The organism is Planomicrobium okeanokoites (assembly GCF_003428875.1).
Taxonomy (GTDB): domain Bacteria; phylum Bacillota; class Bacilli; order Bacillales_A; family Planococcaceae; genus Planococcus; species Planococcus okeanokoites.
Window position 1 is genome coordinate 288,358 of record NZ_QQRS01000004.1, and the last position, 57,671, is coordinate 346,028.

Below are 57,671 nucleotides of genomic sequence, written 5' to 3' on the forward strand. Positions count from 1 at the left end.
CCAGCAGCATAATGGAAACAGTAATGATCAAAGCCAATATCAACGCTTTCTTATTGCCGCTCCTCGCGGTTTCAAAATGGTCATGGTCATGCGCCACTTTTCCTCTCTCCCTTCCTGTTATCGTCATTTTAGCAAAAAAGGTGATTGACAGCGAACTCCGGTTCTTATACGATGGTTAAGGAAATTAAATAACCCGGTGACGGGAGAGGTTCATAGCATTTCACCCTCTATAAAAAACTATGGATTTTGAAATTCAGCCAAATCCACATGCGATTTGGCTTTTTCTTTTTCCCTTTTTTATAGCCTCTCCCGAAACTGCATTCGAGGAGGCTTTTTTTAATGGCAGGAAGAAATGAAGACACATTGGACCACTTAACATTGCTTGGCAATCAGGACACAAAATATAAATATGAATACGCTCCGGAAGTTTTGGAAGCAATCGACAATATGCATTCACGCGATTATTTCGTGAAATTCAATAACCCGGAATTTACATCCCTGTGTCCGCAGACCGGCCAGCCGGATTTCGCAACGATTTACTTGAGCTTTATTCCCGATAAGAAATTGGTGGAAAGCAAATCGCTGAAATTATATTTCTTCAGTTTCCGCAACCATGGGGATTTCCATGAAGATGTGGTCAACATCATCATGAATGACCTGATCGATCTGCTGGACCCCCGTTATATCGAAGTCTGGGGAAAATTCACTCCCCGCGGCGGATTGTCGATCGATCCATACACGAATTACGGCAAGCCTGGAACAAAATATGAAGAAATGGCATCGTACCGGATGATGAATCATGACATGAATCCTGAAACGATCACCAATCGATAAGGGGGAAAATCCATGTTACTTTATTTGAACGGCGCGTTTGTAGGCTTATTGATCCTGTCCAATATTCTGGCAGTGAAATTATTCAGCATCGGGGAGTGGATGGTGCTGCCGGCCGCGGTAATCGTCTACGTCTTCACATTCCCGATCACCGATACGATTGCAGAAGTATACGGCAAAGAGGCTGCGAGAAAAACCGTCTTCGCCGGTTTTATCACGCAGCTTGCGGCACTGGCATTCATCTTTTTCGCCATCCATTTGCCGGCTGCACCATTTTTCGGCGATCAGGCATCTTTTGAATCCATCTTTTCGGCCGGCTTCCGCGTCACTCTAGCCAGCCTGATCTCTTATTTCATCAGCCAAAATCTGGACGTCACGATTTTCCACAAATTAAAAGAGCGCCACGGCGAATCCAAATTGTGGGTCCGCAATAACGCTTCTACGATGGTGAGCCAGCTTGCCGATACGACCATTTTCATCACGATCGCATTTGCAGGGACGTTGCCTGTCGGCGCATTGATCGGTATGATTGTCACACAATACCTGTTCAAGTGGATCGTGGCAGCTGCCGATACACCGCTTGTCTATCTGCTTGTCAAATTATGCCGCCGCGAACAGGTTTCCGGCAAGGCTGTTTATAGTTAATATGAAAGGGAGAGCCCAGATGGCTCTCCCTTTTTTCTAACGAAAATATATTAGTTTTCTATTAAGCTTTCGCTTTTGAGTGTTTTTCCTTTTGCGGCGTAAGCTGCTTTTTTCTTGCCAGCATCAAGTCCGCCACAATCGGCAAATGGTCGGAAACATTCGTAGAAATAGTCGCGGTTTGCGCAACTTCCATTTCCGGACTGAAGAAAATATAATCAATGCGGGTGACAGGTTTCAAATCCACACCCGTTGTATGGTATGAATGCGGTGATGGATACGTATAAGCGTCTCCTCTTTTCATTTTCAGGAAAGCATCCGTAAAATGGCGGTTCATTTTGCGGATTGGCGCATAAAACGGCGGAGCGTTGAAGTCGCCCATTACGATACAAGGGAACTTGCTCTTTTCCGTCAACGCCAGAATTTCATTCACACTAAGTTTTAATTCTTCATCTTTCAATGAAAGATGTGCGTTAAAAACATTGATCGCCATATCATCTATTTCGATGACCGCTTCCAGAACTCCGCGCTGCTCATCGTTTCCGTACCATTGTTTGACGGGAGTCATATGGTGATTCTTACTGTATGTGATGGGATATTTACTTAGTATTGCGTTGCCGTATTGCTGATTCGGCATTCCTTCCCGTTCCGGGGGATAATCCAGGTTGGCACCGTATGCGGTGTACATGCCAAGCCGATTGCCCAGCCATTCCACCTGATCCATAAACTGACTCCGTTCCCCGAAGAAACGATCGACTTCCTGCAAGCCGATAACGGTTGCGCAGGAATCTTCAATAACAGTAGCCGTCCTCTCAAGATCCGTAATTCCATCCATACCTAAACCGTGGGCGATGTTAAACGACATGACTTTGACAATTGGCGGTTTCCTGTTTTTCATGCTTCGCTCTCCTTTTTTGGGACAAACTTTGTTTGCTCAAAAGATCTGCTTTTGATTTCGAGTTTAGTATAGCAAGCTCCCGGAGAAATTACTGTATCAGCCGTGTAAAAGTTTGTAAAGTTTATTAAGCTTTAGGGTAGAGTTCCAAAACAGCGAGGATTGGCCTGTGATCGGACGCTTCCGTATCGATGGTTTCCGCCTCAAGCACCTGCCAGTGCCTGCTGTAAAAAATAAAGTCGATTTTCTGCCCATGGTCACCTTCTTTTTTATAAGTTTCGGGGTGGGAAGCGGGCGCGCCGAAAACATTGTCCAGTTCTTCTTCAATCCGTTTCATATGCGGACTGTTCGGTTCCGCGTTGAAGTCGCCGGTCAGAACTGCCGGCAGATCCTGATTCCGGATGATTCCCAGCAATTCTTCAATATTGCGTTCAAGCTGTTTTTCATTCAGAGATAAATGGGTGTTGAAAAATGCGATTGCTTCGTCATTTATTTCAATGGTCGCTTCCAGCAACCCCCTTTGTTCCCTTTCAGGCCCTTCTTCCAGTTTCTTCAACAGGTGATTTTGGTAGCTTTTAATCGGATGACGGCTCAATATCGCGTTGCCATAAGCTTGCAGCGGCCATTTGGCATCTGCCGGATGCGCAGTCAGATTCGGTCCGAATGCTGCGTGCATCCCCAGCCTTTTCGCCAGCCATTTAACCTGATCCGTGAAATCCGTCCGTTCCGAGAAATTCTGGTCCACTTCCTGAAGACCCGCAATATCCACTTCCGCATTTTCGATGACCGAGGCCGTAAGCTCGAGGTCGAGGCGGCCATCCATCGTCAAACCTGAAGAAATATTAAAGCTCATTATTCTGAGCGCCACATCTGCATTGCCCATTTTGACGGCCTCCCCTTTTTATCAGCTTTTCCCTGTCAGCATTATATGAAACTAGCGTTGGAACGATATTTCAAAGTTTATGCAAATGAAAATTGCGATTGCTAATTCGGTTGATTTTTTTCGTTTCATTGTCGAGATATCGGATGATTCAAGAGGAAAATTTCCAGTTAATTGGATGTACTGTCTGTTGGGAATGAAATACCGTCCATTCCATTTTTTTAAGATGGTTAATATAAATTAAAAATCCCATTATTTGGACTTACTTTCCAAATCCCACGAAATACTTTCCATTTGGGCTTAAATACTTTCCAATTCACGCAGAATACTTTCCAAAATGGCCGAAATACTTTCCATTTTCTATTTTTATGTGCCACCAAAAAATATGTATAATATTTCAAAATCTATTCTTCTATAAATAAAATCCCCTCCCCAATAAAAAGAGCCGCGAATATAAAATTCGCAGCCATGCATTATTTTATTTCCTTATTCAAAAGAATTCTCCGGCTCTACGCCGGTATACACCAAGATCGCATCTCGCAAAAACCTTGCTCCGCCTTCGCATGCCTTGTCATAATAAGCGGCAAAACGCTCGTCATCGACATACATCTGCGCAAGTCCCGCATGCGCCTCCTTGCTGTAAGCAGGCCATGTGAACGACAGCCACTCCTTATGGAGGTCAGCCGTTTTCTGGGCGAGCTCGCCTGAAGGATCTCCGGTTCCGCATGCTTCCGCAAGCGCATCCAGCACTTTCTGCTCCAGGCTTTTGAACTCTTCATATTTCTCTTCACTCATATTGAGCATTTTCGCATTCGACTCATCTACCGTGTCGTCGCCGTATTTACCGCGGATTTCTGCTCCGTATTGCTGCTCGTTGTCCTCGACCAGTTTCTGTTTGAACCCTTTGAACTTTTCATTGTCAGCCATTGTGCTCTTCCCTTCTGCTGCGGAAATCGTGGATTCCACATTAGTGATCAGGAGATCCAGCTGCCGGCGCCGGGCGAGGAGCTTTTCGCGGTGCATCCGGAGTGCGGCCGGTCCGTCGAAAGAAGGATTTGAAATGATTTTTTGGATGCTGTCCAGGTCCAGCCCCAGTTCACGGTAAAAAAGAATCTGCTGCAGCTTATCGACTTCTTCCCTGCCGTAAATCCGGTAGCCGGATGAATTTTTCCTGGCCGGTTCCAATAATCCGATTTCATCATAATAACGGAGAGTTCTCGTACTGACTCCCGCCATCCGCGCCAACTTCTGAACGGTATATTCCATCTCCTCACCTCCTGATGAGTCCACATTACACCTTTACGCTGCGTCAAGGTCAAGCATAAAATCTAAGTTAATTGCTGCTCCGCAAATTCACGGTAAAGATTATGGGAACCGGTCAATTCACTGTGCTTGCCCATGCCGGTCACCCGTCCCTTTTCAATGAAGATGATTTTATCAGCGTCCACAATGGTTGAAAGCCGGTGGGCGATGACCAGCGTCGTGCGCCCTTCCATCAGACGGCTCAATGCCTGTTGCACGATGCCTTCCGATTGGCTGTCGAGACTTGCCGTCGCTTCGTCCATCATCAGGATTTTCGGATCGCGCAGGAACGCACGGGCAATAGCAATCCGCTGTCTTTGTCCACCCGACAATTTAACGCCGCGTTCACCGACCTGTGTATCCAGGCCGTCCGGAAATTCCTTGATGAAATCTTCCGCATACGCCATTCTTGCTACAGTCCATAATTGCTCATCCGGTATCGCCTCAGCGTCTGCCAGACCATATGTCAGATTGGCGCGGATCGTTCCGCCCATCATAGCCGATTCCTGTGACACGTAGCCGATCTGGTCGCGCCATGAATTGATGGAGAGCTCCCGAATCGGCACATCGCCGATGAGGATTTCTCCTTGTTGCGGTTCATAGAAGCGTTCGAGCAAACCGAACACTGTCGTTTTGCCTCCGCCGCTCGGTCCGGCAAACGCGATCATTTCACCAGGCTGCGCTTCGAAGCTGACGTCCTGCAGCACTGGTTCACCGGTTTCATACGAAAATGTCACGCCGGAAACGCGCAAGGTCTTGCCGGCAATATCCATTTCCTTGCCTTGCTGCCCTTCTTCGAGCGGCAAGTCCAGAATCCCGATGATCCGCTCCGTCGCTCCTTTCGCTTTTTGCAGCTCCGTGAAGAACATCGCAAAAGTAGTGACCGGCATGATGATCTGGAATAAATACAAGAGAAACGCCACAAGCGAACCTGTCGACATTGTCCCTTCCGCTACCCGGATCCCGCCGTATCCGATGATTGTGACAATCACCGCCATCATCACGACATACATAAGCGGCGCAATGATCGCATAGATTTTCGCTTCTCTCATGCCTGTTCTGAAAAGCTGCTGAATGCCGCTCAAGCCTTTGCGCTCTTCCACCATTTCAGCAGTGGAAGATTTCATCAAGCGGATCTCACTGATCGTCTGCTGGACATGGCCGGAGAATTCGGCGGTCTCATCCTGCAGTGTCCGCGAAATCTTCGCCATGCGGCGGCCCAGAGGGAACATGATCAGCACAGTTACAGGTACAGCAAGCAGCATGATCAATGTCATCTTCCAGTCGAGAATCAGCAGAATCGTTACAGCACCAACAATGGAAACGATTCCTGTAATGAAATTCGGAAAATGATCCGTGATGAGATTCCGTACAACTCCCGTATCACTGACTACCCGGCTGACGGTTTCACCACTGGAATGCTGATCAAAATAACCGACACGCAGGCGGATCAGGCGGATCCACATCTTATCGCGCAATCCGGCGACAATCCGCTGCCCCACTTTGCTGAGCAGGTAAATGGATACACCATTGATGAGCGCCTGGAGGATGAAGGCTGCCACGATGCCGATGATCAACGGCACACTCAACGACTCAACCGAAAAGCCATCGACCAGATTTCTGGTCAGCAGCGGCACGACCAGCCCGACAAGGGTGGTGATCAAACTGGCCAGCAGCCCAAAAATCAAAGCCGCTTTAGGAATCTTTAATGATAGGATTAACGAAACGAAAGGTTTTAACCCCATTTTTTCTTCCTTGTTTTCCATGATTCTAAACTCCTGTCGTGGTCAATTTACTGCCATTTTGCGTAGATGCAGGTATCCGTCAGCCTTTTGCCGTCAACTGATAATTCATCGTTATGCAGAACGCCTTCCATTACGTAGCCCAATTTCTCCGGGACGGCGCGGCTTTTGAGATTCTCCGCGTCACACAGGATTTCGACGCGGCGGCAGCCGAAACTGTTCAGAGCCAGATCGGTCAGGGTGCTCACCGCTTCCATCATATAGCCTTTGCCGCTTTGTGCCGTGCTGATCCAATAGCCGATTTCCATTTTCGGCATATCCCATTCAATATTATGGAAGCCTGTCGATCCAATAAATTCATCTGTTTCCCTATCAAAGATCAAATAACGGAGATTTTCCCTTTTCAGGAAAAGGATATGCGCTTCCATCGTATTGATTTCAGTATCGGCAGGAGATGGATTATCCAATACAAAACCGAGCCACGGTTTCAATTCATCCATGGAAGCTTTAATCGCCGCATTGATCACTTTTCCATCCCCCGGTTTTGGCATGCGCAGTTTCAGCCGTTCTGTGAATAATTCTTCCGGCACTTCCGGTATTTTAACTTTTTTCTCCATAATTACTGTATCCCCCTTATTTAACTGCTGCTATCTTACGGTCTTTCGGCAGTCCGAGCCCGACTAATCCAAGAAGCGGAAGAAACGATACTACCACCATCGTTTCATAAACACCGATCGAATCCATCAGGATGCCGATGACCACACCGCCGATTGCGCCCATGCCGAACGCCAGGCCAACCGTCAGTCCCGCCATTGTCCCGATTTTACTTGGCACCAATTCCTGCGCGTACACCACTGTGACTGAAAAGCTCAGCATAATGAAAAAGCCGATCAGCCCAAGGAGCAGCAGAACCGCGTAAAGTGGCATGTAGGGCAGCATTAGCGCCAATGGAATCGGTACCGCGAGCGACAGTACGATGACATTTTTCCGTCCAATTTTGTCCGCCAGCGGACCGCCAAAGAACGTGCCGGCCGCACCTACGCCCAAAAACAGGAAGATGTACAGCTGACCTTGCTGAATCGTCAGCCCATACGCTTCCATGAGGTGGAAAATATAGAAGCTGGTGATATTCGTGACGTAAAAAGAACGCGCAAAAATGATGATCAGCAATAAAGTCAAAGCGATGCCGATCTGCTTGCGGGTCATTTCCGGCAACGACGACAAGAGCACTTTCTTCACTTTCTGCAGCTTCTCCTGTTCCAGCTGCTCTTTATACCACCGTGAAATTTTCGACAGGATAAAAATGCCCAGCGCCGCAACGAATAAAAACAATGCAGCTCCCGTCTGTCCAAGCGGCACCAGAATGAACGCACTGATCAGCGGTGCCAGCGCCTGTCCGGAATTGCCGCCGACCTGGTAGATGGACTGGGACAATCCCCGTTTTGATCCAGCTGCCATATAGGAAACACGCGAACCTTCGGGATGGAAAACGGCGGACCCAAAGCCGAGAAACATCACTGACACCAGGATCATCCAATATTCGGGTGCAAAAGCGAGCCCGGCAATTCCAAGGAATGAACTGGTCATTCCGAGCGGCAAAGCATATGGCATCGGTTTTTTGTCACTGATATAACCGACTACTGGCTGCAGGACAGAAGCCACCATATTCAAGGCAAAGGCGATTAAGCCCAGTTGTGTAAAAGTCAGACCCCGCTCTTCTTCCAAAATCGGAAACATGGCGGGTATGACCGCCTGCAAGGTATCATTCAGCAAATGGCATGCGCCGATTGCGAACATGACCGGATATACCGGGTTCCCTGCCATAGATGTCTTTATTGCGTTCGCCATTACAGGTCCTCCAGTAAATTAGTTTTAAAATATGTATGATTCCAGCCGAATCCCATACATCGGCTGATTTATCTATTATAAAACAGTTGGGAAATAAAAAGACACCCAGGGACTTGCTCCCTCGGTGTCTCAGGCTGCTTTCAGCTGCTTCCAATTTTCCAGCCGTCTGTCCAATATGAAATTACCGAACGGTATAAAAGCTACCGCCAGTGCGCCGACGGTAAAACGGAACGGCCATCTCACTGCAAAAGTGGCGTAGATGATCATCAATACATAAACGGTGAACAGTCCGCCATGAAGCGCACCCACCACACTGACAACTTCCGGCATGCCGAAAAAATATTTCAGCGGCATCGCAATAAACAATAGCAGCAACAAAGAGCCGCCTTCAACAAATCCCATGAAACGAAATTGATTCAATGCATTTTTCAAGTCCTTCTACTCCTCTTTCATACTATCCACCATTATAGAAGAGGAGCTTCCCCCTCTACAAGAAGATGACTTGAAAGACCAGCGAAAAAGCTGGAGACATTGCAAATTTTCGTCACATATTGAATGACGTTACGTCAAAGTTTCAGCGTTTATCAGGATGCATCATCCCAGTTTTACAAAGAGGACTTTTAAATAATTGCCTTCTTTGAATTTCGGGTCGACCCGAAAATCCGGAGGCAGGGAATGCTCTTCCACAATGCTGTATTTTCTTCCCAAATCCTTGAATGCCCGGTCAATGAACCCTTTGAATTTTTTCATTCCGAAAGAGGCGCTGTTTGTCGAAGCGACGATGATACCTTTGTCTTCTGTAATCGCAATCGCTTCTTTCATGAGATTCGTATAGTCTTTCGATGTACTGAACGTATATTTTTTGGATCGCGCAAAACTCGGTGGATCCAAAATTACGATATCGAATTTCAATTCCTTGCGCTTGGCATATTTGAAATAGTTGAAAACGTCCATAACCAGGATATCCTGGTTTTCGTAATCGATGCCGTTGACACTGAATTGCTCGATGGTCTTAGCAGAACTTCTTTTAGCTAAATCGACACTGGTCGTTTTATCCGCTCCCCCAAGAGCAGCAGCGATAGAGAATGCACCGGTATAGGAAAACGTATTTAACACCGTTTTCCCTTCTGCGTATTTTTCCTTGATCGCCTGGCGCACTTCCCGCTGATCCAGGAAAATGCCTGTCATTGCTCCATCATTCATGTAAACGGCGTAATTGACTCCATTCTCTTTGACGATCAACGGGAATTCTCCGCGCTCGCCCGCGACAAAATCATCGTCTTCAATGTATTGCCCTTTTGTATCAAAGCGTTTCTTCTCGTATATCCCTTTGAATTCCGCCACATTTTTCAAAGCGGCCACAAAGTCTTCCTTGAATGAATAAACCCCTTCGCTGTACCAGCTCACCAGGAAATAGCCATCATAATAATCGATGATGACGCCCCCGAACCCGTCACCTTCTCCGTTGAACAGCCTGAATGCGGTAGTTTCCGGATTATTGAATAAGTCACGGCGTCGGCGCAGCGCTTCGATAAGCTTCCGCTCGATGAACGCCTGGTCGATGTTTTCAGTTTCATCTCGGGTCAGTACCCAGCCAGCACCTTTGTTTTGATTGCCGTAATAGGCTTTTGCTACAAAACGCCCTTTGCTGTCTGTCAGGTTGATAATTGTCCCTTCTTCTTGAAGGCGCTCGGCTCCTTCAAGCGAATCTTTTGTTATCAAGGGATAGCCCGCGGCAATCTCCGCTTTGGATTTATCTTTCAATTTTATGGTGATTTGCTGTTTCATCAAGTCTCATCCTATCTGTATTTTGCCCATTTATCTTATAATAAGTGTATAACAAAGCCTCTCTCAATACACTCTTTTCATCGGAATAACAGCTGAGGAGGAGAAATCATGAAGAAAAAGATCCACACCTATAACATTCTTCTGTCGAACGGGGAATGGCTGGAGAATATCCGGTTTGAGGGTCCGCTCGAATACCATTTCTCCGGGGTCATGGTCAGTTTGCTTCCTGTTCAGGATGCTGCCGGCAAAACGATTGTGCTGAATATGCATCATATCGTCAAAGCCGAGCTTCTGACTGTTGAAGAAATTGGACCATGAGCAAACAAAGAAACGTTCAGCACGGTAAAAGTGCTGAACGCTTTTTAGATTCATCGGATTATGCTGGCAGCAACGCTGAACGGGCGCTTGCGCTTTTCCTTATTCACTGATCCATTCCCACGCATCTTCCATCTGGTCAATGTCGAAATGCTTTGTTTTGATGGATGGCAGATAGTCACTGGTTTCGACCAGCTTCTCGACTTTTTCATCATCGCTGACCACCGCCAGTTTATTGTATTGGCTCCAGCGTTTCACATCAATTTTCATTTCCTCGAGCAACGCTTTAAAAGAAGCGCCTTCAAAGTGGTAAAGAATCGCGTAAAGGTTGAATTCCCCTTTTTCCGAAAACTTTTCCTGTATAACTTTATCGAGCTTCGTTAAATCATCTTGTGTTACGTGGCCTTCGATTTCCACTGCAATTGTTTCCATATCTTTACTCGGCACTAAAGTCAGCATTTTTCCGCCCCTTCCTTAAAATTATCGTATTATTCTATTCCCTATTCTCAGACAGTCAAACTGGATGCTCAACGCCTTCTCCCGATTTTTGCCCAGAATAAAAACTGTTCCGCAGCCTTTTGGCTTTGAAACAGTTTTAAGTGTCATAATCAGTTTTGATTTCCGGTTGATGTTACGTCTTCCCCTCTGGTGAAGCGGGCGATAATCCCCGTAATAAGAATGGTTGCCAATGCCGGCAGCAGCCAGCCAAGGCCTTCATTATAAAGCGGAAGTATTGTGTTGTAAAAGTCGACGATTGCCTGCAGCCATGAAGGGTTTTCAACGCCAATCGAAGCTGTCAGCGTTTTCATTCCATCGACCGCAGCGATGAAAAACGTCACGATAATCGCCGACGCATAAACGAGGCGGCGGTGCTTAAAGAGTGGTGACAGGAACGCCAGCATTATCAGCACGATGGCCAGTGGATATAAAAACAGCAGCACCGGAATCGAAAAGGCGATGATGTTTGCAAGGCCCGCATTCGTGACAATCAATGAAAAGACGGAAAAAATGACAACATAGATTTTGTAATCGATCACCGGTGCAAGCTTATTGAAAAATCCTGCATTTGCTACGATTAAGCCCACTGCTGTTGTCAGGCAGGCAAGCGTGATGATGACGGCAAGCAATAATTGGCCGAATGTGCCGAAGTAATGGGCTGAGGCTCCACTTAAGACCGGACCGCCTGTTTCGAGGAGCCCTAATGTGCCTGTACTTGTTGCACCAAGATAGGCGATTCCGGTGTAAACGACAGCCAATAATACAGCTGCGATTACGGCACTCTTTAAAGTTGCCGCCAGAACGCCTTTAGCGGAAGTGACCCCCAGCTTACGCACTGAGGCGATGACGATAATTCCAAAAACAAGTGAGGCCAAGGCATCCATGGTGTTATAGCCTTCCAGGAATCCTGTCAGAAATGGGCTGTCCGTATAATTGTCCTGAGGTGCGCCAATTGTGCCCATCGGCATGAATAAAGCAGCCACCAGCAGCACGGCCAGCGTCACCAGAATAGCCGGAGACAGAAACTTCCCGATCTTATTGACGATTTCCAATGGGTTCAAGGACAACGCCAGTGCAATCGCGAAAAAGATGATGGAGAATACAAGTAAGATGACCGTTCCCGAACTGCCCGGTGTAAAAGGGGCGATACCGATTTCATATGCGACCGCGGCAGTCCGTGGCAGTGCGAAGAATGGCCCGATCGTCAAATAGAGCAAAGATGTGAAAACAAGTCCGTAAACCGGATGGACCCGGCTTGAAAGATCACGTAAATCATTGCTTTTTGAATAGCCGAGAGCCAGAATTCCGAGCAACGGCAAGCCTACGCCCGTAATCAGAAAGCCAGTGATGGCAATTGCCACTTCAGTTCCCGCATATTGTCCCAATTGCGCAGGAAAAATCAGGTTCCCCGCACCAAAAAACAAAGCAAACAGCATCATGCCGATTATAAGGTAAGATTTAAAATTCAGATTTGTATCCATCCAGGTTCCTCCTGAGGATGTAAGCACTTGGATTGAACCGTTCCCAAAATTCCTTGATTCGATGCATTACATTAGCCATCTTACAATACTCAAAGCAAAATGCAACTGCTGAAACCATTAATTTTCAAAAAATCTGTCTTTTGAAATCCATTTACTTCTTTTAATATACAGAATATTCATTTCATGTTAAAAGCTGGAGAAAAATTAGCTTTTCTCCAGCTCATGTTTACTATTTTAATGTGGCAATAGATGTGAGGCTTTTAACTTTATAATCTTATTCCCCGTTCAGCGAACCGGAAACCAAATCAGGAAGATCCATTCGAAACTGTATAAACCTCTTCAAAAGGCTGAACGATGACGAAACCGTCTCCCTGGAATTCCATCTGGATCGATTCACCGCTGCCCCGTCCGATAAAGGTGCGGAAGCTGACGTCGGTGCGGAATTCCGGTGTCAAATTGCCTGACCATGCCACTGTTGCATTCGGGTCGGTAATGACAGGCTGTCCCGGTTTCACCAATAATGTCAGCGGCTCGTAATGTGAAGTGATGGCGACACGCCCCCTGCCTTTCAATGTAACATTGAACAAACCGCCTGCCATCATGCCAGCCACTTTGCGCATTAATTTTATTTCCCATTCAATTCCCGGCTCAAAAGCAAGCAAATCATTGCCGTTTACCGTAATGGTTTCATCGTTCAATTCGAAAATCGTGATTTTCTTGCCTTGGTCAGCGAGATACAAGCGCCCTTGTCCATTGGCTTTCATCAGTGAAGTGCCTTCACCCGTCAATGCTTTTTTGAACATCGTGCCAAGGCCATGTTCCATGACGCCTTCCCGCGCAAACTTGATCTGCCCAGTATAGGAAATCATCGACCCTGTTTTCGCCCAAACCATCCCGTCCAGATTCACTTCCAGAATCCTTTCCGTCTCCAGTTCAAAATAATCATTTTCCCGTTCGTCCTGCCGTGTCTTTTCGATAAATTCCTTGATTGTATAATTGCTCATTCCGATTCCTCCATTCGTTTCTTTACTATACGGTCAACGGATTGCAGAAGTTTCATCGCGAATAAAAGCGTTCCATCCATTCCACAATATTTTTTCGCTTTTCATTGATATACTGTAAAATAGAAACTTTTAAGTCTGGGAAATAAAGGGGCGCACGCGCAATGAAATTTTTGATGCTTCTGTTTCAATTCATTTTTATATATGGCTTTTTCTTTCTCGGCCAATTGCTGCGCGAGCTGTTCAGCATCCCCTTGCCTGCCAGCATCATCGGCTTCATGCTGATGTTCGCCGCTTTACTTCTTAAGCTTGTCCCATTGCGTTTTGTGGATTCCACAGCTACTTTGCTGCTGTCTTTTTTACCGCTTTTCTTTATACCCGCCACAGTAGGCGTTATCGAATACCTCGATGTATTCACCGGCAAAGGTTTTTTCCTGATTGTCGTCATTATTTTCAGCACCTTATTGACGATGGCTGCATCCGGTTCCACCAGCCAATATCTTGGCCGGCGGATTGAAGCACGAAAGGAGCAGAAATGATGAGCGATTTACTAGTTGCATTTTTTTTCATCGGTTTTACATTCGCTGCTTACTTTTTAATGAACCTTCTATATTTAAGATTCCACTTTTCCTTTTTAATGCCTGCTTTGACAGCCACATTCATTATTGTGCTGTTCTTACTGATGACTGGGACATCGTATGAAACGTATATGACCGGTGGCCAGTGGGTCGACAGTTTCATGGGCCCTGCCGTTGTCGCCTTGGCAATTCCGTTGTATAAACAGCGAAAACTATTATTCGATAATCTTGTGCCTGTCCTTTCAGGTATCCTGGTCGGAGTAGTCATCGGCATGGCCTCCGGTATCACTTTGGCAAAATTATTCGGATTTTCAAGGACGTTGATCCTTTCCTTACTGCCAAAATCCATCACCACACCTGTGGCTATGGAGGTGACCGAGCAATTAGGCGGTATCCCTTCCCTAGCGGCAGTGTTTGTCATGATTGCGGGATTCTCCGGAATTATTGTCGGGCCCGCCTTCCTGAAACTGCTTCGTATTGAAACGCCGATCGGCATCGGCATGGGCTTGGGGGCTTCGGCTCATGGCATTGGAACCGCCAAAGCTTTGGAATATGGCGCGCAGGAAGCATCAGTCAGCTCAGTCGCCATGTCATTGAGTGCAGTTATCGGTTCATTTTTGGCGCCTGTTTTTGTCTGGTTTTTCTTCCTCTAAAAACTTGCTGCATAAGCCTGCGATATACTGCATATTGATTACTGCCTTTTCTGTTTTATTGGCGTATAATGGATAGTAATAAGAGTTTGAGAGAGGGTAGATTGAATATGCCGGTCCCGACTAACCATTCAAAACCTGTTCGTACAAGTGCTAAAGAAAGTGCCTATTCCCAGCTGGAACAATGGATTATAGACGGTACGCTGCAGCCAGGAGAGAAGCTGACTGATATCGAACTGGCCCAGGCGCTCAATTTGAGCAGAACCCCCATCCGAGAAGCGCTGCAGTTGCTTGAGATGGTGGGTTTTGTGAGAATGTATCCTGGAAAAGCCACAACCGTTACTGAAGTGTTAAAAGAAGATATCAATCATCTGCTGCCGCCTCTTGCCGTGTTGCAAGCGCTGGCCGGCGAGCTTGCTGTTCCGAACATTACCGAGGACCAAATCAGGCGTCTGGAAGAAACCAATCAGCGTTTTGCCAAAGCTATTGAAGCAAAAGACAGTTTCACTGCACTCAAAATAGATGAAGAATTTCACCGGATCATTATTGAAGCCGCTCAGAATCCATACATCACCATTATGCTCAGCCGGCTGCAATCCCATGTGAGAAGGCAGTTTTTCCATCATTCATTGGAGTTGTCGGAAGCTTCCCGCAACGAACACGACCAGATTATCCAGGCTTTCAAAGACAAGGATGCCGAACGCCTTTCTTCTCTGACAAAAAATAATTGGATCCGCTCCATCGAAGAAATGAATGCCAAATAGCAACTCTTCCATTGAAAAAAGCTGTTCCGAAAGCATTTGCTTTCGGAACAGCTTTTTGTGATTCCTATTTAATTCCTTACCGGCTCGACACTTTCACCTTTTCTGCTCGAAGCAACCAAACCGGTGACAACGATTGTGATGACGGCCGGCAATAACCAGCCGAGTCCTTCATTATACAGCGGAAGTACAGTGCCATAGAAATCGATGACTGATTGCAGCCACACAGGATTTTCTACTCCCAGTGTGCCGGTCAGTGTTTTTAATCCGTCAATCACTGCGATAAAGAACGTCACAGTTATTGTCGCGACATAGACAGCACGTGCATGATTAAATAACGGCGATGTGAAAGCCAGGAGAATCAGCACAATTGCCAAAGGATACAGGAACATCAAGACAGGGATTGAATACGTGATGATATTGGAAAGGCCAGCATTCGTTACGACCAATGCAAATACAGAGAAAATGACGACAAACACTTTATAACTGATTTTCGGTGCGAGTTTGTGGAAAAACTCCGCATTCGCCACAATCAGTCCCACAGCCGTTGTCAGACAAGCAAGCGAAATGATGACAGCTATCAGCAAAGTGCCGAATGTGCCGAAGTAATGGGCAGAAGCTCCGCTCAGAACCGGACCGCCTGTTTCCAATAGACCCAATGTACCTGTACTCGTCGCACCAAGCAGCGCGATGCCCGTATAGACAACAGCAAGCAATGCCGCCGCGACAAGCCCGCTTTTCAATGTAGCGGTAAGAACGCCTTTTGGTGAGTTGACGCCCATTTTACGGATAGCCGCAATGACGATGATGCCGAATACCAGCGATGCCAGCGCGTCCATTGTGTTATAGCCTTCCAGGAAACCGGTCATGAAGGCATTATCAAGATAGCCTCCTTGTGGTGTCCCCGCTTCACCCATCGGCGTGATGAACGCCGCAATCAGCAGCACCGCCAAAGTCACCAGGATTGCAGGTGACAGGAATTTTCCGACACTGTCGACGATTTTAGAAGGATTCAATGAGATGAACAAAGCAATAGCAAAAAAGACAATTGAGAATATTAGCAGCATCGTCCCCATCGAACCGTCACTGACAAATGGGGCAATGCCGACTTCATAAGCGACAGCGCCAGTTCTCGGCAATGCGAAGAATGGCCCGATCGTCAAATACAATAGAGAAGTGAAAAGGATGCCGTATATCGGATGAACACGGCTCGAAAGGTCCTGAAGGTCATTGCTTTTCGAATAACCGATCGCCAGAATTCCGAGAAGCGGCAAGCCCACACCTGTTATTAAGAATCCGAGTATTGCAATACCGACTTCCGTTCCTGCATATTGCCCCAATTGCGCGGGAAAAATCAGGTTCCCTGCCCCAAAAAATAATGCGAACAACATCATTCCGACAACTGCATACGACTTAAATGATAATTTACTATCCATACTTTCTCCTCCTCATGCTCTTTTCCTGTATTTGCTTTGCTTAGTCATTATATATTTTCAATATAACTTTAAGGTCTGAAATACATTATGCGATATATTGCATAATGCTATATTACATCCTTTTTTCTAAAAATCAACACTTTTAATCACAAATATTTTAAAAATCTGGCTATTCGAATAAAATAGGTACTAAGTTCGTTCCTAAGTGTAATTTTCTTGAAATAACAATAAATAAAAAGCAGAAAAGGCTCGAGACCTTTTCTGCTTTTTTGATGTGAAATTAAATATACGAGGAGACTTCTCCCGTTCAACTGCCAATATCTCTCCTATTGTATCCGACAAATCCAACCACAATCAATAGTATTGCGACTGCTGTCAGCATCGTCGCCTGCAGCCAGTCGAACTCTTCCAGCGGAATAGCTGAAACATAACCGAAAGGCGTAATTTTCTCCACCCATTCAGGCAATTGGAACAAGCTGCCGAGATATATGACAAAGAAAGAAAAGCTGAGATACAGCCAGATAAAGCCGGTCAGCTTCGGCAGCCAGCCGATCAGCAGCACCGTCAAACCGACCATCACCCACACCGCCGGTAAATAGGCGAGCGCTGCCTGATAAGCCATGGCTACATCAAATCCTTCTTCCATCACTGCATCCGCCACTGTGCCAAGCCCCAGACCGGCCAGTGAAATCATTACAAAACTCGCTATCAGCGAAATCAGCAAATAACTGCCAAGCAGGCGATTTCTTGAAACCGCTCTGCCTAAAATATGTTCGATTCGGTCGTTCTTCTCTTCACCCCGCATCTTCAATATGGCCATAAGCACCGGTATTGTGGCTATGATGGTCATGACAGCCATCAAAGTCGGAACAAACTGCTCAACGAGCGAAAATCCTTCCATCGGCACAAGCAAATCCTGCATGAGGTCGACATCCGCAAAAAAGGATTCCATATCCCCCATCACAGACCCGTAAGAAGCACCCAGCACATACATCGAGATCGCCCAGGCAATAAATCCTGTGCGCTGCAGCCGGAATGCAAGTCCGATGGGACTCAATAACAGCGGAGACGCATGGACTTTACCAGCTCTTGCGGGCAGAAAGCCTGCTCCAAGATCCCTGATTGAATTCAGGTACATCGCCAGCGCGCCGAAGATGATCGCGGCGCCCACCGTCAGCAAAACCGGCCACCAGATATTATTGACATAAACTTCCGAACGGACAATCCATCCAAGAGGCGACAGCCAAGCGACGGCTTCACTCCCCACATCGCCAATCGCACGCACAATATAGGCCAATAACAGAATGCCAATGGATAAGCCCATCGCGCTTCTGGCATTATGCGATAGCTGGGCGCAAACAGCCGTAAGTGACGCAAAAATCATCCCGGTTGCCCCGAGTGCTGCTCCATAAAGAAGCGAGCCTTCCAATTCCATGCTTTCAATGTTCAACGCATACAGACTGATGCCGGTAAGAACCGCCAGCACGGTATTCACCAAAAACAATACCAATAATGTGGCAGCTACATTTGAAAGCCGTCCGACCGGCAAAGAACGGACCATTTCAATGCGCCCATCTTCTTCATCTGTTCTAGTGTGGCGAATCACCAACAGCACACTCATCAACCCGACGACTACGGCGGTCATCAACAGCATCTGGTGAGCCATCATCGCGCCGCTGGTGTAATTGGCAAGTCCATACCCAGGACCCACCATCGCCATCATCGCCGGATTCTCCATCGTTGCCGCTATGGCTTGCCGTTCCTGCGCATTTTCATATAACCCTATGAATGCCACCGCCGTGGCGACGGTTGCAAAAACAAAACTGAGAATCCATATCGGAATCCGAATTCGGTCACGCCGCAGGATAAAACGGCTTAAACTGCCAGTTCCACTGAATAACTGGTTATTCATCAGGATACGCCTCCCGTTCCTGTCCCTTCATAATGGCGCATGAACAGTTCCTCCAATGTCGGCGGCGCACTCTCCATGCGGATGATGCCGAACCCGCTTACGTAGCGGACTACATGATCGAGTTCTTCCTGATCTACCTGAAATGACAAAGCGCCGTCTTTCTGTACAATACCTCGCACACCTTTGACTTCTGCCAGACCCGGCATCGGCTCTTTTGTTTCCACCAGCAGCATCGTTCCCGTCAAATGGCGAAGTTCTTTTAATGTACCCGTTTCTATAATTTTGCCTTGCCGGATGATCGCCACTTTATCGCAAAGCTGTTCAACTTCCGATAAGATATGGCTCGACAGCAGGATGCTTTTGCCCTCTGCTTTTGCTTCGCGGACACATTCCTGGAATACACGTTCCATCAACGGATCGAGTCCTGAAGTCGGCTCATCGAGAATGTAGAGGTCAGCATCTGAAGAAAGCGCCGCAACAAGAGCCACTTTCTGCCGATTCCCTTTAGAATAGGTACGGCATTTTTTGCTGGGATCCAAATCGAATCTGCGGATCAGCTCTTCACGCCTTGAGGTATTGTTGCCGCCCCGCAGTTTGATGAATAAGTCGATAACTTCACCCCCGGTCAAATTGGGCCATAGATTAACATCTCCCGGTACATAAGCGACCCGCTTATGAATCTCGACCGCATCTTTCCAGACATCTTTGCCAAAAATCGTCGCATGCCCTTCCGTAGCTTTCAGGATTCCGAGCAGTACACGGATGGTCGTCGATTTTCCTGAGCCGTTCGGACCAATAAACCCATAGACTTCACCCTTGCCCACTTCAATATCGACTCCATCAAGCGCTGCAAAATCTCCGAATTTTTTTGTTAAGCCGGCTGTTTTAAGAATAGTCATTGATCCCGCTTCCCTTCCTTATAGAAACTTTTTTTCAAAATCTCCAGGTATTCGTAAAATTCCTCCCAGTACGGATCAAAATCAATTGATGCCATGCTTTGTCCCTGTAACTTATGCAAAAGCTCATTCTGATATCCTTCAATCGACCAGCGGATCAGCTTAAATGCTTTTTGCACATCCACGTCATCACGGAAAAGCGACAAATCCACATCTTCATATAACATGGCATTGCCTTTCTGCTGCATGGTTTCGTATTTTTTCTGTATATGCGGTGCCAGCTTAAAATCTGCCGTCAGCATAAACGTGCCCAAAAAGTTAAAGACGTTTTTATTTTCCGTTTGTGCTTCAAATTTCAATTGCGAAGTATGTTTTAAGCGTTCGATGAAATCCGATTCAGCCATATCGATTTTGGAAAAGTATTTTTCCACCACGAAATCCAGGCTGTATTCCGCCAAAAACTCATATAAATCCTTTTTGCTCTTAAAATAATAAAACAGCATTCCCTTGCCGATGCCCGCTTCTTTTACAATCCGGTTTGTCGAAGCCTTTTTATAGCCGTGCTCCGCAAATTCCAGCAACGCCGCATCCAATATCTTCTGCTGCTTCTCTTCATCGAGGCCTTTAAATTTTTCCATCTGCGTTTTTCCGCCTCCCCTTAGACCACTCTGGTCGACTCCAGTATAATCCTATCGACCAGGGTGGTCAATGATAATTTACAGAAATAACGAAATATTTATAGGCAGCAGAAAAACTGTATTCACGCCCTGGAATCAACTCCGGCCGGCTTGAAGATTTGAGTTTATGCCCAACTTTGGGTCGAATATGCCCGACTTTAATTGGAATATGCCCAACTTCAGTCGGAATATGCCCAACTTTCATTCAAATACGCCCAACTCGACAAATCAGCCACAAAAAAAGGAACCGCCACGGCTCCTCTTTGGCGAATTTCTGTTTACTCCCAACTCTGTTCGAAATACTCCCAACTTCGTCCCGTTTACTCCCAACTTTGTTCTGTTTACTCCCAACTTCATCGGTTTTATTCCCAACTGGACGATTCTCAGCCGATATCATCTTCTCTTCCCCTTTCGTCATCCCGCTTAAAGCCCTATACTTAGAGAATAATCAGATTACTCAAGAAACAGGAGGATACGCATGGATTATTCTTTTTCTCCGCTCGGTGACCAGACGATCATTCTTGAAATCGGAAATGAAATAAATGAGGAAACGCATCATCGAGTCAGAGCTGTTACAGCTTTACTTGAAACGGACCCGCCGCAGTGGATGAGCGAATTTATTCCGGCGTTCACGACCGTTTCAATCGTCTATAGTCCACTGCAAGTCTCATATGAAGAAGCGAAATTGGAATTAGCTGCTCTGCTGAAAAATGCTTCTGAAATCACGCTGCCACCGCCACGCACCATTGAACTTCCTGTCTGTTACGGCGGCGACCATGGGCCGGACCTGGAATATGTGGCCCGGCACAACGGCTTAAGCGCAGAAGAAGTGATAGCGATCCATACCGGAGCAAGCTATACCGTTCACATGATCGGATTTGCTCCGGGATTTCCATATCTCGGCGGCATGTCTGAAAAAATCGCAGCACCGCGGAAGGTCTCTCCGCGCGTCACAATTCCGGAGCGCAGTGTCGGCATCGCCGGAAACCAGACCGGCGTCTATCCAATTTCAACGCCTGGCGGCTGGCAATTGATCGGCCGCACACCAACGCGTCTGTTTCTCCCAGATCATGAAATTCCAAGCCTCTTGAGTACGGGAGACACTGTTGTTTTCCGTCAAATTACAGCTGATGAATATCAAACGTTGGAGGAGAAGGAAAATGCTTACCATACATAAAAGCGGCATGCAGACAACTGTCCAGGATCTAGGCAGAACAGGTTCCCAAAAATACGGTGTTGTAGCGTCCGGCGCGATGGATGCCTATGCCCTGCGTATTGCCAACCTGCTTGTCGGCAATGAAGAACACGCTGCGGCACTGGAAATAACATTGATGGGGCCAAGCATTCATTTCAACGAAGACCATGTCATTTCGATTTGCGGCGGCGACCTGACTCCTCAATCGGACGGCAAAACAATAGGAAACTGGCGGGCGTTAAACGCAGCGAAAGGACAAACACTAACGTTTGGTAAGCCTCGGTCAGGCAGCCGTTGTTATCTGGCAATCGCCGGCGGAATCGATGTGCCGGCAGTGATGGGCAGCCGCTCCACATATATGCGTGCTGGGCTTGGCGGTTACCAGGGCCGCGCTTTGGAATCCGGCGATCGACTAGTTATCGGTGAGACAAATGCCGATCAGAAATCGGCTGCTCGCGGCAAGTCGTGGTTCGTGCCTCCACCTCCCTATACTTCCGAACCGGTAATCCGAGTAATAAAAGGCCGCCAATTCGAAGCGTTTTCTGAAGCCAGCCGGAAACATTTTTTATCTGAAACCTTTACAGTAAACCCCCAATCGGACCGGATGGGCTACCGGCTCGACGGATCTCGCCTGGCACTTGCAGCAGCGCAGGAGATGATATCGGAAGCTGTGGCCTTCGGTTCCATCCAGGTGCCGGCAGACGGCAACCCGATCATTTTGATGGCTGACCGCCAGACCACTGGCGGCTATCCGAAAATCGCGGAAGTCATCACGGTCGACCTGCCCCTTATCAGCCAGCTGAAACCCGGAGATCACTTGCGGTTCAATGAAGTCAGCATTGAAGAAGCACAACGTCTTTTGAAGCTTCAAGAGAAAAAGATCAATTGTTTGAAACGGGCTATAGCATTGAAAAAGGAGGAGACAGGATGACTTTTAAAGTGGATTTGAATTGTGATATGGGCGAGAGTTTCGGCGTTTATAAACTTGGCCGGGATGAAGAAATCCTGGATTATGCAAGTTCGGCTAACATCGCGTGCGGTTTCCACGCAGGCGACCCGGCGACGATGCGCAAAACGGTGCGGCTGGCGCTCGAAAAAGACGTGGCCATCGGTGCGCACCCAGGTTTTCAGGACCTGCCCGGTTTCGGCCGACGTAATCTTCAGCTGTCAGCACAGGAAATCTATGATATCGTCGTTTACCAAATCGGCGCACTGTCAGCCTTCGTCAATGCGGAAGGCGGCATTCTGCAACACGTCAAAGCTCACGGCGCCCTATACAATATGGCCGCGAGAGATGCTGTATATGCCGGAGCCATTGCTGAAGCAGTGTATGACGTAAATCCCGCTTTGATCTTGTACGGGCTCGCCGGCAGTGAACTGGTCACAGCAGGCAATGAAATCGGTCTGCGGACAGCAAGCGAAGTCTTCTCCGACCGCACCTATCAGAAAGATGGTTCACTTACCCCCCGCTCCGATGCCAACGCTTTGATCACCGATTCCAGTGAAGCGATTGCGCGGGTCGTGCGGATGGTTAAGGAAGGCAAAGTGCTGACTGTCGGAGGCACAGATACTGAAATGAAAGCCGATACGGTTTGCATTCACGGAGACGGAGTGAACGCCCTGAGCTTTGCGGAGCAAATCTCGAAATCGTTGGCAGAAGCTGGAGTTAAAACCGTTAAAGTTTCTGATATTATCTGAAAAGCATGTTCAGGATTACCAATAACCTTAGTCAAGGCAGGTGAAAAATTTTGAAACAGATAGCAGCCAGGCACCATAGCGCTCAATCATTCATGATGATCGTTTCATTAATCGGCTGGTCGCTCGCGATTTATTCGCTGCTGCAAATGCCTGTTATTGAGAAACCGTTTGAATTGTTATTTCTTCTGACCTTTATTTTTATTTGTGAACATTACCCGATGCCGTTCAGAAAAGGGAATTCTTCTTTAACATTTCCGATTATCTTTTTGACTTATCTTATTTATGGCATCGAAATTACAATTGTCCTTTATTTCATAGGCGTTCTTTTAACCACGTGGATCAATAAGAGGCCGCTCCGAATCATTTTCTTCAATCCCGCTCAACTTATTCTCAGCCTTGCGGGTGCTCATTTTTTCCAGGAAACTTTCATGCCTTTGTTCAGTGCACCGGAAATGTGGAAGAATTTCGTTTCCTTGTTTATTTTTATCGCTCTTTTTTATCTTATAAATAATTTCATCGTTGATATCGTCCTCTTTCTTCGTCCGGAAAAATATACAAAAGAGATTTGGGCAGAAAAAGGGAAAGGCGAACTCTTCAGCTTCAGCATTTCCTTGGTGTATGGTTTTCTCCTGTATTACCTCGGAAGCCAAAACAGAGGGGAAGTCGATATTTTCACTTATTTCTTCTTCCTCTCCCCTTTAATCTTTCTTGCAATTATCAGTTCAATCATTCTGCGCCTTCGTGCAGATAAGCAGCGTTTAAAGGCTTTATTCCATTTTTCTTCCGAATTGAATAAATCCATTCCGACAAAAGAATGGGACAAAGAGATTAAACTGCTCTTGAGCGAAGTTGTCTTTTATGAAGAAAGCTTCTTGTTTACAAAAGATGAGCAGGAAAATTGGGAGCTGGCATTTTCAGAAGGCAGCCGCGCCGACCTGGCAGAAGCGCTTAAGGAAGAAGATCTTTCCAAATTGGAGAAAATCCACACGACACAAGTATTCAACAAACAGGACCTGGATCAGGCGCCTCTGTCCGGGTGCTTTGACAAAAATATGCAAGCTGCGGTTTATGCCCCGTTACTACTGGATAACGAGCTTATCGGCTGTCTGATCCTGACGAAAATACGCACCAACAGTTTTGTGGTGGAAGATGTCCATTCGATTTCGACCATATCCAACCAATTGGCTATTTTCCTTAAGACGCAATTGCTTTTCCGCGAGAAAGAACAACGGATTTTATTGGAAGAGCGCAACCGCATCGCCCATGATATCCATGATGGCATCGCACAAACTCTGGCCGGTGCCGTTATGAAATTTGATAGTGCCGCACGAAAAATCCCATCGAATCCGGAAGAAGCGCAACGGATGATCAATGACAGCAACAATACATTGCGGGAAGGGCTGAAAGAGATACGCGATTCAATCTACGCTCTTCGCCCTTACCCTACTGAAAATCTGAGTTTGGATAGTGCCATCCAGAAAAAAATTGATGAAATAAAGAAAAATGGCAATAACGGTCTTGAGATTTTATTTGAGAAACGCGGCATCCAAACCCAATTAAGTTTATTGACGGAAAAAGTCATTTACTCGATTGCGCAGGAAAGCATTCAAAACTGCATAAAACATGCGCAGGCTAGTTCTTTGAATGTCCTGTTGAGTTATCAAAAAGAACAGATTTTCCTGAAAATCAAAGATGATGGAATCGGCTTTTCATTATACGAGGCAATGACCACTGCCATGAAAGAACCGCATTACGGAATTTTACAGATGAATGAAGATGCGGCAAAAATTGGAGCAACTCTCCAAATCGAAAGCAGCGAAACCAAAGGGACGGAAATTATCGTCAGGATACCGAAAATGGGCTTTGAAGGGGGAATAATAAATGATTCAAGTACTGTTGGTGGATGACCATGCAATTCTGAGGGATGGTTTAAAAACGCTGATTGCTCAGGAAGAAGATATGGAAGTAATGGGTGAAGCGACAGGCAATATTCAATTGATGGAGATGCTGCCGAAAGTTCAGCCCGATATCATCATGATGGATATCAACATGCAAGAGATGAATGGCATAGAATTGACACGTTGGGTAAAAAGCAATTATCCGGTCATCAAAATCATTATTTTGACTATGTACAATAACGATGAATATTTCATGGCCGCCATCCGTGAAGGCGCTGACGGCTATCTGCTGAAAGACTCCCCTTCCAAAGACGTAATCGGAGCTATTCGGACAGTGGCAGGCGGTGAATCGGTCATACCTCCGGCAATGACCAAAAAGTTGATGTCCATGCACAAGCAGGACAATTCAGAAGAAGATAATTCCCTGACACCGCGTGAAATGGAGGTCTTATTGGCGCTTGTTGAAGGCCTATCCAATAAAGATATCGCTTCCCGCCTCTACATCAGTGATAAGACGGTCAAAATCCATGTCAGCAATATCTTCAAAAAGTTTGATGTGAAAAGCCGCTCACAGGCAATCATTTTTGCCGTTCAAAACAATCTGGTGCCTTTAAGATAAAATACTCCGAGAGCCGTACCCTCTACTACCTAAGTAGTAGAGGGTACGGCTTTTTGAGTAGGTGAAAATACGTCACGCGATGAATGGCGTAATAACGGAATAAATGAAATTATTATATGTAGAAATATTCTGAAAAAATAGGAGGATTAATCATGAAGAGATTTCTCATCGTTATCAGCGCCATCTGTTTAGCACTCGGACTCGCATTCAATCCCTTTTCTCTCCACCAAAAATCTTCAGCTTTCAGCGAAGAGACAGTAATTGACTCCAAATTACAGGAGTTATTGCAAAACCGGCTGACTCCCATCGAGGTGCTCATTACCTTTAAAAACGTCGATAGTCCGGATGCCGGAAGTATTCAATTACTGGAAAGCCTCGGCATTACCAATGCAGTCCTTTTTCAAAGCCTGCCAATTGCCGGCGCGCTGCTGACTCCTGCGCAAATCGAAAAATTGTCGGCTTCTGAAGGAATTCAATCTATTTATTACAATGCCCCTCTTCAATATGATAATGAAACATCCACATCTTTGACTGGAGTCGACCAAGTACGTGAAGACGCCGATTTCCAAGCCGCTAACGGCGGTTTGCCGATCACTGGTGAAAATATCGGTGTAGTCATCAATGACAGCGGTGTAGACGGCACACATAAAGATCATGAGCTCGGCAAAAACCTGGTACAGAATGTCATGGCCAATATCAACTTGAACAGCACAATCGGATTGCTTCCGGTTGCCTACCTGGAAAACGTGCCTAACACCGACTCCACTTCCGGCCACGGTACGCATGTAACTGGGACAGTCGGCGGAACAGGCGCTATGTCAGGAGGTAAATACGAAGGCGTTGCGCCTGGGGCAAATCTCATCGGTTATGGATCCGGGGCAGCAATCGCCATTATGGATACCATCGGCGGCTTCGACTATGCCCTTACCCACCAAAACGAATACAATATCCGTGTCATCACGAACTCATGGGGCGACACGAGTGATTCCAATACAGACTTTGATCCGAACCATCCGATCAACATCGCAACCAAAAAATTATACGAACGCGGTATCACCACCGTTTTTTCAGCAGGGAATTCAGGTCCCGGGGAGTCGACCATTTCCGGAAACTATAAAAAAGCCCCGTGGGTCGTTACGGTCGCAGCAGGTGATTCTTCTATGAACCTGGCAGATTTTTCATCACGTGGCGTTGAAGCCAAAGGCGGCACTGTAGTAATCGATGGCGAAACATTCACTTGGGCAGATCGTCCGACTGTTACCGCGCCAGGAGTCGACATTGTATCAACACGTGTAGTTACGCCTTTATCAGCTTTGAGTCTTGAGCAGGATGCATCCGGAATCTCACCGGCCCACCTTCCGTATTACACGACTTTCAGTGGAACATCGATGGCCGCTCCGCATGTAGCAGGCATCATAGCTCTGATTCTTGAAGTGGATCCGACCCTTTCGCCCGCTGAAATAAAAGAGCTATTGCAACAGAGTGCCACGCCTATGCCTGGGTATGAAAACTGGGAGGCTGGTGCCGGCTATGTAAATGCCTATGAAGCGATCACGTTATTAAAAGCTGACACCGCCACAGCAACAACTTCGAAAAAAAATGCCAAAAAATGATTTTTTACCGCCCCTTTACCCAAAGGGGCTTTTTTTATGCTACTCCTTTGGTAGTAAATCAGGTAGGCCAAGGGGGTTTAAAAAATACACCCTTTGCGTAATAGGCAAAATTATGCTGCCGGATGATAATTAAATAGAAGTTTTCAAACTATTTCGAAAAGGAGAATGTGTAAATGAAAAAAATTCTGTTGATCGTCCTGATGTTATTTCTTATCTTCCCGGCTTTTTCGTCCGTTAATGCAAACAGCACAGTATCTGCCACTGCCACAGCAGTAGACGAAAAAGTCTGGGCTGCTCTCGGTGATGCCGAAGTTGCCCAGGTAATTATCACTTTCCGGGGAGATGAAAAGCCCACAGAAGCGCAGCTGTCCCTGTTGGAAGGGTTAGGAATTGAATCCGCCATCAGCATGCAGAGCCTTCCGATTGTGGGCGCTCTCGCAACTAAACAGCAAGTCGAACAACTGGCAGACAATGAACAAGTGCAATCTGTTTATCTTAATGAAAAATTGGAATATTTCAATGCCGACGCCAACCTGATTACAGGCGTCGATAAAGCACAACAGGATGATTCATTCAGAAAATTGAACGGCGGCCTGCCGGTTTCCGGTGACGGCATCGGCGTTGTCGTCAACGACAGCGGTGTCGATGGCACGCATAAAGACCATGAACTGGGCAGGAATTTGGTACAGAACGTTCTGGGAACTACAAATCTTCAAAGCATCACAGGTTTACTCCCTGTTTCTTACACAGAAAATGTGCCTAACACCGATACCAACTCTGGTCACGGAACGCACGTGGCAGGCACAGTTGGCGGGACAGGCGCACTTTCAGGAGGAAAATACGAAGGTGCCGCACCCGGCGCTGACCTGATCGGTTACGGTTCAGGTGGAGCTTTGTTCGTTCTTGATGGCATCGGTGGCTTCGATTACGCCGTTACGCATCAGAACGAATACAATATCCGCGTCATCACAAACTCATGGGGCTCTTCAGGCGACTTCGATCCGAACCATCCGATCAATCTTGCCAGCAAGAAAGCCTATGACCGTGGAATCGTTGTTTTATTCGCAGCAGGAAATGAAGGTCCCGGCGAAAACACGCATAATCCATACGCTAAAGCACCATGGGTGATTTCAGTGGGTGCTGGTGAGAAAGACGGCACGCTCGCTGATTTCTCGTCACGCGGAACAAAAGACGTTGGCGGCACGTTTGATCTGCACGGCAAAACGTGGACATGGGAAGACTCTCCTTCTATCGTAGCTCCAGGCGTTGACATCGTTTCCACCAGAACGGTTTCACCACTTACCGCTTTGGCCGCTGATGCCGATGCTGCCGCCATTGAACCGGCATACTTGCCTTATTACACAACGATGAGCGGTACTTCAATGGCTACGCCGCACGTAGCAGGAATCACCGCCTTATTATTGGAAGCAGATCCAGCACTGTCACCTGACGAAGTAAAAACAGTTCTTCAGCAGACAGCAACGAACATGCCTGGCTATGAATCATGGGAAGTCGGAGCAGGTTATGTGAATGCTTACGCAGCTATCGACGCCGTATTCAACAATAAAACATACGGCGAAACGTTAAATAGCGAAACAGTATTCAATGCCAACGTTTCGGAACAGACCAGCCAGGAGGAGTTTGCTGTGGAATATATCGCTTCTGTGAGTTCACAGCACACATTTACTGTTGAAGAAGGCGTTTCGACAGTCGCGGCAAAAGCGAACGCAGCCGGTTTGCTTGAAGCCACAGGCAATCCAGTGAACTTAGTGTTGATTTCGCCAGACGGAACGGAATACAGTTCAGGGATCAGCCTGCTATTCGCGACTACCTATGACCGTACAGTTATTGTAAACAACCCGCAGGCCGGTGAATGGAAAGCTGAAGTTCGCGGCTTGCGCGGAGATGAACTGAATCCGGTCGGACTGGCTTTGCCGGAAACTGTCAAAGGCACATTAGCCTTTACAAAAGTGAACGAGATAACGGGTCTGACTGATATTTCTGGCCACCCTGCAGAACCGGCAATCGCTATGGGCGTTAAGAACCGTCTTTTCGATTCCAACTCAAAAGGCCAGTTCAGACCGGATGATAAATTGACGCGTGCAGACCTTGCCACTTATTTGGTAATGGGTGCTGAGATCCGACAAAGCCTTCCTGCAACACCAAGCTTTACCGATACAGACTCTGCCGTTACACCCTACGCTGAAGCAGTTACAGCAAAAGGAGCAGCGTTCCGTGATTACGGACAAGTGTTCAACGGCGTCATGAAAGCCAAAGACAACGGAACTTTCAATCCGAAAGGCAATGTAACGAAAGCCGAACTTGCCTACTCACTGGTGCAAAGCCTTGGTTTGCAAAAACAGGCAGAAGCATTCAGCGGCGCTGTCACGGTTCAGTATAAAGATGAACGTGTTGCCATCAAAGATCAGGACAGTATTCCTGCTGATTTAAAACCATATGTCCAGCTCGCGTTGGATTTGAATATTCTTAACGCTCAATTCTCTGTGACACAAGGAAAATACGATTTGAAGCCGACGGTAGAAGCTGTCTTCAACCCTGGCGAACAAGTTCTGCGCGGTGATTTTGCTGTAGCATTCAGCCGCCAGTATGAAGCATTTTTCACAAATTAATCGAAAACCCGCAAAACTGCCTGAAATGGCTGTTTGCGGGTTTTTATTTTTGTTCGCCTCTGCTGCTTCAGAACAGTTTTAACTTCAGTCCAATTCTTTTTGTATCCTTATCACTACCTGCTTCAAATAGGAAGCTCCGTGGGGCACGAGATCCGCCAATGCAACACTTTTCCGTGACGGCGTATGCGAAGAGGCAAGTTCATCCGTACTTTCGATTCTTTCCTTGTCACCCATGCATAAATGATAGAAATCCTGAAAATCGAATTTGAACATGCCCGCCACTTCTTCTTTCTGGAAGCGGTAGGCTCCGTTCAAATCGTGCGCTGTTTTATACAGGAAAACATGGCATCTTTCGTTGTCTTTGAAATTTTTCAACGACAGCTGGTCTTTGATGACACCCAAAGAAATCAAATCCTCAAACTTCACATCAATCCCCAGTTCCTCTTCGATTTCCCTGACTCCATCCACGATCGATTCGTGTGCAAGAATATGACCCGCTGCGCTGATATCCAGCAGATCGGGAAAATCCTTTTTGTCAGAGCTGCGCAATTGCAGATGGATATACGGCGTGCCGTCCACGATTTCCACAATCCAGCAATGGAACGTCTCGTGCCATAAACCTTTTATATGTATTTCTTCACGCGTTGCGATTCTGATCGGCGTGCCGTCTTCCTCGCAAGCCATGATCATTTCTTCATCCATTCATTCAAACCTCTTTTCTTAATTGAAACGGAAAAGGTCTCAGGATGAAGGGGATTTGCTGAGACCCTTAAAATATTCCAGCGATTCTTTTAAAAGCGTTTTATCATAACCGCTCTTCTCGTGGATCCGCGCCACCCATTCATCAATCGTTTCCAGTGGTGGGTCTTCAACGAGTCCATGGCTCGTGCTTAAAAAGCTTTTCCAATCGTCGAATTCCCAATGCGCAATTTCATTGCCCCATGGCAAACGAACCTCCAGCAGCGGTTTCGGATACACATGGCTCTGCGAGTAATCCGCCGCCGCCAGAAATTCCTTCATCGGCACCGGAAGGGATGAATAAACCTGCGTTGAAAACTTGCCGTTCGGCCGGTGATAAACCACTTGAAAATGATCATTTTCCGGCAGCACCTGCACCTCAGCACCCGGAAAAAAGCCTGCCAGCTTTTCATCGGTGTAAGCCTCGTCATCACCATCGATCAAAATCGGCTGCAGCCACTGGTCTCCCAGATCACACAAGAATCGTCGGCCAATGCGGTCGACAGCCATGACCGCCGCATGGTCATCCCCCGTCCCCAGCTCACTGCCGATCGGATAAGCTTTTATGCCTGCTTCTTTGAATGCCTCCAATAACCAGATCGCCAAATCAAAGCAATTCCCTGTTACGCCGAACTCTTCACGATGCTGTTTCATAGTTTCAACATCCCGCTGTTTCCGGTTCCCCCGTTTCGAATAGAGCCACGCCTTCGTCAGTGTTTCCATCGGAAAGCCGTCGAATTTCCGCCATACGGCCAGTATCTCTTCAGATGCTTTCATCTTATTCACCTGCTCCAGTCAATTTCTTTTTTTTTTCGGTAAATAATGATTGCGAGAATCCCGAAGACAATAAATCCTCCAAGTGGAATCAGCCAGTTGCTCCGGCTGAGCAAATCCACTTCTTCTGTCGGTTCCTGCCCTTCTCCCAACACCGCAAAATCTCCTTGCGCCTGGCTTAAAACAGCTGTCCGGTCACAGATGATGGTCGTCAGCTCATTTGCTCCGTACATCTCGGATTTCACTGCATACACCAGATATTCCTGTCCGGCACTGAAATTAATCCCGCAATCCCCGCCACCTTGACCAGTTTTTATTTTTATCTGTGAATGCGCGGGTCCTTTCCAGACCTGGGCCACTTGAAATACAACAGAGCGTGTCGCTGCTGAAAACAGCACCGGTTTTTCATCGACCAGAATCGCCTTGCCGCTGAATACTGCATCGGAACGCTCCAATTCTTCCGCCACGCCAGGTGGTTGTTCACAGGAACAGGCACTTGCTGCTGTAGGCCAACCCACTGCCCCAGAAATCATTACAGCAATCATTATAAACAACAGTATATTTCTCACAACTGACCGCCCTCTCGCCCATAATTGCAGCTTCTTTATCCCATTAGTAGCAATTCCGCCAAAAAGGTTTCACTAAAAAGCTGTCGCAATGAATATGAAGGCGGCAGCTAATTTTTTGTCAGCGATTCACTTATTGTCGCTTGGTGTGACATCCCCGGTTTCCACTAATTGTTTCAGCCCTTCAAACATCTTGTCCCAGCCTTCTTCTGACTGCTCACTGTATTCCTTCATTGCTTGTTGGATGTCTTCAGGTCCCCAGCTTTCTTCGTGAGGCACAACGATTTCCTGCTTGAAGGTCATTTCACATGCCTGCCCGACCGGTGAAACCCAAACGATGACCTGGTCCTGCAAGTCGTTGAATTGCGGCATTTCAAAAGTGAAGCCCAGCCGGTGAGGTGCGTCGATTTCCAGATACTCTCCTGTCGCGCGGTACTCCTCCCCTTCCCGACGGTCCACGATTTCCCATTTCCCGCCGACACGCAAATCGTTTTTCGCTACCACATTTGTGGCTTCCGTCGTGAACAGCCATTTTTTCATCAGTTCCGGTTTGGTCCAGGCTTTAAAAACATCAGTTGAATTCGCGTTGATTCTCCGTGCCATCGTCAGCACAATTGTCGCTGTCTTTTTCATCTTTACGCTCCTTCCCTTAGTAAATAACGGAATGTTCTTATAATTTATTTTAGCATACTTCCATCTTAACTTTTCGGATATAAAAAAGCTGGCACTGCGAAATTTTCGCGGTGTCAGCTTCCTCTGCAATACTGCTCAATCCGCGTAAGAGCCTTTTCTTTGGCGGATCTGATAATAATTAAGATGTTTGAATAATTGCGATGATGTTTCCTGATCAATCGTAAAACCGACTCCGTATTCGACTCTGTCATTTCGCGTCGACTTTCTTACAATGGTTCCTTCAAGCAGAAACGCCTGCTCCAGTATTTCAAAACTGCATTCCAGCCGTTCGCCCATCGGAATATTGACCGGCGAAGTAAATCTCATACCGTTCACACTGATATTGTCTACTACTATAGACATTGGAGCTTCCCCGAGACGGGTGACTTTGCCATTGACCGATTCATGAAAAATTACACGGAAAAACTCGCGGCGATTTTCGCTCATTTCTTTCTCCCCTCAATCTTCTCTCTTTTTTCACCATGCAAAGCAGGAAATTAAGCGGAAAGACCCTTTTTAACTTCGGACACCGCTTTTACATGTATAAATTAATCAGCAAGCCTTTGATTTCTCCGATTGACTGGAGTGTCTCCAAGCCTTCTTTTTCATTATTTAACACTTCGTCCTGAAGTTCAATCAATTTTTTGTCAATGACTTCCACTATTTGATGATTTTTCATGCCACCACCAGGAGAAAAGCTTTGCTTATCAGTTAATTGTATACCAAAACTTAGTGCTTCTCTCATAAATTCTTTTACAAGATTTTTATAGTCACGTAAATTTTCAAAGGTACGCTGTTCGCCCAGTTTTTCTCCTTGGGCGTCGACACGGCTCATCAATTGATGCAAGGCATCCAACTGCAATTTCGATTGTGATTTTTTCATGACGTTTGCAAACGAGTCGATTGATTTGTTTTCCACTGTATTTTTCTGAATCCGGTCGCCCGGAATTTTTGTTTGGCTTTCAATGCGCATCACAGTCACTCCATCTTACTTCTGATAGCTTTGCTTCTTTTTATAGATATTGATGATCAATTCAATTTCCCCTCGTTCCGCCTTCACCACTTTGGCGATTTGTGCTGGAGAGAATCCTTGTTTATGCAATTGCTCTATTTTTTCATTTTCCGGCAGATCAGGGTCAATTTCCGGTTCTGCTGCCTTAACCGTTATCTTTTGTTTCCCCGTTTTGCTCTTTGGCGCAACTGGCGTTTCATCAGCCGGCTGAACAGAATCGGCAATGCCGATTTTCAGTTCCAGTTCACGCATCCGTTCTTCCATGCGGCTTTCTTTTTGAGCAATATGTTCCACCAGCCGGTTATAAAGTTCGTCATTCTCCTGCTCCAGATTCGCTACAAAGTCCTCCATGCTGGAATGGACGGCTTCTGCGTCCTCCAGCATGGCTTTGCGCTGTTTCTGGAATTGGTTCAAGACGATAAACGATCGTATATTTACGGCTATCGCCAATAAAATAAGTCCAATCAGCAGCCAATCCATGGCCATCACCTGTCTTTCTGTATCGTGCGCAGCTTAATAATACTCATGGACCGAAAGTGTCGCCGAATGCAGCCTCAAAATTGCCTTTGAATGCAATTGGGAGACACGGGAAACACTGACGCCCAGAACTTCGGCAATTTCCGTCAATTTCAAGTCTTCGAAATAACACAGTGAAACAACGATTTTCTCTTTCTCAGGCAACCGCCCGATTGCTGCAGTCAATGCTTCCTTGATGGTGCGTTCATAGAGGCGGCGCTCGGGTGAACCCGCGTCGCCGTTTCCTACCATATTGTATTTACCTACCTGGTTATTGTCTTCAAAAGGATTTTCATCCATGGAAATCATCGTCGACAATGCCGCTTCCGATACGGTTTTATTGAGTTCAGCTTTAGAGATGCCGAGATATTTGCTGACTTCGGCATCGGTTACCGAATGATTATTTTCCTGTTCAAGAATCGCGTACGCTTTCTCGATTTTCTTCACTTTCTCACGTACAGAACGCGGCAGCCAGTCACTATGGCGCAAACCATCGATGATTGCGCCTTTGATTCTCCATGCTGCATAGGTTTCGAACTTCAGGTCCCGCTCCAGGTTGAATTTATCAAATGCGTCAAGAAGCCCTTCGAAAGCCAGGCTGCGTACATCATCTTTGTCCACTGTTTTTGGCAGGCTGATCATAAAGCGCTGTGTCACATAATCAACCAGGGGCATATAACGTTCGACTAGGTAATTCCCGGCTTCCGGATCACGTCCCTGTTGCCAGCCTTCCCAGTATTCCAGTTCCTCTTTTGATAATTTATCATTCAACAAGCGTTTCACCACCATTTTTTTGATACCGCGACACGTCTATTTAAACAGCATTTTCAGCAGAAACCCTTTGATGCCAAGCTTATAAGGTACAGGCAAGTCGAGAAATTCACCCGTCACTTTTCTCATCGCCTGTGAAGCGTAAGTGTTCGGAAATGCCAACAGAAACGGCACTTGTTTCTTCACAGCAGCCGGAATATTCGAGTCACTTGGAATATAACCTAATGTGCCGATTTCTTTCCCGAGGAATTGCTGTGTCACCTGGCGGAAATTGTCCGCCGTCTGTCTGCCTTCTTTTTCGGTTGTACATTGATTGATGATCAACTTCATATGGACATTCGGATCTTTTACATGGACCATTTTCACAATGGAGTAAGCATCCGTAATTGATGTCGGTTCAGGCGTCGTAACAAGGATTACATCGTCAGCCGCCAGGATAAAGCGGAGGTTTTCATCCGACAATCCTGCGCCAGTATCAAGAATCACATAATCGACGTGTCCTTGGATTTCACTGAGTTCGTCAAAGAACTTCTTCATCTTTGCTTCATCGAGTTTGAACATTTCGTTGAATCCGGTCCCTCCGGAAATGAACAATAAACCATTAGGTCCTTCTTCAATGATGTCCCAAATCGATAAATCTTTTTCCACCATCGTCGCGATCGACTCTTCAGGTGACCGGCCAAGCAGTACATCAACATTGGCAAAGCCCAAGTCGACGTCGAAGATCAGCACTTTCCGGTTCTGCTCAACCAGACTCAAGGCGAAGTTCAAAGCGAAATTCGATTTACCGACGCCGCCTTTTCCGCTGGTGACAGCAATGGTGCGTGTCTGTCTGCGTTCTTTTTTCGGTTTTTTCTGCATCATTTTTTCACGCAATTGTTTTGCCTGATCAATCATTGTCATCTTCCCCTAGCACAAAATTTGCGATCAACTCCGGAGTTGCCGTTAAAATATCATCTGGAACGTTTTGGCCATTGGCAATATAAGTAACGGGAATCGAATAATGATAGATCAGGTTCAAGATGGCGCCGGATGAACTGGTCTCGTCTTGTTTCGTCAACAGCAGCTGGTCCATTTTGATGGTCTGGAAATTATCGATGATTTTTTTCATGTCTTCGTATTTGGCAGTCAGGCTGAGTACCAGATTGATCTGGATTTTATTCTTATCAGCCAGAAGGGCTTCAAGGTCATCGATGTATTGTTTCTGCTGGTAATTGCGTCCTGCAGTGTCCATCAGGATGATGTCGCATGCAGCCAGTTCCGCCATTGCGCGGTTCAGGTCTTCAGCCGAATCGACCACTTGGATCGGGATGTTCAGGATGCCTGCATATGTTTTCAATTGCTCTACAGCCGCGATACGGTACGTATCCGATGTAATCAATCCAACCTTTTTGCCTTCCCGCAGGAGCAGATCCGCAGCGATTTTCGCAATCGTCGTCGTCTTGCCGACACCGGTCGGTCCGATAAAGCAGATGATTTCCGGATCCTTCAGGACAGGCTTTTGCTGATGCAGACCGATCAGGCGGACGATTTCCGTCTTCGCCATTCTATGGATCTGTGCAACGGAGACATCCGGTTGCTGACCAATAGTCAGCATCATTTTAGCCAGGATTTCAGATTGGATCTCTTTTGTCACTTCCTGGCTGTTCAAGCACTGGTTAAGCGGTTTTAATGAAGCAGGCAAATGATCTTCCTGCATCGACTGCATCATGAATTGCTTGATGCCTTTCAATTCATTGATCAAGTCTCCCGTTAAGTAAGGGTTTGAATCTTCCGGCGCAGCAATTGGAGCAGGCGGCACCGGCACTGATGCCTTTTGAACTGCAGCAGCTTCCTCTGGCGCTTTACTGGCTGCCTTTTTTTTCTTCGGCTGCGCTTCTACAGCGGCTGTCACTTCGAGTCTTTCTTTCTGGAAAAATCCGATAAAGCCGCCAGTCTTCACTTTTTTGGTATTCAGGATCAATGCGTCAGCTCCCAAATCCCGTTTGATCATCGGCAATGCTTCACTGACATTCTGGACGATATATGTTTTTAATCTCATCAGACATTTACTCCTCCACTGATATTGACTACGCCGACGCTTTGAATCTCAATGTTCGGTTCGAGTTCGTTATAGGACAGCACCGGAAGATCAGGTGCAAAACCCTCGATAAACTGGCGCATATAGATGCGGATGGCCGGTGATGTCAGCAGAATCGGCTGCACACCGGTCTGCTGCAATTGCGCAGCCTGTTCGGATATTTTCTGGAAAATCAGCTGGGACGTTTCCGGATCGATCGACAAGTAATTGCCCTGATCGGAACGGTGCACCGACTCGGCAAATTTCTTCTCGACGCTTGCTCCTGCCGTGATGACTTTCAGGGCTTCATTCTGCGGCGCATATTGCAACGTGATCTGGCGGGACAGCGAGCGTCTCACGTATTCCGTCAAAACGTCTGTATCTTTTGTTTGCGATGAATAATCAGCCAGCGTTTCGAGAATGATCAGCAGGTTGCGGATGGAAACTTTCTCTTTCAAAAGCTTCATCAGCACTTTCTGCACTTCACCGATCGTCATTAAATTAGGAATCAATTCTTCAACAACCGCCGGACTTGCTTCACGCATATTTTCAATCAGCGACTTCACTTCCTGGCGGCCGATCAATTCATGCGCGTGGCGCTTGATGACTTCCGTCAGATGCGTCGACACGACCGAAGGCGGATCCACGATGGCATACCCGGCCATTTCAGCGTCTTCTTTCATGCTGTCATTGACCCATAGCGCCGGCATACCGAATGCCGGTTCAATCGTTTCGATGCCTTCAATGCTGTCGTCATCAATTCCAGGGCTCATGGCCAAATAATGGTCGAGCATGATTTCACCCGCTGCAACGCGGTTTCCTTTGATCTTGATGATGTATTCGTTTGGACGGAGCTGGATATTATCGCGAATGCGGATAACCGGCACCACGATACCAAGTTCCATCGCCAATTGCCGGCGTATCATGATGACCCGGTCAAGCAGATCGCCGCCCTGGTTTTTATCTGCTATCGGAATCAACCCATAGCCGAATTCAAACTCGATAGCATCGACATGAAGAAGGTCGATGACACTTTCCGGACTCTTCATGGCTTCAATTTTTTTGCCGTCTCCGGAAACGGCTTCTTTTTCGGATTTCTCTTCCTCAGTCAAAGCTTTCTGCATTCTGAATGCAGCAAATGCAATGACTGCCGCAACCGGCAAGATCAATAAAGGATTGATCGGAGTCAGGAAGGCGATCATCATCAAAGTGCCCGCTACGACATACATCATTTTCGGATAAGCGAAAAGCTGCTTGATGATATCCGAGCCGAGGTTGCCGTCAGACACTGCACGCGTTACAACGATACCCATTGCCGTTGAAATCAACAGCGCCGGTATCTGGCTCACCAGACCATCACCGATGGACAGGAGCGTGAACAGGCTGGCTGCTTCACCGACCGGCAGTCCGTGGACCATAACCCCGATCAGCAATCCGCCGATGATATTGATGATGGTAATGATAATTCCCGCAATGGCGTCCCCTTTTACGAATTTACTGGCACCATCCATGGCCCCGTAAAAATCCGCTTCCTGGCTGACTTTTTCCCTGCGGTTTTTCGCTTCCATATCCGAAATCATGCCCGCACCAAGATCGGCGTCGATGCTCATCTGTTTACCGGGCATCGAATCGAGCGTAAATCGTGCGGCAACTTCCGCTACCCGCTCCGAACCTTTCGTGATGACGAGGAATTGGATGATGACAAGAATCAGGAACACCAGAATACCAATGATGGCACTCCCTCCGACTACGAATGAACCGAATGTCTCGATCACTTCACCGCCGGTTTGATTGGTCAGGATCGACCGTGTCGTCGAAACGTTCAAGCCCAGACGGAACAGCGTCGTCAACAACAGCAATGTCGGGAAAATCGAGAATTGCAGCGCTTCTTTCGTATTCATCGCCACCAGCAGGATGGTCATGGCTAGGCTGATATTTATGAGGATCAATACATCGAGTAATAATGGCGGCAACGGAATGACCATCATGACGACGATCATAAGTACGGATACTAAGACTGCATAATCTCTGATTTTCAAGTTATTTCCCATCTCCTAATGCTTTCGTGAATGTTTTTATGTAATAAAATTTACTTTAATAAGTCGCTTGGCGCTTAGGACAGTGCAAAAATTATGCTCCTGCGCACTGCTCGTCGCAAAGGATGCGCCATCTTCGTATGGCGAACCTTAGCTCCCGCAATAAGCCGAGAAGTGCACTCGTCTTTTACTCCGTCGGCATTCGCCTGCTCCATAGGCGCGCCGGCGCTGAGAGAGTGGCTTTTATTGAGAGAGTATATGAGATATGGAGCAAAACAGCGAAGACTCCTGGGGGACCAAGTGAAGTGCTGAGATCCACTCGGACGAAGTGGAACGAGACCGAGTTAGCTCAGCACAAGCCCCCCGGAAAGCGAAGCTGTTTTGCGGAATATCGTTTATGAATTCTATTTTTCTAACTGATTTTGCCTTTCAAACGGTAGATATATGCCAACACCTCGGCTACTGCCATGAAGAGATCTTCCGGCACGTAGTCGCCCACTTCCACTTGTGCGTACAATGCGCGGGCGAGCGGTTTATTTTCCATAATCACAATATCAAGTTCTTTCGCTTTTTCTTTGATTTTCAGTGCCAGATGATCTTTTCCCATCGCAATGACCTGCGGGGCTTCCATCGTCTCGGCATCGTATTTGATCGCGATCGCGTAATGCGTCGGGTTTGTAATCAGGACGTCCGCATTCGGCAAATCCTGTATCATCCGGTTCATGCTCATCTGTCGTTGCTTTTCTTTGATTTTCTGCTTGATGAGCGGATCGCCTTCCGATTTTTTGTACTCATCTTTGATGTCCTGTTTCGACATCTTTATTCCTTTTTCGAACTCGTATTTCTGATAGATATAATCCAGCACCGCCAGGCATAGCAGAATGATCGAAGCGGTCAGTCCCAGTTTGACGACCAGTCCGCCGACAAAGCTCAAGGCATGTGGCACACTTTGCTGGGACAATAAAAACAATTCTTCTTTCGACGCCCATAGAACAAGGAAAGCGGCAGTTCCGATGATGGAAATTTTTAATAATGATTTTGCCAGTTCCACCAGAGCGCGTACCGAGAAGATGCGTTTTGCGCCTTTGATCGGGTCGATCCGCTCCAGTTTTGCCATCAACGGGTCTGTCGAGAAAATCGGGCCGATTTGTATGTAGTTTCCGAAAAAGCCGAAAATCATGCCAATCAACGCCATCGGGACCATGATTTTCAATCCTTCAAATGACATCTGTTCGAGCAGGGTCCGAGTGGAAGCAGGTGTCAGATCCCAGTTGAAGAACTGCGTCAAGTTGATGCGGAACATAGCAAGAATCTGGTCAAGCATCCAGCCGCCGGTGAAGTATAGCAACAGGACGCCGCCAAGCATGATCATCGCCGCAGCGACTTCAGGGCTTTTCGCAACCTGTCCTTTGCGTTTCGACTCCTGCCTTTTCTGCGGTGTCGCTTTTTCGGTTTTTTCACCCGCGAAAAACTGAAGATCAAGAACCAATCGTTTCTGCACTTATGTCCCTCCCATAATCTTGACCAATTGCGCCATGCTCATCATGATTTTTTCGAATAAAAATTGCAGCAGATAAAAGAAGATGGGCATTGTCAGCAATAACAGGACAAAGCCGGTGAAAATCTTAACCGGAAAACCGACTGCAAAAATATTTAATTGCGGTACCGTTTTCGCCAGAATTCCTAGAGCCACATCGACCAGGAACAGCGCTCCGACAATCGGCAAAGCAATTTGCAAAGCAATGGTAAACATTTGTACGAATAATGCCGATATAAAAGATGAAAGGTCTCCTGCTTCAAAAGCGAAGGTCATCGTTTCTACCGGAAACAGCCTCAGACTGTGCATCACACCGTCCAGCAGCATATGATGGCCGTTGACCGTCAGCATGAAAAGAAGTGCCATCATGTATTTAAAGTGACCGATGATCGGCACCTGGGCGCCTGTTTGCGGGTCAATGACATTGGCGATGGCGAATCCCATCTGAAAGTCGATGAACGCTCCTGCAACCTGCACCGCATACAACAGCAGCGCCGCTGTAAATCCAAGTGCCAGGCCAACACCGATTTCCTTTATGACCATGAACGTATAATAGGCGTCCAGCACAATCGGCTCTTCGGCCGGCAGAGTGGAAACAGCTATCAGCGCAATGAACACTCCGAGGCCAATCTTGAATTGGTTAGGCATGCCCTTCATCGAGAAAATCGGTGCAATGAGAAAGAAACTCGTAAACCGAATAAGTACTAATAAGAAATATGGCAAAACTTCTAAAATAGAATTCATTGCAAGCTCCCTATCCGATTATTCGCGGAAGGCTTTGGAACAGATTGCGCGTGTAATCCAACAGCGTTGTCAGCATCCACGGGCCGAAAACGACCAGCGAAATGAATACAGCGAGTATTTTCGGTATGAACGCCAAAGTCTGTTCCTGAATCTGCGTCATCGCCTGAAACACACTGACGAGCAGGCCGACACCCAGTGCGATCAGCAGCATCGGCGCCGCAATGATGATGATTGTATAAATCGATTGTTCTGCCAGTTTAATTACCATATCTGGAGTCATTGAGTTCTTCCTTCCTTATCTAAAAACTAAGCAGCAGCGATTCGATGATCAGGTACCAGCCGTCGACCAGTACGAACAACAGGATTTTGAACGGCAATGAAATCATTACCGGCGGCAGCATCATCATCCCCATCGCCATCAAGGTGCTGGCCACGACCATATCGATTATCAGGAACGGGATGAAGATGACGAAGCCGATCTGGAACGCTGTCTTGAGCTCACTGATGGCAAATGCCGGAATCAGCGAAGTCAGCGGAATTTCCGCTATGCTGTCGGGCTTTTCCATTTCAGCGTATTTATAAAATAATGCTAAATCTTTTTCACGTGTATGCTTCGCCATGAACTCTTTCATCGGCAAAGCGGCTGAGTCCATCGCTTCTTCCTGTCCGATCTCGCCGTCCAAATATGGCTGAAGAGCGGTTTCATTGATCTCCGAGAATATCGGAGCCATGATGAAGAAAGTGAGGAATAATGCCAGTCCCACCAACACCTGGTTCGGCGGCATCGATTGAGTCCCGAGACCGGTGCGGACAAAGGATAAGACGATGATGATGCGGGTAAAACTGGTCATCAGGATTAAAATCCCTGGAGCTACTGACAAGATCGTCAGCAGGAATAATAATTGCAGTGTCGTTGAAACATCTTCAGGATTATCGTTGCCAAAATCGATTCCGGGAATATTGACGAGCAGGAGAAGAGAATCCATCATAACCCGCGTCCTTCTTTATCCTCGGATTGCTGGCCGCCTAAATCCGACTCCAGTTTTTGCTGCTTTTTACGTTGTTTATCAAGGCTCTGCCTGAACAATTGATCAAACCCTTTCGTTTGGGAAGGGTTCTTCTCCAAGTGTCCGCTGACTTTTTCTTTTATGAAACTGGTGACCGTCTTCGGCAATAATGGCGAAGCTTGGGTCTCCACGTCTTTTTCGATTCCATGGATTTCATCGTCTTCGGTGAATTCTTTGATCAATGTCACTTGATCGCCGACACCGATCAGATAAATCTGTCCTCCCACTTTTACAAGCTGAAGGGATTTATTGTTGCCTAAGGCTGTTCCGCCCATCAGCTTTACAGCTTGGTTGGGCTGGAGATTTTTCTGCTTCATCGACAGGAATTTGATCAGGCCGTATATCATGAAAACAATTAATAAGGTATAAAAGATCAATTGGCCGATCACCACGATAAAGCTTTTTTCTTCCGGCGCCGCCGCTTCTGCAGGTGGTTCCTGCTGTTCAACTGCCGGCTGGTCTGTGTTATAGCTGTCGCTGACTTTCGGGTCGGCGGCTTGTGCAAAGGATGGTGCCCATACTGCCGACAGCGTCAGCAGCAGGATCATCATAATACTGTATAAAGACATTTTTTGGATCAAGCTTGTAGACTCCTTACATAAAGGTATTAGCGAAGCTTCGAGATTCGTTCTTCTGTAGACAGGATATCGGTAACGCGGACCCCGAAGTTTTCATCGATGACTACAACTTCACCCACGGCAATCAGTTTATCGTTTACTAGAATATCGACCGGTTCTCCCGCCAGTTTGTCGAGTTCAATGATCGACCCTTGGGAAACGCCCAGTATTTCTTTGACCGTCCGTTTTGTGCGTCCCAGTTCCACTGTCACCTGAAGCGGAATATCCATCAGCATATTCAAGTTATTTGGTTCAGTATTCGCTGCGGGCGAATCATCGAAACTTGAAAATTGCACCGGCTGGATATTTTGGGATGTAACGGCTTGTTCTTTTTTATTCTGTGAATTGCTTTCATTGTTTGAGTCAAATTGCATATCCTGTGTCTCCTCCAGCTCTTCCTCTTCACCTGAACCGGTTAAGATTCCAGCCATTTGTTTTGCCAGGCGCACCGGAATACACATATAAAATTCCGCGTGCTGCCCGTTCTGCGCTTTCAATTGAAACGCGGCTTCGGCGAACCATTCTTCCGCAGTAAAATTCGCTGCCGGAAAATCTTCCCGGTCCTCGACCATGTCCATGCCGGACAAGGAATGGCTGACTTCCGATTCCAATAAAGCGGAGAATGTCTGGGAAACCGATGCATACATCTGCTGCATGATGTCCTGCAGGATCTCGAATTGGCGTTCTGTATCTTCGCTTGCGCTTTCCGGATCCGCCATCGCAGTCAATGCCTGCACCTGCTCTTTATTCACCGAAACAAATTGGATGCCTGAAACGTCGCCCGTGTATTCACCGAGCAGGACGAAGAAAGGCGCCTGCGTTTTTGCCATGATTTCCGTTTTCGGCTTTACTGATAAATTCGGTGAACTCACTGTCACCTGGTCCGACAGCAATAAAGACAATACAGCCGATGAGCTGCCAAGTGCCACGCTGAACAGTTCCGTCAGCGCTTCGTTTTCAATTGTGGAAAGTGACGTATCCGCCATCTTCTTCTCCTCCTTCTCTCCCCGGTTCAATAAGCCGTTTATTTCGTCTGAAGACAAATTACCTGTTACCATCGCTGTCATCCTCCTGCGTTTGAACATCTGTAATTTGTACGGCCAAACGGCCCTTAGAGACCCCGGCTTGAGCAAAAAACTTCTGTTTATCATCGACGAGCACCGTCACCGGATCCGAAAAGGATTCCTGCAGACGGATCACATCGCCATTTTTCAAATTCAGAAAATCTTCGATATTGATTGTGGAGTTGCCCAAAACCGCTTTAACACTCATCTTGGTGTTTTGCAGCTTTTTCTCCAAAGCTGCCACTTCATGGTTTTCTTTGGTTTTCTTCTGATTCGCCAGCCAATGCCGTGCTGACAGTTTTGGCAGCACTTTTTCCAGTACCAGGTGCGGCAGGCATAGATTAATGACGCCTTCGACTTCACCGATTTTCGTGTGGAGCGACACCATGATGACTGTTTCATTCGGCGGTGACATCGTCAGAAATTGCGGATTCACTTCAATTTCCTTTAATGACGGCGACAAGCGGATGACCGATGTCCATGCTTCCTGGAAACAATCCAGCGCCTTCACGAAAACCCGTTCAATGATCGACGTTTCAATTTCCGTCAAATCACTTGTTTTATTCAATGCATTCCCTTGTCCGCCAAGCAGACGGTCGAACATTACGTACGCTACATCCGGAGAAAATTCCATCACCATGCTGCCAGGCAGCGGGCTTGCTTCGAATACACCAAGCAGTGAATTTTTCTCGATATTCTGGATGAATTCCTCGTATGAATATTGTTCCACTCCCGTTACCGTAAGCTGGACATATGTACGCAGCTGTGTGGAAAAATAAGAAGTCAGCAAGCGCGCAAAGTTTTCGTGGATCCGTGTTAAGGTGCGGATCTGATCCTGCGAAAACCGCAATGCTTTTTTGAAGTCATAGTTATTCACTGTACGTTCTTTGCCGATCTTATAAGGTGCTGGCTTCTCTTTTTTAATGGAAGAAAGAATGGCATCTATATTTTCGTCTGATAAATGATCTACCATGGATGTTTCCTCCTTATTCCATCGGGTCAGGCTTTTGGACTGTCGGCAGAATGTTGATCTGCTGGTAATAGGCGGTCACTTTGTCTGTAACATCCTTTACTGATTCCAGCACATGGATCTTTTTGCCTGACACCAGTGTCACCACTGTGTCCGGTGTAGCTTCGACTCTTTCGATATAAACCGCGTTTATGGTAAACGGCGTCTGATTTAATTTCGTCAATAGGATCATCTAAAAGCGCCTATCGAGGGAAGCTCAGCTTCCCTCAGGCCGCCCTCCTTTATTATCGTTTCAGGTTAACAACTTCTTGAAGGATTTCATCAGAAGTAGTGATAGTGCGTGAGTTCGCCTGGAAGCCACGCTGGGCAATGATCATTTCAGTGAACTCTTCCGTTAGGTCAACGTTCGACATTTCAAGCATGCCGGATGCAACGGATGTGTTGGCTCCCTCAACAGTTTGTGCATTGATGCCAAGGGCACTTGCTCCACCAGTCATTTCATACAGGGACCCCCCAAACTTGTTTAAGCCTGTAGGGTTTTCCGGGTTCGAAATACCTAATCCGAATAAAATCGTTTCTGTTCCATCAGCTGCTTTACCGATTACTTCACCAGCGCGGTTAATGCTGAATGAATCATAGTCATTTGGATTGATAACAATCGCTTCGAGATCGCCAGCGACAAAATCATCACCTTGAGCTGCGGTATTTGTGAAGCCCATTACGTTATAGCCTTGGGGATTCACTAAGTTCCCTTCATTTGTTACGGTGAAGTTACCAGCACGCGTCAAATATTGACCGACGTCTGTTCCAACATCATCCGGGTTCTGCACAATGAAGAAGCCGTCGCCCATCATTGCCAAGTCCGTTCCAACACCTGTCGTCATAGAAGATCCGGCGTTATGGTTTACGTTGATCGCTCCTGTCGAAGCCCCAAGACCGACTTGCATCGGGTTCGCTCCTCCACCGGACATGTTCTGGCTCAATAAATCCTGGAAGTTGATCGTGCTTTTCTTGTAGCCGATTGTATTGACGTTGGAAATATTATTACCGATGACATCCAGTTTCGTTTGGAAACCTTTCATACCTGACACACCTGCATACATTGAACGTAACATTTAGTTTTCCCCTTTCAAGTATTGTCCGTATTCGAGTCGGAATCAGACAATCTCGTTATCATTTTTAATTTCTGTATTCATTTCAATCCTGTTGATTGCTGTGAGTGGAATTTTTTTGCCGCTGTCCAGAAGTTCGACAGTCAGTTCACCGTTTTTGCTTGATAACGCTTTAACGACTCCCTGGCCCGTTTCCATCTGGCCGTTTACTTCATATGACCAGTCGACTGAAGTGCCGATCAGATTCGCATGATTTGCCAATGTTTGATTGTTGCTGGAACTGCCGACAAAATTAGTCATGGTCTTATTCAAGTTCGTCAATTGCTCCAGGCTGCTGAACTGCGCCATCTGCCCGATGAATTCCGTATCCTTTAACGGCTCCATCGGATCCTGATGCTTCATCTGCGTGACGAGGATCTTCAGGAAAGCATCCTGGCCCAGCGTATTTTGCGGATCGGACGTCTTTGCCGCTGTCCCCGCCATCGTGTTGGCTGTTGTTGTATTTGCAACGTTCATCAGAACACCTCTTTTCTTGTTAAACTGTATAGTCCACTTTCATCATTCCCGAGTCGAGGTGGTTTCGCTGCACTGCTGTTTTTTCTTCTATCTGCTGATAGCCGTTGCTTTCGCGTCCGGCGTTATTCTGTCGTTGCTGTTGTGTGAAACGCTGCTCGGATTGGGCATTTTGCTGGCCGAGCGATTGCTGCGAGTTATTTTGCACCACTTCAATCTTCTCAACCGTCAAACCTTGCTGGATCAATGTGCTGCGAAGCTGATTCAGCTGAAGATCCAAGGCATCTTTCGCTGCCATGCTGCTTGTGAAAATCTGTGCGGCGATCCGGCCGTTCGTTTCTGTCAGCCGAATATCCAGATGGCCGAGATGATCCGGTGAAATATTCACTTTGATCTGCGTGCTTTCACCGCTTGTGCTCATGCGCATCGAGTTCTTGAATACCTCACCCAGCTCTTCGGCCATATTGTTCATCCGCACCACTGGGGGCGGCATCATTGGCGGCTCCGGCTTCGCCTGTACCGGAGGAGCAGTTGGCGCTTGCGCAGATGCGGCAGTTGGTTTTGCCGTATCTGGCGCAGCCGCGGTTTGGTTCAGGCTCTGCTTGGTGTCATCCTGCTGTGAAGTTTCCTGTTGCTGTCCTCCGTCGCTTCTACCCGCAGTGACAACAGCAGCAGAAGGTTGTGCTTTAGCCGCCTGTGCTTCATCCGCGTCTACGCTCTTGCTTTCCCCAGCGACTTTTAACTGCTTGTCTGTTTCAACTGGTACCACCGCACCGATTTTCGTTGCCTGTTCGCTTTGAACGATTGCTGCTGAAACTTTTTTTCCGCTGTCAGCGAGTGAGCCGGTGATCTCCAGGATTTTATTGGCGATCTTTTCGATTTTTTCAGCATCCAAAGCGATTGTTTTTCCTTCGACCCCCATTAAACTCGTACTGGCGTCGAACTTTTTAGTATCAGCCGCTCCAGTTGCCGGCAATATATCACTTAACTTTTTAACCAGCTCGATCAGTTTTGACTGGACTTCTTTCGGGATCATCTGTTTTTCAGTATCGGGATTAACTGGTGTGAACTTTCTCTTTCCAGTCGTATCGACAAGAATCGTCCCTTCTTTTCTTGCCGGCTGCAAATTGACCAATTGCATCAATTCATACATAAGTTTTTGCTGTTCTTCTGAAAGCTCTTCAACTGGCTGCTCCTGCAGGGCAGCAAGCATGTCTTCAATCTTTGCCAGCAAGTGATCCGGCAGTGCCTGGCCGGAGCTGTCGCTCTGTTTTGCGCCGCCAGCCAAGGATTGGAACAGGCTTGAGAAGGCTTTCGACCCTTCAGCCGACGGGGCTTCAGCTTTGGCAGATGCTGATTCGCCGGACGGTTTAATATTCATAGTAGATACTGGACCCGCAATATTTATCGGATTCACCCTCTTTCAGCTGTAATGGCTTGTGATGTTCGGTAGAAACGGGTGCTCGCCAATTCGTCGAAGAAATTCTGTTCCTGCACCTTTTTCTCTTCCTGGAACCTGCTGAGTTCCTGTTCTTTCAGATTGCCCCAGGTCTTTTCTTCCTGCGCTTTCTGCTGCAGCTGGTTCTGGGTTCTGGTGACATTGCCCTGAAGGAATTCCAGTTCCCGGTTAGTCATCATGGATTGCTCCTGCAGCTGGTTTATGTACATTTCAAGCTTCCGTAACTCGCCGACATTAACGCCGCCTTGCTGCTTTTGTATTTTCAAATGCTCTGCTTCCACCAGTTTGTCTGTGATCGCCCTGCTTTTCTGATGGCCCGCCTCTTCTTTTTTTATCGCGTCAGCCATCTGTATCTGGGCAAATCCTTTTTCATTCTCTTTCAGTTCAAGGATTTTCTGAAATCGGAAATTGAATTGCGTCAATTCTTAGTCCCCCCAAATTGCTCTGTCAATTTTTCGATGCTTGCATCAAGCGTGGTATTTTCATATATGTCCTGTTGCAGGTAATCTTTGATGACTGGATAAGAACGGATGGCCTGATCTATCTCTTTATTGGCTCCGGCCTTATAAGCTCCGATGTTAATGAGGTCTTCTGCCGAATCATAAGCCGACAGCATCTTCTTGAACTCGACAGCCGCTTTCTGGTGTTCAGCGGTGACGACTTCGTGCATGACGCGGCTGACGCTGGCCATGACGTTGATGGCTGGAAACTGCCCTTTTTGCGCAATTTTGCGGTCCAGCACAATGTGGCCGTCCAATATCCCGCGGACTGCATCCGCAATCGGTTCGTTCATATCATCGCCGTCAACCAACACCGTGTAGAACGCGGTGATCGATCCTTTCGCCGAAGTTCCTGAGCGCTCCAATAATTTTGGCAATAAAGCGAAGACACTCGGTGTATAGCCTTTACTGGTCGGCGGTTCGCCGACCGCAAGTCCGACTTCGCGCTGCGCCATCGCAAAACGTGTGACCGAGTCCATCATCAGCATGACGTTTTTCCCTTGATCCCGGAAATATTCCGCGATGGTGGTTGCCGTCATTGCGCCTTTGATGCGCTGAAGCGGTGTCTGATCGGAAGTCGCGGCCACGATGACCGATTTCTTAAGCCCTTCCGGACCCAGGTCCCGTTCGATAAAGTCGCGTACTTCACGGCCACGTTCACCAATCAGCGCGATGACATTGACATCCGCTTCCGTATTTCGGGCGATCATTCCGAGCAGCGTACTCTTGCCGACCCCGCTTCCGGCGAACACGCCGATGCGCTGGCCTTGCCCGACAGTGAGAAGTCCATCAATTGCGCGGACACCGACTTCCAATGGTTTTTCGATTCTCGGCCGCTGCAATGGATTCGGCGGCGTGTTGTTCGTCGAGTATTTCTTGAGCCCTTTCGGCAACCGTGTTTCATCCAACGGGTTTCCTGTACCGTCGAGCACTTTGCCAAGAATCGACGGTCCGATTTTAATCTGCAGCGGTACACCTGTTGCCACTACCAGACAACCTGGCCCGATCTGGGAAATATCATTCAACGGCATCAGCATCAATTTATTTTCACGGAAACCCACCACCTCGGCTTCAACCGGTTTTTCATAATGATTCGGATACAGCAGGCAAATTTCACCGATTTTGGCGTTCGGCCCTTTGGATTCGATGGTCAACCCGATGACCTGCACGACCTTGCCATGCTTTTTTATCGGTTCCACTTCATCGATCAGCGACAGGTATTCATCTTTCCGCTGGTTCATCATTTGTTTTCTCCTCACAATAAGCGAGTAAATGCTTTTTGATTTCTTCCAATTGGCTGTCGATAGTAACGTCATATGAACCGCTCGGCGTATGCAGCATGCAGCCGCCGGCTTCGACATTTGCCACTGGAATCATTTTTAATTCACAATCTGCCCTTACATAGGTTTTAAGTTCTTCCAGGAAGGGTAAAATTATCGGGTAATCGTCCAAAGACACTTGCATGATGATGTCTTCGGCTTCTTCGATGTGTTTTAAAGCTTGCTTAACAATATTCAAAAGCTGTTCTTCGTGCTGCTTCAATTCTTCTTTGATGACTCGTTCAGCAATGCGGACACTTAATGACAGAAGAAACGTTTCCGCTTCCTGCACGATTTTCGACTTTTCGCTATAGGCTTCGCGGATCAGCGCTTCCATTTCGAGCCGCTTTTCCTTGAAGTCTTGTTCAGCCTGGAGATAACCTTGCTGTTTACCGGCATCGAATCCTTGCGCCGTTGCCACGTCCGCCAGTCGTTCGGCTTCTGCCTGAGCTTCAGTCCGTGCCTGCTCCCACCAGAATTCAATATCGGTCTGCGCCTGTTGCTGTTTTTCCTGCAGCTCATTTTCGAGCTCGTTTTTCTGGGCCAATAAAGCCGCGATTTCCTGTTTTATCGACAGTTTTTGCTGTTCCGGATCTTTTTCATCTTCGGCTTCCTGAATATTCCGGAACTCTATCTTTTTCGTCTTGAGTATTTTTGTCTCGACAGGTTTTCCATGATGATAGCGGATGACATTAGACAATCAGCTCATCTCCATCTCCGCGGGACACCATAATTTCGCCTTTTTCTTCCAGGCTGCGAATCAATGCGACAATATTTGTCTGTGCATTTTCCACATCTTTCAGTTTCACAGGACCCATAACATCGATTTCATCACGAATAACTTCTGCTCTGCGTGCAGACATATTCGAGAAAATGCCTTCTTTGACATCTTCATTCGCCACTTTCAATGCGAATGTCAGATCTGCATCCGATACTTCACGGATGACACGCTGAATTGAACGCGTTTCAAGTGTAATGATGTCTTCGAATACAAACATCCGTTTCTTGATTTCAGCGACAAGATCCGGACTATCAATTTCCAGCTCGGTAAGAATCGCTTTTTCAGTTCCTCTGTCCACGTTGTTCAATACCTGGACAATCGCTTCAACACCGCCCGTAGCCGTGTAATCCTGCGCTCCGGAAGCTGACAGCTTGCGTTCGATGATCTGTTCCACCTGATGGATCACTTCAGGCGACGTGCTTTCCATCAGAGCGATCCGCTTCGCCACTTCCGCCTGTTTAGCTGGCGGAAGCTGAGCAATGACCTGCGATGACTGCCTTGAATCCAGATAGGACAGCACAAGTGCAATCGTCTGGGAATGTTCGTGCTGAAGAATATTGAAAAGCTGGTTCGGATCCGCTCTTCTAGCAAAATTGAACGGTTTCACATGCAGCCTGCTCGTAAGCCGGCCGATCGTATCCATCGCCCGGTCTTTCCCCAAAGCCTTCTCCAAAATATCCCGCGCGTATTCCAGTCCGCCTTCGTCCATGAAGTCCTGGCCCAAAATCATTTCGTAGAATTCATCTATCACTTTTTCTGTCTGGCTGCTTTTCAGCTGCCGCACATTTGAAATTTCCATCGTCAATTGGTCGATTTCCGGTTCCGTCAGCTGCTTGAATATCTCAACAGCCACATCCGGACCCAATCCCACCAACAACACGGCTACTTTTTGTACGCCGGTCAATTCTTTAGCACCTTTAACCATAAGTCACACTCCTACTCTTCCGACATCCAAGTACGCAATAATTTCGTGAAATCTTCCGGTCGGCCCTTAGCCAGTTTTTCAATCGTCTTCCGTTTTGGATTTGATCTTGAGTCAAATTCTGAAAGATCGATTTCCTTCTCTTCTTCTTCCAAAGATCCAATCGGCGTTACCGGCTGTTCGAACATATCAAAGCCGTAATCCTCTTCGATCACTTCACGTTTTCTTCTCATCAATACGAAAATCAGGCTTCCGATGATCAAAATCAACGCGACAGCTGCTCCGGCAATCAATAAAAGACTGTTCGGAATCGTGCCGAACCAATTATCAATCGGATCTTCAGCTTCTACGACCGTTTTCCCTTGGAATTCTGTTGCAAAGACTGAAATCCGGTCATCCAATTCAAGCTCGTTGACTTCGGCGCCATTCATACTGAGTGCGGCGCTCACCGTGTTGCCAAGCAGATTCCGGATATCGCCGACCGTTTCAAGCGTCAGGCTGTCCGGATTCCCCGGCACCGGCGGTTCAACACCCACATTGATCGTAATGTCATCGATCACATAAGGGCTCAATTCGATTTGACGGTGAATCCGGTTGACTTCGCGGTTGATGCGCTCTTCCGTTCTTTCCGATTCACTGTTTCCGCCTGCGCCCGCAGCCGGATAATTGGCGATTTCAGTATCGCCAGTACCAGCGGCGTCTTCTACTGTGGCGCCTTCGCTGGAATAGGTCTCAACAATTCGTTCAACGCTGATATCAATGCCTTCGCCCGTTTCTTCATTAACCGGCTCGACCAATTGTTCTTCACGCTTTTCTTTCGTAAAATCCACACTTGCCATTACCGACACGACGACTTTATCGCGCCCAAGCAATAAACCGAGCATTTGCTGCAATTCTTTTTGGATGTCTTTTTCGATATCCTGTTTGATGTCGCGCTGCTGCTGATACACCGTCAATGTTGTATCGGCTGCTTTTTCATCTTCCATTGTGAAAGTCTGTCCGTTCTGATCCATGATGACTATCTGATCTGACGGCAGACTTGGAACACTCTTGCTGATCAAGTGATATAAACCATTTACTTGCTTTTGATCCAATTGGAATGAAGGCTCGCCTTTGATGACTACAGAAGCTGTCGCCACCTGTTCATCATCCGTCAGCCAAACGTTTTCCTTTGGCAGTGTGATCATGACATTTGCATCTGTCACGCCGTCAATCTGGCGGATCAGCATGGCCAATTCGTTTTGCATGGCATCACGTTCCACTACATCAAAGTGGCGGTCCGTCATGCCCAGTCCCATATTGTCACTGAAAATGCTGTAATTCACATTGCCGTTCTTCGGAATCCCTTCAGCCGCCAAACTCACTTTCAAGTTCGCCACTTCTTCAGGTGGTACACTGATCGTCTTGCCATCAGCCGATACCTCCGTCAGGATTCCCTGTGACTCAATCGCCGCCTTGATTTCACCAGTTTCAGCCGGCGACAGATTCGAATACAACGGCGTCATATCCGACCTTGAACCAAGAAAGATGAAAACCAGCAACAGCAGGAAAGTAACAAAAAACGATCCGATAATCGTCCATTTTATCTTTGGAGAAATATTTCCCCACGTCTCACTGACTTTTGTTTTATAAGCACTAAACTTCTCTTTCATCGATCACTCATCCTATTTGCCAGAATCATACTTGCATTCTCATCACTTCTTGATAAGCTTCCACTACTTTATTGCGTACTTGCATCGTCAGTTCGAGCGACAGACTCGCTTTCTCCGAAGCGATCATCACTTCGTGGATATTTTCAACCTGTCCGGTCGCCAGATCACTTGTCAGCTTATCGGATGCTTTTTGTGTCTGATTGACATTCTGTATAGCCTGCTTAAAAATTTCACCAAAACCTTCCACCTTGTTTTCAGGCTTCGCGATCGGATTGGTCAACCCTTGTATGAATGGTGTCTGTATCTGATTGATTGGATTCATTATATTTCCCCCAGGTTTGTTTCTTCTTATAGTAGGTAAACGATATTCCGCAAAACAGCTCCGCTTTCCTAGTGGCTTGCGCTGAGCTAACTCGGACTCGTTTCACTTCGTCCGAGTGGATCTCAGCACTTCGCTTAGTCACCTGGGAGTCTGCGCTGTTTTGCTCCATATCTCAATGTTTTGTTTCTACTCAATTGTCTTGAAAATTCAAATTTTTATAAGTAAGTAAAAATTTTGATGAATGAGCGGAAGGAGGCGACTCCTGCGGGAAACAGAGTGAGTCCTGAGACCCCGCAAGAGCAAAGCGATGAGGAGGCTCAGGCCACTCCCCGCGGAAAGCGTCCTCCTGAAGCGAATTCATCCATCTACTTACCTTTCAAAATTACTTCCCGATTTCCAAAGCCTTCATGAACATGCTCTTCGACGCGTTCAGCGCGGTTACGTTCGCTTCATATGAACGGGTTGCCGACATCAGGTCGACCATTTCTTTGATCGGATCGACATTCGGCAGCTGCACATAGCCGTTTTCATCCGCATCCGGATGGCTTGGATCGTAGTTTAAAGTGAAAGGTGCATCGTCTTCTTTGATTCTTGAAACCGATACGCCCGATACGGCATTGTTGCCATTGCCCATCATCGCCTGCAATTTCTGCTCGAACGGTGAAACGCCGCTTTGGGTCAATTCGACTGTTTTCCGGCGATACGGTGTCCATTCGCCGTTGACCATTTGAGAACGCGTCGTTTCAGCGTTTGCAATATTGGCTGATACTACATCCATGCGGAGGCGATTCGCCGTCAGGCCGGATGCACTGATATTAAAACTGTTGAATAAGCTCATCTGAATTATCTCCCTCCGCTGATGACATTGCTCAAGCTGCGGAATTTCCCGCTGATTCTGTCAGTCACTGCATTATATAGAAGCTGGTTTTTCGCCAACTCCGCCATTTCGACATCCATATCGACATTATTTCCGTTGATTTTATAATCGGAATTTTCATTGACTGTGACCCTCGGATCAAATTGTGAGGATTCATTGCTGAATGCAATATGTTTCGCATCAGTCTTGTAACTCGCCAACGCCTGTTTGCTGGAAGCATTTTTCAATGCCGTTTCAAAATCGACTTGCTTGGCTTTGTAACCCGGCGTATCCACATTCGCGATATTTGCCGTATGTGTCTGCTGTTTAAGGGCTGAAGTTGATAAAGCCCGTTCCAGCGACTGGATTGTGGGTGAAATGAGATTCAATTTCCTTCCTCCTGTGTAAATATGTATTCATCATTACAAATAAAAATCCACCCTCAATAAAGGTGGACAAGCTTCACAGCTTCCATCTTCCGGCGACCCGGCTGCCTTATAAATGAATACTTAGGCCCGTGGTTTTGCGTCCTTTTCTTTCAAAAAGTTTGCCTTTTTCAGGATAGGTTTTATTACTTTCTACTTTTAAACTCATACTTTTTTCATATTTTCAAAATTTAGTTCCAAGATATAGTATCACATAAATAAAAAATTGTATATTTTTGATTAAAAAATTTTTTATGGTTTTATTTTCCAATAAGCTTGTCAATATTGTCAATAAAATGTTATGCTTACGCATATTAATCTTATTTTCTCGAGAGGAAGAGATCGAACAATGTTTCGTGGTTTATACACCGCCACATCAGGGATGATGGCGAACAACAGACAGCAGCAAGTGCTGACAAACAACCTGGCAAATGCCATGACCCCCGGTTTCAAAAAAGACCAATCCGTCATGCGCGCATTTCCAGCCCAATTGATCAAAGCGATGGAATCCGGTGGAACGACCGTTGGAGGAGCAAAACTTCCGGCGTCCCAAAAACACATCGGTTCTCTTCATACAGGAGTTTATACACAGGAAGGAATTCCTTCTTTTACTCAAGGTGCTTTAAAAAATACAGGAAATTCTACAGACTTGGCTTTGCTCAGTTCGTCGCTGCCAATCAACCCGGAGACCGGACAGCAAGGGGCTGTAAGCTTCGCTGTGTCCCTGCCGAACAATGAAATCCGTTATACCCAAAACGGACAATTCACTGTCGATGATGCCGGATTCCTGACAACAGCGGAAGGATTCAATGTGCTGAATCAAGACTTACAGCCTATTCAAGTGGGTTCGACTGAATTTACCATTGCTGAAAACGGTCAGGTCACTTTGGCTGATGGAACTGTAAATAATTCCCTATTCATTTCTTATACTGAAAATCCGCAACAATTTATCAAAGATGGCCAGAACCTTCTGCGCTGGGCTGGTGATCCCGCTTTGGCCCCTGTATCGATTGAACTTGCTGGCCTTGGCAATACCGGTCCACTTGTGCAGCAGGGATATATCGAACAATCGAACGTCGATTTGACGCAGACCATGACCGACATGATGAAAACGTACCGCGGATTCGAATCTAACCAGAAAATAATCCAGGCCTATGACCGCAGTATGGAAAAAGCGGTCAATGAAATCGGCCGCGTATAATGGGAGGCTCAGCTAAATGAATATCCAGATGAATTCCGCGGCTTCCTCTATGCGCGAATTGCAGAAGAAAATCGACACGATCGCCAATAACATCGCGAACGTCAATACCACCGGCTATAAACGGCAGGAAGCGAATTTCGCCGACGCCCTGGTGCAATCGTTCGAAAAACAAGCCGGTCCACTGGAAGCCGGGCGCCAAACACCCAACGGCATCCGCATCGGCGCTGGTGCAACCGTTTCACAGATTGCACTTCGCACGAACCAGGGTTCAGCTGTCCAAACCGGACGCGAACTTGATTTCATGATCACTGGCGAAAACGGATTCTTCCGCGTCGAGAATGGCGGAAATACGTATTACACCAAAAACGGCTCATTCCAATTAACACCGGACGCAGCCGGCAACCAGCTGAACCTGGTTACTTCAAATGGTGAAGCCGTCCTTGGCGCAAACAACCAGCCAATCACCATCGACAACGATTACGACAACATCACGGTAAATGAAAACGGCACACTCAATGTGACATACAAAACTGCCGGCAAGCCGGCTGATACGTTCCAATTGAGCATTGCTGAAATCAACCGGCCGGACCTTCTTCAGAAAACCGGCGGCAATCTTTACGAATTGCCTGGCACTGAAGCGGCGCAAGTAGCCAGCGGAACCCTGCAGGTTTTGAATCTTGCTGACGGAAATGACGGGACGATCCGCGTCGGCCAAGGCGCGCTCGAAATGTCCAACGTCGACTTGCCCACTGAAATGACCGAATTGATCGCTACCCAGCGGTTGCTGCAATCGCAAAGCAAGGCAATTTCATTTGCTGATGACATGCGCGGTTTGGTTAATACGATTAGAGGATAATAGGAAAAGCGGAGTACCCGATGTATCGGGTACTCCGCTTTTTTCGATTTATGCCCAAGTCGGTGTCTTTTATGCCCAAGTTGGACCCGTTTATGCCCGACTTTTGTTGTTTTATGCCCAACTCCTGTGAAACGCTAAATAGCACGAGTCTCTGCTCGAAGAATCTGTCTATTCAGATGGAATAATTAAACAAAATAATTTTCATTCTCATCACCTTTTGATTTTACTCCCAACTCGGCACCGTTTATTCCCAACTTTCATCGATTTACTCCCAACTTCTTCTGTTTTACTCCCAACTACCTGGAATTCATAACAAATAACGTCCCCTATCATATGAAATCAGCTCACGGCACATCACTATTATTAATATGGATTATTTTAACATCTCTACTTCTTCAAAGCTCCCTTCTTTCCCCACTCCCACTTTTTCCAAAACCCCATATATTGAAAAAATCTCCGCATCCGCGAAGATTTCCTAAAATAAGGAGTTTTTCGCGATGCGAAAAACATCCACTATGTTCTTGAATTCGAGGTTTCCCGCTTTTCGGCCGGGCTTAGGCGAAAAGCATCCATCCAAACTCTTGAATTTCCTGCGATTACTGAATACGATCGATACCCCCAAAACCAATAAAAGAGCATCGCCACAATGGCAACGCTCCTTCGTTCATTTATTATCTCAAAAAGTCCATCAAAGTTGGCTGAATGATTTTTGCTGATGCAGCAAGACTCGCCTGATACAGGCTTTCTTCGCTTTTCAGCTTCGTGATGGCTTCGGCGATGTCGATGTCTTCGATCTTCGACAGCATTTGCTTCAACTCGAGCGT

62 protein-coding genes and 2 riboswitches (2 of these 64 only partly in view) are annotated in these 57,671 nt (G+C 46.9%); of the genes, 15 read left to right on the plus strand and 47 right to left on the minus strand.

Annotated elements, in window-relative coordinates; translation table 11 throughout:
• On the minus strand, positions 1-97 hold the beginning of the coding sequence (locus D2910_RS11370) for a cation diffusion facilitator family transporter (protein WP_084243286.1). The gene continues 806 nt to the left of window position 1, outside the view; 97 of the gene's 903 nt are visible here — the first part of the coding sequence; it begins with the start codon at positions 95-97; its stop codon lies off the left edge, out of view.
• A gap of 102 nt (positions 98-199) precedes the next feature.
• Positions 200-247, plus strand: a riboswitch (PreQ1 riboswitch).
• A gap of 92 nt (positions 248-339) precedes the next feature.
• Here D2910_RS11370 and queF point away from each other — a divergent pair.
• Both queF and D2910_RS11380 read left to right on the plus strand, forming a co-directional pair.
• On the plus strand, positions 340-834 hold the full coding sequence (queF, locus tag D2910_RS11375; RefSeq protein WP_084243287.1) for a preQ(1) synthase: 495 nt from the start codon (positions 340-342) through the stop codon (positions 832-834).
• Between the two features lie 12 nt (positions 835-846).
• A complete protein-coding gene (locus D2910_RS11380; protein WP_117313564.1) occupies positions 847-1,476 on the plus strand; it encodes a queuosine precursor transporter in 630 nt (209 codons plus the stop codon).
• A gap of 61 nt (positions 1,477-1,537) precedes the next feature.
• On the opposite strand, the gene D2910_RS11385 is transcribed toward D2910_RS11380, so the two are convergent.
• From D2910_RS11385 to D2910_RS11420, 8 genes are all read right to left on the minus strand, one after another.
• Complete coding sequence (locus D2910_RS11385) at positions 1,538-2,371, minus strand: endonuclease/exonuclease/phosphatase family protein (protein ID WP_117313565.1); 834 nt, start codon at positions 2,369-2,371, stop codon at positions 1,538-1,540.
• A gap of 124 nt (positions 2,372-2,495) precedes the next feature.
• Entirely contained in the window at positions 2,496-3,251 is a 756-nt protein-coding gene (locus D2910_RS11390; protein ID WP_117313566.1) for an endonuclease/exonuclease/phosphatase family protein, read from the minus strand.
• A 483-nt stretch (positions 3,252-3,734) separates the two neighbouring features.
• A complete protein-coding gene (locus D2910_RS11395; protein ID WP_117313567.1) occupies positions 3,735-4,514 on the minus strand; it encodes a MerR family transcriptional regulator in 780 nt (259 codons plus the stop codon).
• 62 nt (positions 4,515-4,576) lie between these two features.
• The gene (locus tag D2910_RS11400) at positions 4,577-6,316 is read right to left on the minus strand and encodes an ABC transporter ATP-binding protein (RefSeq protein ID WP_101802463.1); all 1,740 of its coding nucleotides are present in this window, start codon (positions 6,314-6,316) and stop codon (positions 4,577-4,579) included.
• A 26-nt stretch (positions 6,317-6,342) separates the two neighbouring features.
• Positions 6,343-6,909, minus strand: a complete 567-nt coding sequence (locus tag D2910_RS11405) for a GNAT family N-acetyltransferase (protein WP_117313568.1) — start codon at positions 6,907-6,909, stop codon at positions 6,343-6,345.
• A 16-nt stretch (positions 6,910-6,925) separates the two neighbouring features.
• Positions 6,926-8,140, minus strand: a complete 1,215-nt coding sequence (locus tag D2910_RS11410; protein ID WP_117313569.1) for an MFS transporter — start codon at positions 8,138-8,140, stop codon at positions 6,926-6,928.
• 129 nt (positions 8,141-8,269) lie between these two features.
• Positions 8,270-8,572: a DUF3817 domain-containing protein gene (locus D2910_RS11415; protein ID WP_255400080.1), complete on the minus strand. Its 303-nt coding sequence runs from the start codon at positions 8,570-8,572 to the stop codon at positions 8,270-8,272.
• A gap of 162 nt (positions 8,573-8,734) precedes the next feature.
• Positions 8,735-9,928, minus strand: coding sequence for a class I SAM-dependent rRNA methyltransferase (locus D2910_RS11420; protein ID WP_117313570.1), 1,194 nt, complete (start codon positions 9,926-9,928; stop codon positions 8,735-8,737).
• A 108-nt stretch (positions 9,929-10,036) separates the two neighbouring features.
• Between D2910_RS11420 and D2910_RS11425 the strand changes: the two genes are divergently transcribed.
• Positions 10,037-10,246, plus strand: coding sequence for a hypothetical protein (locus tag D2910_RS11425; protein WP_084243296.1), 210 nt, complete (start codon positions 10,037-10,039; stop codon positions 10,244-10,246).
• Between the two features lie 99 nt (positions 10,247-10,345).
• On the opposite strand, the gene D2910_RS11430 is transcribed toward D2910_RS11425, so the two are convergent.
• From D2910_RS11430 to D2910_RS11440, 3 genes are all read right to left on the minus strand, one after another.
• The gene (locus tag D2910_RS11430; RefSeq protein ID WP_084243297.1) at positions 10,346-10,702 is read right to left on the minus strand and encodes a SpoIIAA family protein; all 357 of its coding nucleotides are present in this window, start codon (positions 10,700-10,702) and stop codon (positions 10,346-10,348) included.
• 149 nt (positions 10,703-10,851) lie between these two features.
• Positions 10,852-12,222, minus strand: coding sequence for a branched-chain amino acid transport system II carrier protein (brnQ, locus tag D2910_RS11435; RefSeq protein ID WP_117313571.1), 1,371 nt, complete (start codon positions 12,220-12,222; stop codon positions 10,852-10,854).
• 305 nt (positions 12,223-12,527) lie between these two features.
• Positions 12,528-13,226 carry an AIM24 family protein gene (locus D2910_RS11440; protein WP_117313572.1) on the minus strand — a complete coding sequence of 233 codons (699 nt, stop codon included), beginning with the start codon at positions 13,224-13,226 and terminating at the stop codon, positions 12,528-12,530.
• Positions 13,227-13,387: 161 nt separating this feature from the next.
• Between D2910_RS11440 and D2910_RS11445 the strand changes: the two genes are divergently transcribed.
• From D2910_RS11445 to D2910_RS11455, 3 genes are all read left to right on the plus strand, one after another.
• Entirely contained in the window at positions 13,388-13,762 is a 375-nt protein-coding gene (locus D2910_RS11445) for a CidA/LrgA family protein (RefSeq protein ID WP_084243300.1), read from the plus strand.
• Positions 13,762-14,454: an LrgB family protein gene (locus D2910_RS11450; RefSeq protein ID WP_117313573.1), complete on the plus strand. Its 693-nt coding sequence runs from the start codon at positions 13,762-13,764 to the stop codon at positions 14,452-14,454. Before D2910_RS11445 ends, D2910_RS11450 begins: the two co-directional genes overlap by 1 nt.
• Positions 14,455-14,561: 107 nt before the next feature.
• Positions 14,562-15,215: a GntR family transcriptional regulator gene (locus tag D2910_RS11455; protein WP_117313574.1), complete on the plus strand. Its 654-nt coding sequence runs from the start codon at positions 14,562-14,564 to the stop codon at positions 15,213-15,215.
• Between the two features lie 68 nt (positions 15,216-15,283).
• Here the strand turns inward: D2910_RS11455 and brnQ (D2910_RS11460) are convergent, their stop codons facing one another.
• The 4 genes from brnQ (D2910_RS11460) to D2910_RS11475 all read right to left on the minus strand — a co-directional run bounded on the left by brnQ (D2910_RS11460) (position 15,284) and on the right by D2910_RS11475 (position 20,094).
• Entirely contained in the window at positions 15,284-16,648 is a 1,365-nt protein-coding gene (gene brnQ, locus D2910_RS11460) for a branched-chain amino acid transport system II carrier protein (RefSeq protein WP_117313575.1), read from the minus strand.
• A 307-nt stretch (positions 16,649-16,955) separates the two neighbouring features.
• Positions 16,956-18,560, minus strand: coding sequence for an ABC transporter permease (locus tag D2910_RS11465; RefSeq protein ID WP_117313576.1), 1,605 nt, complete (start codon positions 18,558-18,560; stop codon positions 16,956-16,958).
• On the minus strand, positions 18,560-19,459 hold the full coding sequence (locus D2910_RS11470; RefSeq protein WP_101802454.1) for an ABC transporter ATP-binding protein: 900 nt from the start codon (positions 19,457-19,459) through the stop codon (positions 18,560-18,562). The genes D2910_RS11465 and D2910_RS11470 overlap by 1 nt, the downstream gene beginning before the upstream one ends.
• Positions 19,456-20,094: a TetR/AcrR family transcriptional regulator gene (locus D2910_RS11475; protein WP_084243306.1), complete on the minus strand. Its 639-nt coding sequence runs from the start codon at positions 20,092-20,094 to the stop codon at positions 19,456-19,458. The genes D2910_RS11470 and D2910_RS11475 overlap by 4 nt, the downstream gene beginning before the upstream one ends.
• 517 nt (positions 20,095-20,611) lie before the next feature.
• On the opposite strand from D2910_RS11475, the gene pxpB reads away from it, so the two are divergent.
• From pxpB to D2910_RS11515, 7 genes are all read left to right on the plus strand, one after another.
• Entirely contained in the window at positions 20,612-21,310 is a 699-nt protein-coding gene (gene pxpB / locus D2910_RS11485) for a 5-oxoprolinase subunit PxpB (protein ID WP_117313578.1), read from the plus strand.
• Complete coding sequence (locus D2910_RS11490) at positions 21,294-22,259, plus strand: 5-oxoprolinase subunit C family protein (RefSeq protein WP_117313579.1); 966 nt, start codon at positions 21,294-21,296, stop codon at positions 22,257-22,259. Before pxpB ends, D2910_RS11490 begins: the two co-directional genes overlap by 17 nt.
• The gene (locus tag D2910_RS11495; protein WP_117313580.1) at positions 22,256-23,026 is read left to right on the plus strand and encodes a LamB/YcsF family protein; all 771 of its coding nucleotides are present in this window, start codon (positions 22,256-22,258) and stop codon (positions 23,024-23,026) included. Before D2910_RS11490 ends, D2910_RS11495 begins: the two co-directional genes overlap by 4 nt.
• Positions 23,027-23,076: 50 nt before the next feature.
• Positions 23,077-24,933: a sensor histidine kinase gene (locus tag D2910_RS11500; RefSeq protein WP_240633610.1), complete on the plus strand. Its 1,857-nt coding sequence runs from the start codon at positions 23,077-23,079 to the stop codon at positions 24,931-24,933.
• On the plus strand, positions 24,908-25,543 hold the full coding sequence (locus D2910_RS11505) for a response regulator (protein WP_101802449.1): 636 nt from the start codon (positions 24,908-24,910) through the stop codon (positions 25,541-25,543). The genes D2910_RS11500 and D2910_RS11505 overlap by 26 nt, the downstream gene beginning before the upstream one ends.
• Before the next feature lie 152 nt (positions 25,544-25,695).
• A complete protein-coding gene (locus tag D2910_RS11510) occupies positions 25,696-27,156 on the plus strand; it encodes a S8 family serine peptidase (RefSeq protein ID WP_117313581.1) in 1,461 nt (486 codons plus the stop codon).
• 173 nt (positions 27,157-27,329) lie between these two features.
• A complete protein-coding gene (locus D2910_RS11515; RefSeq protein ID WP_117313582.1) occupies positions 27,330-29,786 on the plus strand; it encodes a S8 family serine peptidase in 2,457 nt (818 codons plus the stop codon).
• A gap of 84 nt (positions 29,787-29,870) precedes the next feature.
• Here the strand turns inward: D2910_RS11515 and D2910_RS11520 are convergent, their stop codons facing one another.
• The 30 genes from D2910_RS11520 to flgB all read right to left on the minus strand — a co-directional run bounded on the left by D2910_RS11520 (position 29,871) and on the right by flgB (position 54,754).
• Positions 29,871-30,488, minus strand: coding sequence for an NUDIX hydrolase (locus tag D2910_RS11520; protein WP_117313583.1), 618 nt, complete (start codon positions 30,486-30,488; stop codon positions 29,871-29,873).
• A gap of 39 nt (positions 30,489-30,527) precedes the next feature.
• Positions 30,528-31,301 (minus strand): hypothetical protein, encoded by a 774-nt coding sequence (locus tag D2910_RS11525; RefSeq protein WP_117313584.1) that lies wholly within the window; start codon positions 31,299-31,301, stop codon positions 30,528-30,530.
• A gap of 5 nt (positions 31,302-31,306) precedes the next feature.
• Positions 31,307-31,867, minus strand: a complete 561-nt coding sequence (locus tag D2910_RS11530; RefSeq protein ID WP_133299099.1) for a hypothetical protein — start codon at positions 31,865-31,867, stop codon at positions 31,307-31,309.
• Positions 31,868-31,993: 126 nt separating this feature from the next.
• Positions 31,994-32,497: an SRPBCC family protein gene (locus D2910_RS11535; RefSeq protein WP_117313586.1), complete on the minus strand. Its 504-nt coding sequence runs from the start codon at positions 32,495-32,497 to the stop codon at positions 31,994-31,996.
• Positions 32,498-32,632: 135 nt separating this feature from the next.
• On the minus strand, positions 32,633-32,983 hold the full coding sequence (locus tag D2910_RS11540) for a PilZ domain-containing protein (protein WP_084243317.1): 351 nt from the start codon (positions 32,981-32,983) through the stop codon (positions 32,633-32,635).
• An 88-nt stretch (positions 32,984-33,071) separates the two neighbouring features.
• Positions 33,072-33,509: a YaaR family protein gene (locus D2910_RS11545; protein WP_101802442.1), complete on the minus strand. Its 438-nt coding sequence runs from the start codon at positions 33,507-33,509 to the stop codon at positions 33,072-33,074.
• Positions 33,510-33,524: 15 nt separating this feature from the next.
• Entirely contained in the window at positions 33,525-34,034 is a 510-nt protein-coding gene (locus tag D2910_RS11550) for a DUF6115 domain-containing protein (RefSeq protein WP_117313587.1), read from the minus strand.
• Positions 34,035-34,061: 27 nt separating this feature from the next.
• On the minus strand, positions 34,062-34,838 hold the full coding sequence (locus tag D2910_RS11555) for a FliA/WhiG family RNA polymerase sigma factor (RefSeq protein ID WP_117313588.1): 777 nt from the start codon (positions 34,836-34,838) through the stop codon (positions 34,062-34,064).
• A 36-nt stretch (positions 34,839-34,874) separates the two neighbouring features.
• Positions 34,875-35,732 (minus strand): MinD/ParA family protein, encoded by an 858-nt coding sequence (locus D2910_RS11560; RefSeq protein WP_101802440.1) that lies wholly within the window; start codon positions 35,730-35,732, stop codon positions 34,875-34,877.
• Positions 35,725-36,876 (minus strand): flagellar biosynthesis GTPase FlhF, encoded by a 1,152-nt coding sequence (gene flhF, locus D2910_RS11565; RefSeq protein ID WP_117313589.1) that lies wholly within the window; start codon positions 36,874-36,876, stop codon positions 35,725-35,727. Before flhF ends, D2910_RS11560 begins: the two co-directional genes overlap by 8 nt.
• Positions 36,876-38,933: a flagellar biosynthesis protein FlhA gene (gene flhA / locus D2910_RS11570; RefSeq protein WP_117313590.1), complete on the minus strand. Its 2,058-nt coding sequence runs from the start codon at positions 38,931-38,933 to the stop codon at positions 36,876-36,878. The genes flhF and flhA overlap by 1 nt, the downstream gene beginning before the upstream one ends.
• A 409-nt stretch (positions 38,934-39,342) precedes the next feature.
• Positions 39,343-40,431 (minus strand): flagellar biosynthesis protein FlhB, encoded by a 1,089-nt coding sequence (flhB, locus tag D2910_RS11575; RefSeq protein WP_084243324.1) that lies wholly within the window; start codon positions 40,429-40,431, stop codon positions 39,343-39,345.
• On the minus strand, positions 40,432-41,211 hold the full coding sequence (fliR, locus tag D2910_RS11580) for a flagellar biosynthetic protein FliR (protein WP_117313591.1): 780 nt from the start codon (positions 41,209-41,211) through the stop codon (positions 40,432-40,434).
• Positions 41,212-41,221: 10 nt separating this feature from the next.
• Entirely contained in the window at positions 41,222-41,491 is a 270-nt protein-coding gene (gene fliQ, locus D2910_RS11585; RefSeq protein WP_033541469.1) for a flagellar biosynthesis protein FliQ, read from the minus strand.
• Between the two features lie 19 nt (positions 41,492-41,510).
• Complete coding sequence (gene fliP / locus D2910_RS11590) at positions 41,511-42,197, minus strand: flagellar type III secretion system pore protein FliP (protein ID WP_369916938.1); 687 nt, start codon at positions 42,195-42,197, stop codon at positions 41,511-41,513.
• Positions 42,197-42,859: a flagellar biosynthetic protein FliO gene (locus D2910_RS11595; protein WP_165850178.1), complete on the minus strand. Its 663-nt coding sequence runs from the start codon at positions 42,857-42,859 to the stop codon at positions 42,197-42,199. Before D2910_RS11595 ends, fliP begins: the two co-directional genes overlap by 1 nt.
• A 26-nt stretch (positions 42,860-42,885) precedes the next feature.
• A complete protein-coding gene (fliY, locus tag D2910_RS11600) occupies positions 42,886-43,953 on the minus strand; it encodes a flagellar motor switch phosphatase FliY (protein ID WP_117313592.1) in 1,068 nt (355 codons plus the stop codon).
• Positions 43,940-44,932, minus strand: coding sequence for a flagellar motor switch protein FliM (fliM, locus tag D2910_RS11605; RefSeq protein WP_084243329.1), 993 nt, complete (start codon positions 44,930-44,932; stop codon positions 43,940-43,942). Before fliM ends, fliY begins: the two co-directional genes overlap by 14 nt.
• Positions 44,933-44,945: 13 nt before the next feature.
• On the minus strand, positions 44,946-45,161 hold the full coding sequence (locus tag D2910_RS11610; RefSeq protein ID WP_084243330.1) for a flagellar FlbD family protein: 216 nt from the start codon (positions 45,159-45,161) through the stop codon (positions 44,946-44,948).
• A 52-nt stretch (positions 45,162-45,213) separates the two neighbouring features.
• Positions 45,214-46,044, minus strand: a complete 831-nt coding sequence (locus D2910_RS11615; protein ID WP_084243331.1) for a flagellar hook-basal body complex protein — start codon at positions 46,042-46,044, stop codon at positions 45,214-45,216.
• Between the two features lie 42 nt (positions 46,045-46,086).
• Positions 46,087-46,557 carry a flagellar hook assembly protein FlgD gene (flgD, locus tag D2910_RS11620; RefSeq protein WP_084243332.1) on the minus strand — a complete coding sequence of 157 codons (471 nt, stop codon included), beginning with the start codon at positions 46,555-46,557 and terminating at the stop codon, positions 46,087-46,089.
• Between the two features lie 19 nt (positions 46,558-46,576).
• Positions 46,577-47,971 carry a flagellar hook-length control protein FliK gene (locus D2910_RS11625; RefSeq protein ID WP_117313593.1) on the minus strand — a complete coding sequence of 465 codons (1,395 nt, stop codon included), beginning with the start codon at positions 47,969-47,971 and terminating at the stop codon, positions 46,577-46,579.
• Positions 47,968-48,435, minus strand: coding sequence for a flagellar export protein FliJ (fliJ, locus tag D2910_RS11630; protein WP_117313594.1), 468 nt, complete (start codon positions 48,433-48,435; stop codon positions 47,968-47,970). The genes D2910_RS11625 and fliJ overlap by 4 nt, the downstream gene beginning before the upstream one ends.
• Entirely contained in the window at positions 48,432-49,754 is a 1,323-nt protein-coding gene (gene fliI, locus D2910_RS11635; RefSeq protein ID WP_117313649.1) for a flagellar protein export ATPase FliI, read from the minus strand. Before fliI ends, fliJ begins: the two co-directional genes overlap by 4 nt.
• Positions 49,735-50,532 carry a FliH/SctL family protein gene (locus D2910_RS11640; RefSeq protein WP_117313595.1) on the minus strand — a complete coding sequence of 266 codons (798 nt, stop codon included), beginning with the start codon at positions 50,530-50,532 and terminating at the stop codon, positions 49,735-49,737. The genes fliI and D2910_RS11640 overlap by 20 nt, the downstream gene beginning before the upstream one ends.
• A complete protein-coding gene (gene fliG, locus D2910_RS11645) occupies positions 50,525-51,538 on the minus strand; it encodes a flagellar motor switch protein FliG (protein ID WP_084243336.1) in 1,014 nt (337 codons plus the stop codon). The genes D2910_RS11640 and fliG overlap by 8 nt, the downstream gene beginning before the upstream one ends.
• Positions 51,539-51,549: 11 nt before the next feature.
• Positions 51,550-53,187: a flagellar basal-body MS-ring/collar protein FliF gene (gene fliF, locus D2910_RS11650; RefSeq protein WP_117313596.1), complete on the minus strand. Its 1,638-nt coding sequence runs from the start codon at positions 53,185-53,187 to the stop codon at positions 51,550-51,552.
• Between the two features lie 25 nt (positions 53,188-53,212).
• Positions 53,213-53,509: a flagellar hook-basal body complex protein FliE gene (gene fliE, locus D2910_RS11655; protein WP_084243338.1), complete on the minus strand. Its 297-nt coding sequence runs from the start codon at positions 53,507-53,509 to the stop codon at positions 53,213-53,215.
• Positions 53,510-53,891: 382 nt separating this feature from the next.
• Complete coding sequence (gene flgC, locus D2910_RS11660; protein ID WP_084243339.1) at positions 53,892-54,347, minus strand: flagellar basal body rod protein FlgC; 456 nt, start codon at positions 54,345-54,347, stop codon at positions 53,892-53,894.
• A 5-nt stretch (positions 54,348-54,352) separates the two neighbouring features.
• Complete coding sequence (gene flgB, locus D2910_RS11665) at positions 54,353-54,754, minus strand: flagellar basal body rod protein FlgB (RefSeq protein WP_117313597.1); 402 nt, start codon at positions 54,752-54,754, stop codon at positions 54,353-54,355.
• Between the two features lie 88 nt (positions 54,755-54,842).
• Positions 54,843-54,927: riboswitch (cyclic di-GMP riboswitch) on the minus strand.
• Positions 54,928-55,139: 212 nt separating this feature from the next.
• Between flgB and D2910_RS11670 the strand changes: the two genes are divergently transcribed.
• Both D2910_RS11670 and D2910_RS11675 read left to right on the plus strand, forming a co-directional pair.
• A complete protein-coding gene (locus tag D2910_RS11670) occupies positions 55,140-55,991 on the plus strand; it encodes a flagellar hook-basal body protein (protein ID WP_117313598.1) in 852 nt (283 codons plus the stop codon).
• A 16-nt stretch (positions 55,992-56,007) separates the two neighbouring features.
• A complete protein-coding gene (locus D2910_RS11675) occupies positions 56,008-56,847 on the plus strand; it encodes a flagellar hook-basal body protein (RefSeq protein ID WP_117313599.1) in 840 nt (279 codons plus the stop codon).
• Positions 56,848-57,518: 671 nt separating this feature from the next.
• Here D2910_RS11675 and flgL read toward each other — a convergent pair.
• A protein-coding gene (flgL, locus tag D2910_RS11680; protein WP_117313600.1) for a flagellar hook-associated protein FlgL crosses the window boundary here: on the minus strand, positions 57,519-57,671 show its 3' end. Its footprint extends 726 nt past the window's final position; only the last 153 of its 879 coding nucleotides appear in the window; its start codon lies off the right edge, out of view — the gene reads right to left on this strand; its stop codon occupies positions 57,519-57,521.

Excerpts from the sequence above, each read along its gene's own strand:
- D2910_RS11545 (WP_101802442.1), bottom strand. The coding sequence starts at position 33,509 with ATGCGCATTGAAAGCCAAACAAAAATTCCGGGCGACCGGATTCAGAAA.
- fliE (WP_084243338.1), bottom strand. The coding sequence starts at position 53,509 with ATGAATCCAATCAATCAGATACAGACACCATTCATACAAGGGTTGACC.
- D2910_RS11560 (WP_101802440.1), bottom strand. The coding sequence starts at position 35,732 with ATGATTGATCAGGCAAAACAATTGCGTGAAAAAATGATGCAGAAAAAA.
- D2910_RS11430 (WP_084243297.1), bottom strand. The coding sequence starts at position 10,702 with ATGCTGACTTTAGTGCCGAGTAAAGATATGGAAACAATTGCAGTGGAA.
- D2910_RS11550 (WP_117313587.1), bottom strand. The coding sequence starts at position 34,034 with ATGGCCATGGATTGGCTGCTGATTGGACTTATTTTATTGGCGATAGCC.
- fliQ (WP_033541469.1), bottom strand. The coding sequence starts at position 41,491 with ATGACTCCAGATATGGTAATTAAACTGGCAGAACAATCGATTTATACA.
- D2910_RS11520 (WP_117313583.1), bottom strand. The coding sequence starts at position 30,488 with ATGGATGAAGAAATGATCATGGCTTGCGAGGAAGACGGCACGCCGATC.
- fliR (WP_117313591.1), bottom strand. The coding sequence starts at position 41,211 with ATGAATTCTATTTTAGAAGTTTTGCCATATTTCTTATTAGTACTTATT.
- D2910_RS11445 (WP_084243300.1), top strand. The coding sequence starts at position 13,388 with ATGAAATTTTTGATGCTTCTGTTTCAATTCATTTTTATATATGGCTTT.
- D2910_RS11380 (WP_117313564.1), top strand. The coding sequence starts at position 847 with ATGTTACTTTATTTGAACGGCGCGTTTGTAGGCTTATTGATCCTGTCC.
- flgC (WP_084243339.1), bottom strand. The coding sequence starts at position 54,347 with ATGAGCTTATTCAACAGTTTTAATATCAGTGCATCCGGCCTGACGGCG.
- D2910_RS11535 (WP_117313586.1), bottom strand. The coding sequence starts at position 32,497 with ATGAAAAAGACAGCGACAATTGTGCTGACGATGGCACGGAGAATCAAC.
- D2910_RS11515 (WP_117313582.1), top strand. The coding sequence starts at position 27,330 with ATGAAAAAAATTCTGTTGATCGTCCTGATGTTATTTCTTATCTTCCCG.
- D2910_RS11390 (WP_117313566.1), bottom strand. The coding sequence starts at position 3,251 with ATGGGCAATGCAGATGTGGCGCTCAGAATAATGAGCTTTAATATTTCT.
- fliF (WP_117313596.1), bottom strand. The coding sequence starts at position 53,187 with ATGAAAGAGAAGTTTAGTGCTTATAAAACAAAAGTCAGTGAGACGTGG.
- flhF (WP_117313589.1), bottom strand. The coding sequence starts at position 36,876 with ATGAGATTAAAAACATATATCGTCCAGAATGTCAGTGAAGCATTGCCG.
- D2910_RS11385 (WP_117313565.1), bottom strand. The coding sequence starts at position 2,371 with ATGAAAAACAGGAAACCGCCAATTGTCAAAGTCATGTCGTTTAACATC.
- D2910_RS11510 (WP_117313581.1), top strand. The coding sequence starts at position 25,696 with ATGAAGAGATTTCTCATCGTTATCAGCGCCATCTGTTTAGCACTCGGA.
- flgD (WP_084243332.1), bottom strand. The coding sequence starts at position 46,557 with ATGAACGTTGCAAATACAACAACAGCCAACACGATGGCGGGGACAGCG.
- brnQ (WP_117313575.1), bottom strand. The coding sequence starts at position 16,648 with ATGGATAGTAAATTATCATTTAAGTCGTATGCAGTTGTCGGAATGATG.
- fliM (WP_084243329.1), bottom strand. The coding sequence starts at position 44,932 with ATGGTAGATCATTTATCAGACGAAAATATAGATGCCATTCTTTCTTCC.
- D2910_RS11490 (WP_117313579.1), top strand. The coding sequence starts at position 21,294 with ATGCTTACCATACATAAAAGCGGCATGCAGACAACTGTCCAGGATCTA.
- D2910_RS11410 (WP_117313569.1), bottom strand. The coding sequence starts at position 8,140 with ATGGCGAACGCAATAAAGACATCTATGGCAGGGAACCCGGTATATCCG.
- fliI (WP_117313649.1), bottom strand. The coding sequence starts at position 49,754 with ATGAACCAGCGGAAAGATGAATACCTGTCGCTGATCGATGAAGTGGAA.
- fliG (WP_084243336.1), bottom strand. The coding sequence starts at position 51,538 with ATGGTTAAAGGTGCTAAAGAATTGACCGGCGTACAAAAAGTAGCCGTG.
- pxpB (WP_117313578.1), top strand. The coding sequence starts at position 20,612 with ATGGATTATTCTTTTTCTCCGCTCGGTGACCAGACGATCATTCTTGAA.
- brnQ (WP_117313571.1), bottom strand. The coding sequence starts at position 12,222 with ATGGATACAAATCTGAATTTTAAATCTTACCTTATAATCGGCATGATG.
- D2910_RS11615 (WP_084243331.1), bottom strand. The coding sequence starts at position 46,044 with ATGTTACGTTCAATGTATGCAGGTGTGTCAGGTATGAAAGGTTTCCAA.
- D2910_RS11675 (WP_117313599.1), top strand. The coding sequence starts at position 56,008 with ATGAATATCCAGATGAATTCCGCGGCTTCCTCTATGCGCGAATTGCAG.
- D2910_RS11525 (WP_117313584.1), bottom strand. The coding sequence starts at position 31,301 with ATGAAAGCATCTGAAGAGATACTGGCCGTATGGCGGAAATTCGACGGC.
- D2910_RS11610 (WP_084243330.1), bottom strand. The coding sequence starts at position 45,161 with ATGATCCTATTGACGAAATTAAATCAGACGCCGTTTACCATAAACGCG.
- fliY (WP_117313592.1), bottom strand. The coding sequence starts at position 43,953 with ATGGTAACAGGTAATTTGTCTTCAGACGAAATAAACGGCTTATTGAAC.
- queF (WP_084243287.1), top strand. The coding sequence starts at position 340 with ATGGCAGGAAGAAATGAAGACACATTGGACCACTTAACATTGCTTGGC.
- D2910_RS11540 (WP_084243317.1), bottom strand. The coding sequence starts at position 32,983 with ATGAGCGAAAATCGCCGCGAGTTTTTCCGTGTAATTTTTCATGAATCG.
- fliP (WP_369916938.1), bottom strand. The coding sequence starts at position 42,197 with ATGGATTCTCTTCTCCTGCTCGTCAATATTCCCGGAATCGATTTTGGC.
- D2910_RS11670 (WP_117313598.1), top strand. The coding sequence starts at position 55,140 with ATGTTTCGTGGTTTATACACCGCCACATCAGGGATGATGGCGAACAAC.
- D2910_RS11455 (WP_117313574.1), top strand. The coding sequence starts at position 14,562 with ATGCCGGTCCCGACTAACCATTCAAAACCTGTTCGTACAAGTGCTAAA.
- D2910_RS11505 (WP_101802449.1), top strand. The coding sequence starts at position 24,908 with ATGATTCAAGTACTGTTGGTGGATGACCATGCAATTCTGAGGGATGGT.
- D2910_RS11470 (WP_101802454.1), bottom strand. The coding sequence starts at position 19,459 with ATGACTATTCTTAAAACAGCCGGCTTAACAAAAAAATTCGGAGATTTT.
- D2910_RS11465 (WP_117313576.1), bottom strand. The coding sequence starts at position 18,560 with ATGAATAACCAGTTATTCAGTGGAACTGGCAGTTTAAGCCGTTTTATC.
- D2910_RS11405 (WP_117313568.1), bottom strand. The coding sequence starts at position 6,909 with ATGGAGAAAAAAGTTAAAATACCGGAAGTGCCGGAAGAATTATTCACA.
- D2910_RS11475 (WP_084243306.1), bottom strand. The coding sequence starts at position 20,094 with ATGGAAAAATTTAAAGGCCTCGATGAAGAGAAGCAGCAGAAGATATTG.
- D2910_RS11495 (WP_117313580.1), top strand. The coding sequence starts at position 22,256 with ATGACTTTTAAAGTGGATTTGAATTGTGATATGGGCGAGAGTTTCGGC.
- D2910_RS11440 (WP_117313572.1), bottom strand. The coding sequence starts at position 13,226 with ATGAGCAATTATACAATCAAGGAATTTATCGAAAAGACACGGCAGGAC.
- D2910_RS11425 (WP_084243296.1), top strand. The coding sequence starts at position 10,037 with ATGAAGAAAAAGATCCACACCTATAACATTCTTCTGTCGAACGGGGAA.
- D2910_RS11420 (WP_117313570.1), bottom strand. The coding sequence starts at position 9,928 with ATGAAACAGCAAATCACCATAAAATTGAAAGATAAATCCAAAGCGGAG.
- D2910_RS11395 (WP_117313567.1), bottom strand. The coding sequence starts at position 4,514 with ATGGAATATACCGTTCAGAAGTTGGCGCGGATGGCGGGAGTCAGTACG.
- D2910_RS11400 (WP_101802463.1), bottom strand. The coding sequence starts at position 6,316 with ATGGAAAACAAGGAAGAAAAAATGGGGTTAAAACCTTTCGTTTCGTTA.
- D2910_RS11450 (WP_117313573.1), top strand. The coding sequence starts at position 13,762 with ATGAGCGATTTACTAGTTGCATTTTTTTTCATCGGTTTTACATTCGCT.